This window comes from Pseudomonas sp. 58 R 3, from assembly GCF_900006605.1.
Classification (GTDB): domain Bacteria; phylum Pseudomonadota; class Gammaproteobacteria; order Pseudomonadales; family Pseudomonadaceae; genus Aquipseudomonas; species Aquipseudomonas salomonii.
This window is the reverse complement of record NZ_CVTT01000046.1, coordinates 55,627-111,617: the sequence shown is the minus strand read 5'-3', so window position 1 is coordinate 111,617 and position 55,991 is coordinate 55,627. Positions and strand designations below refer to the sequence as shown.

The window sequence follows — 55,991 nt, the reverse complement described above, 5'->3', positions numbered from 1 at the left end:
TTCGGCATCTTCGTCACCGGCTACCTGGCGCGCCCGCTGGGCGGCATCCTGATGGCGCACTTCGCCGATCACTTGGGGCGCAAACGCGTGTTCAGCCTGAGCATCCTGATGATGGCCTTGCCGTGTCTGCTGATCGGGATCATGCCCACCTACGCGCAAATCGGCTATTTCGCCCCGCTGATCCTGCTGGCCCTGCGCGTGCTGCAAGGCGCCGCAGTGGGCGGCGAAGTGCCCAGCGCCTGGACCTTCGTCGCCGAACACGCGCCGCGACACCACCGAGGCTACGCCCTGGGCTTCCTGCAAGCCGGGCTGACCTTTGGCTACTTGCTCGGTGCACTCACCGCCACCTTGCTCGCGCAGATCTTCAGCCCGGCTGAAATTCTCGACTACGCCTGGCGCTTCCCGTTTCTGCTCGGCGGTGTGTTCGGTGTGATCGGCGTGTGGCTGCGCCGTTGGCTCAGCGAAACCCCGGTGTTCCTCGAAATGCAGGCCCGCCGCCAGGCCGCCGCTGAAATGCCATTGCGCACGGTGTTGCGCGACCATCGCGCCGTATTGCTGCCGGCGATGATCCTCACTTGTGTCCTGACCTCGGCAGTCGTGGTGTTGGTAGTTATCACGCCCACCATGATGCAAAAAACCTTCGGCATGAGCCCCAGCCACACCTTCGCCCTAAGTGCGCTGGGGATCGTCTTCCTGAATATCGGCTGCGTACTCGCCGGTTTGCTGGTGGACCGCATCGGCGCCTGGCGCGCAGTGCTGGTCTACAGCCTGTTGCTGCCGGTGGGCATTGCGGTGCTGTACGCCAGCCTGATCAGCGGCGGCGTGTGGCTGGGCGCGGCGTATGCCGTGGCGGGCTTGAGTTGCGGCGTGGTCGGCGCGGTGCCGTCGGTGATGGTCGGCCTGTTCCCGGCACAGGTGCGGGTGTCGGGGATTTCGTTTACCTACAACATTGCCTATGCGTTGTGGGCGAGTACAACGCCACTGTTGCTGATCGCGTTGATGCCGACCAGCCCGTGGATTTGCGTGGGGTATTGCGGGGTGATGGGCGCGGTGGGGGTGGTGAGTGTGGCGCTGTTTGGCAAGCGCCACACCTTGGCCGCCTGAGGGTCAGGTCAAAAAGTGCCAGAGCAGCAGCGTACCAACCAGCCCAACCACCGAAACAATGGTCTGCAACACCGACCACACCCAAATCGTCTGCTTCAATTGCAAACCAAAGTACTCACGCACCATCCAGAACCCGGCGTCGTTGACGTGGCAGAAGAACACCGAGCCCGCGCCGATCGCCAGTGCAACCAAGGAACTCTGAGTTGCGGCCAGCCCGGCCATCATCGGCGCGAGGATGCCCGCCGTGGTGGTGGTAGCGACCGTCGCCGAGCCGGTGGCCTGGCGCAGGGCCACGGCGATCAGCCAGGCTAGCAAGAGATACGGCATGTGCGCGCCTTCGGCGACCTTGCTGATGGTCTGGCTGACGCCGGCGTCCAGCAGGGTTTGCTTGAGGCCGCCGCCGGCGCCGATGGTCAGCAGTAACACAGCGATGGGCGCCAGGGCTTTGCGCAGGGTGTTGCCGACTTCGGCACGCGGCATACCGGCGGCCCAGCCCAGGCAGATGACGGCAGCGATCACGGCCAGGCCGAGGGCGATCAGCGGTTCACCGAGGAACTTCAAGGTCAGGCCGACGGTACTTTCGGCTGGCAACGCGACTTTGGCCAAGGTGCTGCCGAGCATTAAAATCACCGGCAACAAAATGATCAGCAGCGACACACCAAAGCTCGGCTGGCGCGGCGCCTTGGGCGGTGCGCTGAACAGCGCGCCGATGTCGGCCGGCTCATCCACGTGCAGGCGCTTGGACAGCCAGTTGCCATAGAGCGGGCCAGCGAGAATCACGGCCGGCACCGCCAGGCAGAAGCCCAGCAGCATGGTCAGGCCCAGGTCGGCGTGTAACGCGCCCACCGCAATCAACGGCCCCGGATGCGGTGGCATCAGGGCGTGCAGGGTGGTCATGCCGGCCAACGCCGGGATGGCGATTTTCAGCAATGGCTGGTTCGAACGTTTGGCCATCACGAAGATAATCGGCACCATCATCACCAGGCCGACTTCGAAGAACAGTGGCAATCCAATCACCATGGCCACCAGCGCCATCACCCACGGCAGTGACTTGCCTTTGCCCAACCCAAGCAAGGTGGTGGCGATGCGGTCGGCCGCGCCGGATTCGGCCATCAGCGCGCCGAGCATCGAGCCCAGGGCAATGATGATCCCGGCTTCACCGAGGATCGCCCCGGCGCCTTTGCTGAAGGCTTTGGCGACTTCTTCAGGCGGCAACCCGGCGCCCACACCGGCGATGAACGTGCCGATCAGGATCGACAGGAACGGCGGCAGCTTGGTGGCGCTGATCAACACAATGATGCTGGCGATGGCCAGCAGAACGCAGAACATGAGGCGGGTGTCGTGAACCATCCACGCGGCAGTCGATAACTCCAAAACGGGACTCCTTATCGAACAGGTTGGCTAATTTGTTTCTTTTTGTTTCCTGCTCGAAAAGCATACCTGATAGAACCGCCGCAGCGCTTGCATGGGCGATTTTGGTGCGCTCAATTTAACGATGAGCTGGCGGGCGCGTGACAAGTTTGCAAGGTATGCGCGGGAATTTGGCCTATAGCTCTATGATCAACAGACTACAAACCACGAGGACATTTCATGAGCGCAGGACACAGCCACGCCCAAGTACGCGCCGGCCACGAACGCAAGTTATGGATGGCCCTGGGGCTGACCGGCAGCTTCATGATTGCCGAGGTTATCGGCGCTTTTATCACCGGTAGCCTGGCGCTGTTGTCCGACGCCGCGCACATGATGACCGACGCCCTGGCCCTGGCGATTTCCCTGGTGGCCATTCAGGTCGCCAAGCGTGCGGCCGACCGCAAGCGCACTTTTGGTTATGCGCGTTTCGAGATCCTGGCGGCGGCCTTCAATGCGCTGCTGCTGTTCGCCGTAGCGTTTTACATCCTTTACGAGGCCTATCAACGGTTGCAGGCGCCAGCCGAAATCCAGTCCGCCGGCATGCTGGTGATTGCGGTATTGGGGCTGATCGTCAACCTGATCGCCATGCGCCTGCTCAGTGCTGCCAGCGGTGAGAGCCTGAATGTGAAGGGCGCTTATCTGGAGGTCTGGAGCGACATGCTCGGTTCCATCGGCGTGATCATCGCGGCGCTGGTGATCATGTTTACCGGCTGGGGCTGGGTGGACTCCGTGGTGGCGGCGGCGATTGGTTTCTGGGTGTTGCCACGCACCTGGACGCTGCTCAAGGAAAGCATGAATGTCCTGCTGCAGGGCGTGCCGGACGGCATGGATATCGATCAGGTTGAGCAGGCCATTCGCAGCGTGCCTGGAGTCAATGACGTACACGACCTGCATATCTGGGCGCTGACCAGCGGCAAGAATGTGCTGAGCACGCATTTGGTTGCGGATTCGTCCCAAGGCACCGAGCAACAGATCCTCACGCGGGTGACGGAATTGCTGCACGAACAATTCGATATTTCCCACGTCACCTTGCAGGTCGAAGGCGAAGGTTTTCATCACGACGACCCTGACGAGGTGCACGCTTGAGCCTGTGCCTGTCGGATTTGTAATCTTTGCTCCACCGCTCTGATAAGTCGCGAAAGCTACATTGCCCCCGCTGGGAAACCTCAGCGACTTCATGGGCGTGGAACTCTCGTTATGGCACTTTCGTTTAGAACATTTTTGGGGGGCGCAGCGTTGTGGGTAGCGGCGAACGCTGCCCAGGCGCAAACCCTGACTCTTGATTCAGCCCTGCAAACCGCCTTCGCCAACAACCCCGACCTTGCCGCCGCGCAATGGGAAATCGATATTGCCGAGGGCGGCCGCCAGCAGGCGGGTTTGATCCCCAATCCCGTGGCTTCCTGGGATGCCGAAGACACCCGCCGCAACTCGCGTACCACCACGATAAAACTCAGCCAGACGTTGGAGCTGGGTGGTAAGCGTGGTGCGCGTATCGATGTGGCAACGCGCGCTCAGGATGCCGCCGCGTTGACGTTGGAGCAACGTCGCAACGGCCTGCGCGCCGATGTGATCGACAGCTACTACGGCGCCCTGCGAGCCCAGGAACGCCTCGACCTGGCGCAACGCTCGATGGCCTTGGCCGAGCGCGGCCTGGTGGTCGCCAATGGCCGCGTCAAAGCTGGCAAGTCGTCGCCGGTAGAAGCCACTCGCGCTCAGGTGCAACTGTCGGAGATCCGCCTTGAACTGAATCGCGCGCAGATCGGCCTCACGGATGCCTACCGCCGTCTCGCCGCCAGCACCGGCAGCGCCAACCCTGACTTTCAGACGGTCGCCACGCAAAGCCGATCCGCGCCACCGTTGCCGCCCTCCGCACCCTTGCTGGCGCGCCTGGAGCAAACCACTGAGTTGCGCCTGGCCGAACTGCACATCCAGCAAAGCGAGGCCAGCGTGGGCCTGGAAAAAGCCCAGCGGATTCCCGACCTCGATGTATCGATCGGCAGCCAGTACGACGCCAGCGTGCGTGAACGTGTGAACGTGGTGGGCGTGTCGATGCCGATCCCATTGTTCAATCGCAACCAGGGCAATGTGCTGGCCGCCAACCGCCGCGCCGACCAGGCCCGCGACCTGCGCAACGCCGTCGAACTGCGCCTGCGCACCGAGACCCGCCAGGCCCTGGACCTGTGGCAAACCGCCGATACCGAAGTGCGCGCCTTCAACCAACAGATCCTGCCCGCCGCCCAGCGCGCGGTGGACAGCGCCACCCGTGGCTTCGAGATGGGCAAGTTCAACTTCCTCGACGTACTCGACGCCCAACGCACCTTGATCGCCGCACGCACCCAATACCTCGCGGCGACCGCCCAGGCCACGGATGCCTGGGTGCGTATCGAACGGATTTACGGCGACCTCGCCCGGTTTTGATTTTTTCTGGAGTCCTTTATGAAACATACACATGGCGTGGCGCTGGCCGTCGCCCTGGGCTTGATGCTGTCTGGCTTTGCCGTCGCCGATGAAGAAGAAGGCGCGCTTGAACTCACTGAACAGCAGATCCAGGCCGCCGGTATCCAACTCGCCCAGGCGCAACCGCGCTCGATCAGCACGGTGTTGACGCTGCCGGGGGAAGTGCGATTCGACGAGGACCGTACCTCGCACATCGTCCCGCGTGCGGCCGGTGTGGTGGAGGCGGTCAAGGTCAACCTTGGGCAGTCGGTGAAGAAAGGCGAGCTGTTGGCGGTCATCTCCAGCCAGCAAATTTCCGACCAGCGCAGCGAGCTGGCAGCCAGTGAGCGTCGGGTCGAATTGGCGCGCACTACCTTCCAGCGCGAGCGCCAATTGTGGAAGGACGAAATCTCCGCCGAGCAGGATTACCTGCTGGCGCGGCAGACCTTGCAAGAGGCCGAAATCGCTCTGAACAACGCGCGCCAGAAGATGACCGCGCTCAGCGGCAGCGCGGTCCTGGTCGGTGGCAATCGTTATGAACTGCGAGCGCCGTTTGCCGGCGTGGTGGTGGAAAAACACCTCGGCGTCGGCGAAGTGGTCAGCGAGACCAGCAACGCCTTCACACTCTCGGACCTGTCCCAGGTGTGGGTCACCTTCGGCGTGTTCCCCAAGGATTTGAACAAGGTGCGGGTCGGCAAACCGGTGAAGGTCATCTCCACGGAAATGGGTACCGAGGTGCAGGGCACTGTGGCCTACGTCGGCAATTTGCTCGGCGAGCAGACGCGTACCGCCACCGTGCGCGTGACCGTGCCTAACCCTGATGACGCCTGGCGCCCGGGCCTGTTTGTGACGGTGCAATTGGCCACCGACACCTACCAGGCCAAAGTCACCGTGCCGCAAACCGCGATCCAGACCGTCGAGGACAAACCTTCGGTGTTCGTGCGCACTGCGGAGGGTTTTATCACCCGCCACCTCGAACTCGGTGTGAGCGAAAACGGCTACGTCGAAGTGCGCCAGGGCCTTGAAGCCGGGGCGCAGGTGGCCACCGTCGGCAGCTTCATCCTCAAGTCCGAACTGGGTAAAGGCTCGGCCGAGCACGCCCATTGATCCTGCGAGTGATTCCCCATGTTTGAGCGCCTTATCCAATTCGCCATCGAGCAGCGCCTCATCGTGCTGCTGGCGGTGCTGTTGATGGCTGGTGTCGGCATCGCCAGCTATCAGAAGTTGCCCATCGACGCGGTGCCCGACATCACCAACGTGCAGGTGCAGATCAACTCGGCGGCGGCCGGTTTTTCGCCGCTGGAAACCGAACAGCGCATTACCTTTGCGATTGAAACCGCCATGGCCGGGTTGCCGGGTTTGCAGCAGACGCGCTCGTTGTCGCGTTCGGGGTTGTCCCAGGTGACGGTGATTTTCAAAGACGGCACCGACCTGTTCTTCGCCCGCCAATTGGTCAACGAGCGCCTGCAAGTGGCACGCGGGCAATTGCCGTTGGGTATCGAAACTGCGATGGGGCCGATCTCCACCGGCCTTGGGGAGATTTTCCTGTGGACCGTCGAGGCCGAAGACGGCGCGCGCAAGGACGACGGCACGCCCTACACGCCGACCGACCTGCGCGTGATCCAGGACTGGATCATCAAGCCGCAACTGCGCAATGTGCCGGGCGTGGCCGAAATCAACACCATCGGCGGCTTCGCCAAGGAATACCAGATAGCCCCGGACCCCAAGCGCCTGGCGGCCTACAACCTGACGTTGGGTGATCTGGTCACGGCGCTGGAGCGCAACAATGCCAACGTCGGCGCCGGTTACATCGAGCGCAGTGGCGAGCAATTGCTGATCCGTGCGCCGGGTCAGGTGGCGTCGATTGATGATATCGCCAACATTGTCATCACCAGCTCGGATGGCACGCCGATCCGCGTGCGCAATGTGGCGCAAGTCGAAATCGGCCGCGAGTTGCGCACCGGCGCGGCCACCGAAAACGGCCGGGAAGTGGTGTTGGGCACGGTGTTCATGTTGATCGGCGAAAACAGCCGCACCGTGTCCCAGGCCGTGGCGAAAAAACTCGAAGAGATCAACCGCTCACTGCCCGCCGGTGTGGTCGCCGTCACGGTCTACGACCGCACCAACCTGGTGGAAAAAGCCATCGCCACGGTGAAGAAAAACCTCTTCGAAGGCGCGCTGCTGGTGGTCGCGGTGTTGTTTCTGTTCCTGGGCAATATCCGCGCGGCGTTGATCACGGCGATGGTGATTCCGCTGGCAATGTTGTTCACCTTTACCGGCATGTTCACCAACAAGGTCAGCGCCAACCTGATGAGCCTCGGTGCGCTGGACTTCGGCATCATCGTCGACGGCGCAGTGGTGATCGTCGAAAACGCGATCCGCCGCCTGGCCCATGCACAGCAGCGGCATGGGCGGTTGTTAACGCGCAGCGAGCGCCTGCACGAAGTGTTCGCGGCGGCCAAGGAAGCACGGCGGGCGCTGATCTTTGGGCAGTTGATCATCATGGTGGTTTACCTGCCGATTTTCGCCCTCACTGGCGTGGCCGGGAAGATGTTCCATCCCATGGCGTTTACCGTGGTGATTGCGCTGCTGGGCGCGATGATTCTGTCGGTGACGTTCGTGCCCGCCGCAATAGCGCTGTTCGTGACCGGCAAGGTCAAGGAAGAAGAAAACCTGGTGATGCGCACTGCACGTCGGGTCTATGGGCCGGTGCTGGATTGGGTCATGGCGCGTCGTGCCTTGGTATTCGGTTTGGCGGTATTGACCATCGTCGCTTCGGGCGCGGTGGCGAGTCGCATGGGCAGCGAATTTATCCCCAGCCTCAGCGAAGGCGACTTCGCCCAGCAGGCTTTGCGCGTACCCGGTACCAGCCTGACGCAATCGGTGCAGATGCAGCAGCAGCTGGAAAAAATACTGATCGCCCAAGTGCCGGAAATCGAGCGGGTGTTTGCGCGCACCGGCACGGCGGAAATCGCTTCCGACCCGATGCCGCCGAACATTTCCGACAGCTACGTGATGCTTAAGCCGAAGGACCAATGGCCGGATCCGAACAAGTCGCGCGAAGCGCTGATCGCCGATATCCAGCGCGCCAGTGCGATTGTGCCGGGCAGTGCGTATGAATTGTCGCAACCGATCCAGTTGCGTTTTAACGAGCTGATTTCCGGGGTGCGCAGTGACGTGGCGGTGAAGGTGTTTGGCGATGACATGGCGGTGCTCAACAAGACCGCCGGGGAAATCGCCGAAACCTTGCAAAAACTCGATGGCGCCTCGGAGGTGAAGGTGGAACAGACCTCTGGTCTGCCGGTGCTGACGATCAATATCGACCGTGACAAGGCCGCACGTTTTGGCCTGAATGTGGGCGATGTGCAGGACACCATTGCCGTGGCCGTGGGTGGGCGCCAGGCCGGTACGTTGTACGAAGGCGACCGGCGTTTCGACATGGTTGTGCGGTTATCCGACGCATTGCGCACCGATATCGAGGGCCTGTCGCGGCTGTTGATTCCGGTGCCTGCCCAGGCCGGTAATGCGGCGGGGCAGTTGGGGTTTATTGCCTTGTCCCAGGTGGCGAGCCTGGACCTGGTGCTCGGCCCGAACCAGATCAGCCGCGAGAATGGCAAGCGCCTGGTGATCGTCAGCGCCAACGTGCGAGGGCGTGATATCGGCTCGTTTGTTGAGGAGGCCGAGACGGCCATCAGCACCCAGGTAAAGGTGCCCGCCGGTTACTGGACCACCTGGGGTGGCCAGTTCGAACAGCTGAAGGAAGCCTCCGAGCGTTTGCGTATTGTGGTGCCGGTGGCGTTACTGCTGGTGTTCGGGTTGCTGTTCATGATGTTCAACAACCTCAAGGATGGTTTGCTGGTGTTTACCGGGATTCCGTTCGCCTTGACCGGTGGAATCATGGCGTTGTGGCTGCGCGATATTCCGCTGTCGATCTCGGCGGGTGTGGGCTTTATCGCGTTGTCGGGTGTGGCGGTGCTGAACGGCCTGGTGATGATTGCCTTTATCCGCAACCTGCGTGAAGAAGGGCGTCCGTTAGCGTTGGCGGTCAACGAAGGCGCGCTGACGCGCTTGCGCCCGGTGTTGATGACGGCGCTGGTAGCGTCACTCGGGTTTATCCCCATGGCACTCGCCACCGGCACCGGCGCCGAAGTGCAGCGGCCGCTGGCGACGGTGGTGATTGGCGGGATTATTTCCTCTACGTTGCTGACCTTGCTGGTGCTGCCGGCGCTGTACCAGTGGGCGCATCGCAAGGAGGAATGATGCGTATGCAGTGCAGCAACCAAATGTGGGAGCTGTCGAGCCCCAGCGAGGCTGCGAAGGCGGCGGCACAGGCGAGATATAAGTTGCCTGACCCACCGCTTTCGCAACCTCGCTAAAGCTCGGCAGCTCCAACATCGAATTGCTGGGGTTTGAAGTGCGCACTCCCTATTCAGGCAGTACCCGAGGAAACACCAGGCGAAACAAGGTAAAGCCGCCGGGCAGGCTGCGTACGTCAGCCTGCCCCTGGTGCAGGGCCATGATGGATTGCACGATGGCCAGGCCCAACCCGGTGCCGCCTTCGGTGCGGGCGCGGCTGCTGTCGACGCGGTAGAAACGTTCGAACAGGTGCGGCAGGTGCTGCGCCTCGATTCCGGGGCCGGGGTTGCTGACCGACAGCGCAACCTGATTGCCATAGGCCTCCACCAGCAGCGAAATATGCGAGGCCGCCGGGCTGTGGCGAATGGCATTGGACAGCAGGTTGGACAGCGCACGTTGAATCATCAGGCGGTCGCCCTGCACCTGGGCATCGCCGCTGAGGGTCAGGGTCAGTTGTTTGTCTTCGGCACTTAAGGCAAACAAATCCATCACGCGATGGGCCTCGTCCGCCAGCGACACGTGGGTAAATGAGCCCCGCGCGGCCGGATGGCTGACCTGGGCCAGAAACAGCATGTCGGAGACGATGCGCGCCAGGCGTTCGAGCTCTTCGGTGTTGGATTCCAGCACCGCTTTGTATTCCTCCGGTGGCCGCTGGCGGGACAGTGTCAGTTGGGCCTTGCCCATCAGGTTGGTCAGTGGCGCACGCATTTCATGGGCAAGGTCATCGGAGAATTGCGACAGCTGTTGCACCCCCGCGTCCAGACGGTCGAGCATCACGTTAAAGCCATGGGCCAATTCGCCCAGCTCATGGGGCAGGTTGTCGATGGATAAACGGTGGGTCAGGTCCTGGGTGGTGACTTTGGCCGCCACATGGCTGAACTGCTTCAACGGCGCGAGCCCGCGTTGCACCAGCCACCAGGCGCCCATGCCGATCAGGATCAGCAGCATCGGCAAGGCAATCAAGGTGGCGCGCAGGTAGGCACTGAGCAACGCTTGATCGTCCATGCGGTCCAGCGACAGCAGCACGCGCACCCGTTCGCCATTGGCCAGGCGCATCAGGCTGGAGGCGCTGAGCACCTGGTTGTCATTGCTGTCGGCCCAATTGAGGTAGCCGAGGGTTTGCCTGGGGGCGAAGTCCGTCAGCAAAGGCTCCTGGGGCTTGGCGCCAATGCTCAGCAGTACGCTTTCATCCGGCGCGGTGCCGACGATGGTCAGGTAGAAATTGTCGTGGCCGATCACCAGGTCCATCAATGAGTGCGGGCGGGCGCGAATGCGGTTGGCGTCCAGGCCTTGGGCCAGGCTGTGCTGGATCTGCTCCATCTTGCTTTCCAGGTTCTTGCGCGCCAGCTTTTCCAGCTCGTGGGTCAGCGCCACGTACGCCAGGGTCGCCAGCAACAGCACCAGGCCCGCGCCCATCATGCTGACGGTCAAGCCCAGGCGCATCGACAAACTGCCGGCTTTCATCCGCGCGCCTCCAGCACATAACCCACGCCGCGAATGGTGTGGATCAGTTTCACCTCGCTCTGGTCATCGACCTTGGCCCGCAAGCGGCTGATGGAGACTTCCACCACATTGGTGTCGCAGTCGAAATTCATGTCCCACACCAGCGAAATAATCTGCGTACGGGTCAGTACTTCGCCGGTCTGGCGCATCAGCACCTGCAGCAGCGCAAACTCCTTGGTGGTCAGGTCGATACGCCGGGTGCCGCGATAGGCGCGATGGCGGCGCGGGTCCAGTTCCAGGTCCGATACGCGGAACACGTCCGGCTGCGGGATATGTTCGCTGCGCCGCAACAGGGTACGCACACGCGCCAGCAACTCGGGAAACTCGAAGGGTTTGACCAGGTAATCATCGGCGCCCATGTCCAGGCCCTTGATCTTGTCGGCCAGGCGGCCACGGGCAGTCAGCATCATCACCCGTTGCGTGCCATTGCGGCGAAGCTGCTCCAACACCTCCCAGCCATCCTTGCCCGGCAGGTTGACGTCGAGGATCACCAGCTCATAGGCGTGCTGCCCGGCCAGGTGCAGGCCGTCGATGCCATTGGACGCGCAGTCCACTACATAGCCGCTTTCATTCAGGCCCTGTTGCAGGTAGTCGGCGGTTTTTTGCTCGTCCTCAACCACAAGGATACGCATGGGGGTTTTACCTTTTACTGGGGGAGAAGGGCTCCATTTCCTTATGGAATCAGGTGTTTTGTGAGTAGGAAAAGTCTGAACTGTGAAGTAGCTTCAGGGTCAACTGCGACCATTGGTCGCTGCTAAACCTGCCCGCAAAAAAAAACGCCCCAAGGGGCGTTAAAAATTCATCTCTTTCCAAAGGAGCTACAAAAAAGCTTCTAGAGATGAATGTTGCTCGGTGCAAATAAGTTGATCCGAGTATAGGAACTTCAACTTAACGGGAAGCTGAGCTCAATATTACAGTTTTGATAACTGGCTATTTGTGAACAGATGTTAGTTAACGGCAAGCGAATGTAAGGAGTCACAGTGCAACCAGTGGGTACTCGGCAATCAAGCGAACTTCCTCCAGGTCTGACTCGAACGCACTGGAGCGCACCGTGGCCTGGCGTAAACGCAAGGACAAATCCTTGAGGCTGCCGCTTTGCACCACGTATTTGGCCTCGATATCCCGTTCCCACCGGCGTTGATCGGTCAGCGGGTTACCGGCGGCGTCGCGGCGCATGTACACCGCGTTGGCGTTGCTGTAGTCGGCGCCGGTGCCTTTGGCATAGCGGGTCATGAATGACAGGCCGGGAATACCGAAGGCCTGCATGTCGAGGTCGTAGCGCGCCATCCACGAGCGTTCCTTGGGCGAGTTGAAGTCGCTGTACTGGATCGAGTTATTGAGGAAGATGAAGTCCGACTGGCGCAGGTAGTCGAAGTCGTCATTGCCATTGTTGCGCTGGTGCGAGAGGGCCAGGCTGTGGGCGCCAACCTTGACCCCGAGCCTGGCGCTCCAGATGTTGTTGTTGAATTCGCCGAGCAGTTTTTTGCCTTCGTCCACGGCCTTGTAATAATTGACGTCGCCGAACAAGGACACGTCGTCGCTCAGCGGGTAACTGGCGTTGATGCCGACGTAGTACTGGTCCCAGGCGTCCTTCAGGCGGCTGCTGTACGCACTGACACTGAGGTGTTTGTTCACCGTGTAGTCGCCGCCGAAATAGCCGATCCAGGGTGAGTCGACCTTGCCTGCATAGAAGGTCGCAAAGCCTTTGTTCATGCCGCTTTCGCTCGGCTGGCTCATGCCGCTCAAGCGCCCGCCTTGCAGGCTTAAGCCCTCAAGGCTGGTGTTCTGCGCGGTGACGCCGCGAAAGCTTTGCGGCAACAAGCGCGAATCGCCAGCGGCCACCACCGGCGTGGCGGGGAACACATCGCCAGCCTTTATCACCGTGTCCAGTACCCGCAGTTTGGCCGCACCGCCGAATTTGCTGTAGCTGCTTTCGGGGTGGTTGTCGCTGTCTACCGGCAACACCGCGAACGAACCCTTGCCGCCGCTGCGACCGGTGCCCGAGTCGAGCTTGAGGCCGTACATGACAAACGCATCCAGGCCAAACCCTACGGTGCCTTGGGTAAACCCGGATTCGAATTTGCCGGTCAAGCCTTGCGCCAGGGCCTCGGAGTAACCGTTGCCGGTAGGGCTTGACTGGCCCTTGCGATCATCGCGGTTGAAGTAAAACGTGCGGGCCAGCACGTTCACGCGGCTGCCTTCGATAAAACCTTCGGGCTTGGTCTCTACGGCTACGGCCGCCAGGGGCAGTGCGGCGAGCAAGGATAAGGGAAGGATATGGTTAGTAATGCGCATGGTTCGCTCCTGGTTATTGGCAGTTTTCAGCTTCTTATAGAGTCGGGCGTTCTTATTGATCTGGCCCGGGCCGATAGTTGCAAACCGTGGATAACGAACTCATTGCGTGAACATTACAATTCTGGAAACTTACGGCCACCTAACAAATAAGTAATGTTTTGGTGAACATTGCGTCAGGGTTGGTTGATTAATCTCGTCACTGAACTTTTCAGACGAGGAACTAATAATGAATGCTTTTAAAGTTGCCCTGGGTGTCTTGGTCGCTGCCCTGTCTTTTGGCGCGTTGGCCGAAGGCGGCGGGGACCGCACTTTTGCCCTGATGATGGAGCGCAATGAAAAGGCCATGGCCGCTTACGCCGAAAAGAAGGGCAAACCCGCGCCCGAGGTGCAGACCTATCGCTATGGCATGGAGTTGGACATTGAGAAGGTAGTCAACGTGACGCCGCCGATCCGCGCCTGCGAGGCGGTGCCGTCGCGCATGACCTATGAAGACTCCACCGGCAAGCTCAATACCCTGGAGTATCAAGTGATGGGCGTGTGTCGAAACAACGGCGGTTAATGGATCCAAAAAACAGTGGGGTGCGGCGAAAAAAAGCGCTTCAGAAAACGCCGGCAGCGCCGATGCAGGTCAGACACACCTCCCCAAAAGCCCATCGGTGCCCCATGTTCAATACCCGCCTCAAGCAAGAGCTGTCTGCTCTTCGCGAAGAATTGTCGAGCTTGCAGCAGGTCAAGGAGAGCCTGGAAAGTGAAATGCTGTGCCTGACGCTGGACGCCGACGGCCGGGTGGAGTGGGCCAATGCCAACTTCCTGCAAGAACTGGTTTACCAGGCCAGCAACATCGTGGGGCGTCACATTGATGAGCTGGTGCCGCCGCATGTGCGTCAGGACGAATTCCAGCTGCGCTTTAAAAATGCCCTGGTGCGCGGCGAACACTTCGCCGGCGCCGTGCGCCTGATACGTGGCAACGGCAAGGAAGCGTGGCTGCGCTCGATCGTGCAGCCGGTGCGCAACTCGGCAGGGCGCATCAAGCATTTTTCGATTTACTCAAGCGACCTCACCCGCACCATCGAGGCGTCGCGCGAGCACGAAAACCTGATCACTGCGCTGGTGCGTTCCACGGCGGTGATCGAATTCGACCTCGACGGGCATGTACTCACGGCCAATGACCGCTTTCTCGGTGGCATGGGCTACAGCCTGGCGCAGATCCAGGGCAAACATCACCGCATGTTCTGCGAACCGCAGGAGTACAACAGCGCCGAATACCAACAGTTCTGGAAGCGCCTGAACGCCGGTGAGTTTGTTGCCGCACGCTTCAAGCGGATCGATAGCCACGGCCGCACGGTTTGGCTGGAAGCTACGTACAACCCGGTGCTGGACGCCAATGACCGGCTGTACAAAGTGGTCAAGTTCGCCACGGTGATTACCGATCAGGTCAATCGGGAACAAGCCGTGGCCGAAGCTGCCAACATCGCCTACAGCACCTCGCTGCAAACCGACAACAGCGCCCAGCGCGGCACCACTGTAGTGACCCAGGCGGTGGATGTGATGCGTGATCTGGCCAAGCACATGCAACAGGCCGGTGATGGCATCGAGGCGTTGAATGCGCAATCCCAAGTGATCGGCACCATCGTCAAGACCATCAGCGGCATCGCCGAACAGACCAACCTGCTGGCGCTCAACGCAGCCATTGAAGCGGCGCGTGCCGGTGAGCAGGGCCGTGGTTTTGCGGTGGTGGCCGATGAGGTGCGTCAGTTGGCCTCGCGTACCAGCAAAGCCACCGAAGAGATTGTCGGCGTGGTGCGCCAGAACCAGGACATGGCCCGCGATGCGGTCACCTTGATGAACGACGGTCGCCTGCAGGCCGAGCAAGGCCTGGCCCTGGCGGCCGAGGCGGGCACGGTGATTGTGGAGATTCAGGACGGCGCGCAAAAAGTCGTCAGCGCGGTGGGGCAGTTCGCCAATCAGCTGTCGAGCTGACCCGTAGGGCTTATGCTTGAGGTATCGTAGGTTTTTTCTTGCTTGAAGAGCCGACCCTCCATGAGCCCGACCCACCGTCGCCCCGTTCCGCTGTCCAAGGCCTACCGCTTGCTCAACCATGGGCCGACGGTGCTGGTGAGTGCCGCCCACGACGGCAAACGCAATATCATGGCTGCCGCCTGGGCCATGCCGCTGGATTTTGAACCGCCCAAAGTCGCCGTGGTGTTGGACAAGTCCACCTGGACCCGGCAGCTGCTGGAAGGCGCCGGCACCTTCGTGTTGCAGGTGCCCTGTGTGGCCCAGGCCGATCTGGTGCAGACGGTCGGCAATACCAGCGGTTCGGAAACGGATAAGTTCGCCGCCTACGGCCTGCACACCTTCAGTGGCGAACACACCCAGGCACCGCTGCTGGAAGGCTGCGTGGCCTGGCTGGAGTGCCGCTTGCTGCCCGAGCCGCACAACCAGCAGACCTACGACCTGATCCTCGGCGAAGTGGTCGCCGCCTACGCCGACGAGCGCGTGTTCAGCGACGGGCATTGGCACTTCGAAGGGCATGACGAATTGCGCACCTTGCACCATATCGCCGGCGGCAATTTCCTCAGCATCGGCGCGCCGGTTGTCGGGCGCCAGTTGTAAGCCACAGCTGCAGCGTGCTGCAAGCCAGCTCCCACAGGTTTAATCGCATTTCAGATGGGCCCATCAGCGCCCGAGCATCTTCACCCATCGCGACGGCGGCATGCCGTAGGTGCTGCGAAATTGCCGGGTCATATGGCTCTGGTCGGTGAATCCCGCCGTCAGGGCCGCGTCCACCAGCGATTGGCCTTGGGCCAGCAAGCTGCGCACCAAATCCAGCCGCCGCATGGTCAGGTAGCGGTAGGGGCTGGTGCCGAACAACAAACGAAAGTCTCGCGACAGCGCCCAGCGATCGCGGCCGCAATGGTCGGCCATTTCATCCAGGGTGATGCTGCGGCCCAGGGCGCTGTGGATAAACTCACGGGCGCGCTCGGCGGCCACGTAATCGAAGGATTTGCGGCTGATGATTGCGCCGGATGCCGCGTTCAGCGCGTGTGCCAGGTCGAACAGGGCGTCCTGTTCCTGCATCGGGTCGATCGGGCAGTCCAGGCTTTGCAGCAACACTTCGCTGGCGCGAAACAGGCGCGGGTCAGTCGACAAACCGTTGTGGATAAACGGCAATGGCCGACCACCGAGAATCTGTTGGATCAACGCCGGCTCCACATAAATCATGCGGTACTTGAAACCCTCCACACTGCTGGCGCGGCCATCATGGGATTCATCGGGGTGAATCACCATGGTCCGGCCCGGCAGGCTGTGGGTCATGCAACCGCGGTAGTGATAGCTCTGCACGCCAAACAAGGTGCGCCCGATGGCGTAGGTGTCGTGGCGATGCGGGTCGAACGCAAAACCGGCAAAGTACGCCTCGATACGGTCCAGGCCGCTGGCGTGCGGGGCGCGGTGCAGCCAGTCGAGGGTGGAAGTGGGTTGGCCCATGATGACTTGTCACATGTAGTGGTGGAAACACGTTAACCGAGTCTGCAGCGGTTGTCTGCCGGGGTCTTGTACGATTGTGCAAGCGTGAGTCGAGGCCTATGATCCGGGTTCGTGCACTGCGCTGACGGAGCTGGCCCATGGATTTTTTCAACCCCGCCTATGTGGCCCCGTTGGCCTCGCTGGCACTGCTGTGGACGGTTGCTGTGGTGACGCCTGGGCCAAACTTTTTCAACACCGCGCAGTTGGCTGCCAGCTGCTCCAGGCGCCATGGCGTTGTGGCCTCGGCGGGCGTGGCCAGCGGCACGATCATTTGGGGCTTGGCGGGCGGCCTGGGCATCAAGTCGCTGTTTACTGCTGCGCCGATGCTCTACCTGGCGTTCAAGATCATCGGCGGTTGTTACCTGATCTACCTCGGGCTCAAATTGTTCAAACGCTCGGCTCCGGCTTCGGGCCAGACGGTTCTGCCCGACGCGCCGCGCCGCTCATTGTTCTCTGCGTGGCGGTTCGGGTTACTGGGCAATTTGTCCAACCCCAAGGCTGCGCTGTTCGTCGCCACGGCCTTTGCCTCGACCATGCCGCCATCCCCTTCGCCAGCGCTGCTTACCCTGGCGGTCATCACCATGGCCACCTTGTCGTTCAGTTGGTATTCCAGCGTTGCCCTGGTGTTTTCCAGCGAACGCATGGCCAACCTTTACGCGCGTTCACGCAAATGGCTCGACCGCTTTGCCGGGGGTTGCTACCTGCTGTTCGGCGCACATCTGGTAGCGAATCGCTGACCGCTCATGGTAAGAAGCCTTACTTTCAATGGTGAGGCCGGGTCATGAGCAAGGTGCGGGTAGGTATTATTTTTGGTGGCCGTTCGGCCGAGCATGAAGTCTCGTTGCAGTCGGCGCGCAATATCGTCGATGCGCTGGACCGTTCGCGCTTTGAACCCATCTTGATCGGCATCGACAAGGCCGGCCACTGGCACCTCAACGACACGTCGAACTTCCTGATCAACCAGGAAAACCCGGCGCTCATCGCTCTCAACCACTCCAACCGCGAACTGGCGGTCGTGCCGGGCAAGGCCAACCAGCAAGTGGTGGAAACCTCCGGGCAAGGCCTGCTGGAACACATCGACGTAATCTTCCCGATCGTCCATGGCACCCTTGGCGAAGACGGCTGCCTACAAGGCCTTCTACGCATGGCCGACCTGCCTTTCGTCGGTTCCGACGTGCTGGGCTCAGCGGTCTGCATGGACAAAGACGTCAGCAAGCGTCTGCTACGCGATGCCGGTATTGCCGTCACACCGTTTATCACCCTGACCCGACGCAATGCAGCGCGTACTTCGTTCGAAACGGCTGTGAATAAGCTCGGTTTGCCAATGTTTATCAAACCCGCCAACCAGGGTTCCTCGGTGGGCGTGAGCAAGGTAGGTAACGAAGCCGAGTACCAGGCCGCCGTAGAGCTGGCCTTGGGCTTCGATGAAAAAGTGCTGGTGGAATCTGCGGTCCAGGGCCGTGAAATCGAATGCGCCGTATTGGGCAATGACAACCCCATCGCCAGCGGCTGTGGCGAGATTGTGGTGAGCAACGGCTTCTATTCCTACGACAGCAAATACATCGACGGGCAGGCGGCCCAAGTGGTGGTGCCGGCCGATATCAGCGTCCAAGCCAGCGAGCGTATTCGCCACTTGGCCATCGAAGCGTTTGAGGTATTGGGTTGCGCGGGTCTGGCACGGGTTGATGTGTTCCTCACCGATGACGGTGAAGTGCTGATCAACGAGATCAACTCATTGCCAGGCTTCACACGTATCAGCATGTACCCGAAGCTGTGGCAGGCGGCGGGGATGAGTTACAGCGAGCTGGTGAGCCGGTTGATCGAGCTGGCGCTGGAGCGGCATGCAGGGCGTAAGGGGCTTAAGATCAGCCGATAATGACCCGACAGCGGACTAGTAACGCCATCAGGCGTTACTAAGCACCTCGCGAAACACGTCTGGTCTTATGGTTGCAATGTGCAACAGTGAACGCGCCGCGCCTGAGGGCGCGCGACGGCCTTGTTCCCACTCTTGAAGCGTTCTTACCGAAACCCCCAAAAGCTCAGCAAATTTGGGTTGCGACAGTCCTGTCTTACTTCTTGCCTCCGCTGCTTGAGTGGTTTCAACGTGATGTACGGCGCCATAGTGTCCCGCTTTCACATCCTGAATGGCAGCCAGCAACTCTTCGCCAATGTTGCGTTTGGCGTCACGTTCCTTCAGTTGTTTCTCAGTGAGTGGCATGGTTCATGTCCTTCGCGATTTTGTTCAGGATGTGCGCTGGAATATTCTCGGTAGCGCCCTTTCCGTAGATCAGTAGAGCTACCAGGGCGCCGCAAGCCAATTGTGTGGTGTAGATGATTCGCACCGCTCCACTTTTTCCACGGCCGTCCTGGCTCCAACGAACCTTGCGGCAGCCACCCGAACCAGGCACAACCGCTCCGACTTCAGGATGGCTGGCTAGACAAGCCATGAAAACGCCTCTTTCCTCTTCGGTCCAATAGTCGGGCCATAGCTTGCTGAAAAGCGGAGACTCTATGATCGTTAACACGCGAAATACTACGTCTTTGACGTAGTCTCCGGCAAGAAGGAACGAGCCAGAAAATCGCAGGGGAGGGGCGTCTGCTCAAGGGGCTTTTTACCGCAAAAAATGACATGGCACTTTGCGCAGCAACCCTTGAGCGGAATTTGAGAATAGAGGTTGTAGGTTATCTTTCACCGGTCTGTGCGAGCAATCCACGAATAGATCAACGTCTTCGCTTCTTCAGGGTGATGCGTGCGCCTGCGATAGCTGGCGAAGCTGGCGGAAGTGCAATATGTACACACTTCACTGACGTCGATCTGCTCACGCTTGAATCCTGCTGCTTGCAGCAACATCACCCCGTAGCCGCTCAAATCAAACCAGGCACTTCCCGTTTGCCTGGCATAGGGCGGGGCAATTTCGGGGGGCAGCAATGGCGCCGGTTGTACGAAGTTCCACGGCGCCTGACCGTCACGCCAAAGGTGGCCTTGTTCCGCCTGAAACTGCGCCATAAAGTCCTCGCTCACTTCATAGCAGCACGGTTTGATCGACGGTCCGATAGCCACCTGCAACTGCTCCACGGCGATGCCTTCGTCGGCAAATTGCTGCACGGCATTGGCGATGATCCCACCCTGCAAGCCCTTCCAACCGCCATGCACCGCGGCGACCCTCGCACCGTCTTGAGCCGCGATAAGAATGGGCAGACAATCGGCCGTAATCACTGCAATCGGCTGATGCTCGCGCGTGAACACGCCATCCGCCGCGACGCTGTTGGCCTCCAGGGCCGCCTGCCATTCAATCACCGTGGCACTGTGCACCTGCTTGCAGATGAACACCGCGTCCGGGCGCGCCGGGTCATTGATTGAACAAAAACCATGGTCGACGCCGGGGAGGGCGCCGAGATTATCAGCCTGCTGCACGGCACTCTCTCCGTTCGTAGAACATTCAGTCGCCGACTGCTTCGCCTTCGCGCCGAGGGTCGGCGCCGCCGCTCAGTGTGACCTTGCCTTGAGCATCGCGCGTGCGAACAATGGCCTGGATGCCGCTGGTCATATCGATTTCGCTCAACGCGTGGCCCTTGTCACGCAGCGCCTGTTTCAACGCCGGACTGAACAGGCCGGCCTCCAATTCGGTCGCGCCATTGCGGCTGCCGAAGTTGGGCAGGCTGATGGCGGCTTGCGGGTCGAGGTTCCAGTCGAGCATGGCCACCAGGGATTTGCTCACGTACTCGATGATTTGCGAACCGCCTGGAGAACCCACCGTCGCCAGCAGCTCGCCGCTCTGGCGGTCGAACACCAGGGTCGGGGCCATGGCCGAGCGCGGGCGTTTGCCGGGCTCGACGCGATTGGCCACCGGCTGGCCGTTTTCTTGCGGGATAAACGAAAAGTCGGTCATCTGGTTGTTGAGCAAAAAGCCCTGAACCATCACGTGGGAACCGAACGCCGCTTCTACCGTGGTGGTCATCGACACAGCGCCGCCCTGGTCATCCACCGCCACCACTTGCGAAGTGGAGATGCGCAGCGGCGAGCGGTCCGGCGCGTAGGCCACCTGGATGCCCGCCGGCGTGCCCGGCTTGGCAATGCCCATGCTGCGTTCGCCGATCAGGGCGGCGCGCTGTGCCAGGTAGTTGGGTGCGACAAGGCCCGCGACCGGTACCGGGGTGAAGTCCGAGTCGGCCACATACAGCGCGCGGTCGGCAAAAGCCAGGCGGCCCGCTTCGGCGATCAGGTGCACGGCTTCGGGCGTAGGCTCAAGGCCCGCAGGCGATGCACTCTTCACCGGTTTCATCGGCGCGATGGCCTGGCGCGGGTCACGGGCCTCCACCGCCTGCAAGGTGCCGAGGATCTGCGCGACGGCTATCCCGCCCGACGACGGCGGCGGCATGCCGCACACCCGGTATTGCTTGTAATCGGTGCACAGCGGCGTGCGTTCCTTGGCGGTGTAGCCTCGAAGGTCGGCCTGCGAGAGACTGCCCGCATTGCGATTGCCCTGCACCTTGCGCGCGATTTCATCGGCAATCGGCCCCTGGTACAGCGCGTCTGGCCCTTCCTTGGCGATGCGCTTGAACACCGCAGCCAGTGCCGGGTTTTTCAGCAGTGTACCGGTGGCTTTAGGCGAGCCATCGGCGTTCAGAAAGTAGGCCGCCATTTCCGGCGACTGGGGAATGTAGCGGTCGGCAGCAATCAGCGCGTGCAAACGTGGGGAAATCGCAAAGCCTTGCTCCGACAGTCGAATCGCCGGTTCAAACAGCTTGGCCCATTGCAGGTGCCCGGTCTTCTGGTGCGCCATCTGCAGTGCCCGCAAGACGCCCGGCGTGCCGACCGAGCGCCCGCCAATCTGCGCCTCGGGAAACGCCATGGGTGTGCCGTCGGCCTTCAGGAACAAGCGCTCAGTCGCGCCGGCGGGTGCTGTTTCACGGCCGTCATAGGCGTGCACATTTTTGCCATCCCACAGCATGATGAACGCGCCACCGCCGATGCCGGATGACTGCGGCTCCACCAGGGTCAGCACTGCCTGCATCGCAATCGCCGCATCAATCGCCGAACCGCCCTGGCGCAACATCTCGCGTCCGGCTTCAGCCGCCAGCGGGTTGGCGGCGGCGGCCATATGGCGTTCGGCGTGGCGGGTGGTGAGGTCGGTGCGGTAACCCGAGCCCAATTCCGGTGCCGGAGGCTGTTCGTTGACGGGGGGGTGACAGCCGGCCAGCGCGAGCGCTGCGGCAATCATCGACAGTTGACGGCGGGAAATCGAAAACACGCGCTGAACTCCGTTCATTTTGAGAATGATCTGTTGTCCTTGGGTGGTCCTTTTTACAGGTAAATCGTGCCTTGCAGGTAGAGTGCGGCATGGCCTGAAATGATCACGCGGTCGCCATTGAGTTCACACCGCAGTTGCCCACGGCGCTTGCCGCCCTGTTCGGCGCTCAACTGCAACTTGCCCAGGCGCTCGGCCCAGAACGGTGCCAGCGAGGTGTGGGCCGAGCCGGTCACCGGGTCTTCATTGACGCCCACGTTCGGGCCAAACCAACGGGAAATAAAATCAAAGCGTGTACTTTTGGCTGTCACGGCTATCCCGCGTTTGGGCAGGCCCTTGAGGCGTGCAAAATCTGGCGCGAGGGCCGCGACCTGGGCTTCGTCTTCAACGAGAACGATATAGTCATCAGTGGCATACACCTCGGCGTGTTCGAGCCCCAGCGCGCTCAACAGGCCGGCTGGCGGCTCGCAACGCTCGGGCTGTTTGGCCGGGAAGTCCATTGCCAGTTCGTCGCCATTGCGCGTCACGCGAAGCTCACCGCTGCGGGTGGCAAAGCGCAAGACTTCAGGCGCATTCGGCAGCTTGTGAATCAACACCCAGGCGGCAGCCAACGTCGCATGGCCACACAGGTCCACTTCGACTTCGGGGGTGAGCCAGCGCAACTCATAGACCTCGCCACGGGGCACGAAAAAGGCGGTTTCCGAAAGGTTGTTTTCGGCGGCGATGTGGTGCAGTTGCTCGGTGGGCAACCACTCGGTCAGCGGGCACACGGCCGCGGGGTTACCACCGAACACCTGTTGGCTGAACGCGTCGACTTGATAGATATCCAGTTTCATCACAGGTGCTCCATGTAGGGAAGCAGGACACTAGCAGCGGGTTACCTGGAGCGTCAAAGTACAGATCCTCAGTTTTTTTGTGCGCATGTGTCCAGGTCAGCCCAGGCGCAATACCATCGCGCCGGCGGCAATGATGCAGGCGGCAATCATGCGCACGCGTGTGAGCTGTTCTTTGAGCACCCAAGCCGAGATCACCACGCCAAACAGGATTGAGGTTTCGCGCAGGGCCGAGACGGTGGCGATAGGTGCGTGTGTCATCGCCCACAGCGCCAGACCGTATGACGCCACAGTGCCTGCGCCCCCGACGGCGCCAAGCCGCCAGTGGTGGGCGACGCAGTGACAGAATGCTGCACGCCGGGCGGCTAAAGCCCACGCGGCAAGCGGGATGCCCGTCAGCAAAAATATCCACAGCGTGTAAGCCGCGGGTGCGCCGGACTTGCGCACGCCAAGGCCATCGATCAGCGTATAGCCGGCGATCACCAGAGCGTTTATCAGCGCCAGCACCAGCCCTTTGTTATGCCCGGCCGAGGGCGCTGCGGCCATGCTCAAGATACCCAGGCAGATCACGCCAATGCCAAGCCAGGCATATGCCGACAGCGGCTCGTGCAACACCAGCACACTGACCAGCGCGACCAGCAGCGGCGCCGTGCCGCGCATGATCGGATAGGTCTGGCTCATGTCGGCAATGCGGTAGGTCGAGGCCACCAGCACGAAATACAGCACCTGCAATACCACCGATGCGCCGATGAAGGGCCAGCTTTCTCTGGCCGGCAGCGCCAGAAACGGGATGGCCGCCAGCGCAATCAAAGAAGCGGCGGAGGCGATCATGCAGGTGGTCAGCAGCTTGTCGACGCCGCCTTTGACCACCGCATTCCAGGTGGCGTGAAGGGCGGCGCCCAGCATGATGATTGCGAATACGCTGAGGCTCATGCGTCACCGTTCACGGGGTTGATCAGCGACGTCAATACATGGTCCGCCCACGCGCCATTGATCTTCAAGTAGGCCCGCGCGTACCCCTCTCGCTCAAAGCCCAACCGCTCAAGCAGGCGTGCACTGCGTTGGTTTTCCGGCCTGTAGTTGGCCATGATTCGATGCAGTTTCATCTCAGCGAACACATAGTCAATCGCAGCGCTCAGCGCCTGGCGCATCAACCCTTGGCCTTGGGCCGTTTCATCAAGTGCGTAGCCAAGATGGCAGGCCTCGAACGCGCCGCGCACGATGTTGTTGAAGTTGCAGCTGCCGATTATCCGGCGGTCGCGCAGTATCAGCAGATGCAAGGCTTCACCGTTGGCGGTTTTCTCGGCCATGACTTCGAGGCGCTGGGTAATGGCGCTGAGTTCGAAGAAGCCATCATCGCGAGCCGGCTCCCAAGGTTGAAGGTAGGCGCGGTTTTGCACCAGGTGCGCTTGCAAGGCCAAGGCGTGACGAGGGTGAGCGGCGTGCAGTGTCAGCCGGTCGGTGGTGATGCCATTGGTGGGGAAGAGGGGGTTCACGTATCGCCTCCTTGTGGTTGGGGGCGAGTATGCCTGAGGGCTTTTCTGCAGGCATAAAAAAACGGCCTACCTTTCGGTAAGCCGTTTTTAGTACTTGGTGCGCAGTCATTTGAACTTGAGTTCTAAATTGTTGTATTTAAAGGAGTTGTTGTCTAATCATCCAGTTGGGCATACATATGGGCATACACGCTGCATGTTTCTGCCTACTGATATCGTGCTATCCCCGCTAGGTAAAGCACCATCAGATGGTTGTTGGTGTGTCGCCTTCGGCCGGGTAATAACGCCTTTGTCCGACCTTCTGTTGCAGGTGAGACGAGGGCGTCCGAACTCGGTTGCGAGTCACCGCAGCCCGGTTGTGCGAAAAATTGAAGCCACAATCTACCGCTTCTTTCCTGCCCGTTCAGGAGATACGTATAGGTTGAAACAGAAGACGTGAATGATTACCTCCCGTCCTTGGTCCTCCTTTGCCCTGAACGTAAATCTCCATTCTCCTAATTGCCCTGGCTGAGATCGGATGAAAAGCTCATGCTGCGGCAGTACTTGAGAAATAGTCTCTTGTACTCCGGCGAATCCAGAAACTGACTTATTGAATAGGATTAGGGCTGCCTTGCAGTCCCTCCAAGTCAAATAATCAAGCAACTGATCAAGGGCCGCGACAAGGATCTTTTCGCCCCCCCACAGCTTGCACTCTCCTACGAATGCAGAGCGAGTTTCTTCTTCGATTCGGATATCAGTTTTACCATACTTGCGGAATGCTTCTCCGGTGGCAGCTCCCTGATAAACGCCATTTAAGCTAGCCAGTAAAATGTCGCGAAGACCCTCCTCACCTAAGGATGAATACGTTTGAGGAGTGCCCTCAAAGGTTGCACCCATATGACGAATATTGCTCAAAATCTCTGAGTACAGCTCATTCGTGATTGCTGGCTCAGGTTTGTAACCAGCTGGAGGAACTCTCGGAAGGGCTTGCGCAGTCTTTTTCTTAACATCTACCGACCTGTACTCAGGCATGCCCGTCTTTTTGACCATTGGAATGTTAAAGGCCGATGCCAGACCATGAAGCTTTTCTACCTGCAGTCGTCGGTACTGCACACAATCTCGAACTGAGCGCGGTAGCGAAGCGTGGTATTCCGTCAGCATCGAGCTTTGAGCCGAAATAGATTCCCGGATGAGCCTCAAACTATTCTCAAGCTCCTGTTGATACCACTCAGGCTCTGTGTTGCTGGTATTCCGAAAAGAGAGAGTTAGCAATTTTTTTCTGCTCTCTATTTCTCCCCGAGGGATCCTGGTGCTCCAGACATTGGGTTTGAGTTTCCAAAGCTGAGGATCTCCCGAAAATGGTATGAAAAACCGGAGCTGATGACCGTCCGCAGTTGCGGTGCGTCCAGGGAATCCGTCGTAGTCAAAACGGCCAGTGACATCGATTTTGACCTCTCCGTGTTCCATCTGTATCTGGTCTTCGTGTAGTAGGAGGGGATCGATTGAGAGCCTATCTACGAGGTTTTCAACCAACGTATCTTCACTGATCGATAAAAACTGATCCCGTGGAATTTGCTCAACAAGCTCTTTGATTGACCGTAACTGATGATCCAGCGTTGCCGCTAGGCCCCCATCGTAAAACAGGTTGTCTCGATCGCTCCGGCTCATAGCATCCCTTCAGTTCTGACGTTGGTTTTCAAACATACAATAGATAAAACGTGTGGAGTGCAATGGTACTTACGTCAGCAGGGGCGTGTTTTTTGTGTTGATGAAGGTCAGTTCCAAGGTCGCTGGGGACCCTGAGCTTTTCCTTGCCACACGGGGCATGAAACCCGCGGGATCGAGTTAGTGGGAGGCATTGGAAAATTATTGAAATTTCAATCGTTGAAATTGAGGATCTTGAAGAAAAAGGGCCATCGTTACAGCTTCGGTAAAGGTGGCTGTATCTGTTGCTGAAAGTGAACACCTGCATAGCGTCAACCACTGTAATGGGTGTCAACCTGTCAACCAACTTGAAAAATCCAGCCGCTAACACGAACGCGCGGGTTCTATGCCCCGTGTCTATCCGAAATGCCCAGGGTCCCCAGTGCTTTCTTTCATTGGGCAAATGCACTGGTGAACAGCAGTTCACCCGGTTCACCTGTTCACTAAGCTGGGCACCTTTCTGCTGACACGATCACGCAGGTTACCTGCCCCGTATCTTAAGAAAGTCCCCAGGGGCCCCGGCGGTTGTGCATCACAAGGGACGCTGTAGGAGTTTATACATACGGGGAGCGGGGCGACTACATACATCTCTCAAAGCGGTGTTACGGGTGTAACTGGTGTAACGGGTTAATCTAACTCATTGTATTTAAACGTTTTATCAGCGTTACACAGGTTTTCTGATTGGGTTTTTATGCGTGTTACTCACTTAGCAGGTGTAACGGTTTCAGGTGCGAGGGCGTTTATTTATGGCTCGAGTGCCCTGTTGTCTGTACGAAGCTGCTCGCAGCACGAAGTCCTTTCCAGCTTCTTGAGGCCATTGCGGTTTGCTCGGGTTGGCCGATTATCTATTTACACCATGTGTCCAAACGCGCGTTTATTCGGTCTGATAGCGTGGGTGAGCCAAGAAAAAATCCATCAATGGTGATGCCTCTGGTCAATGATGGCTCTCTCAAGTCGCATACGGCGTTGGGAAGCGCGCTCCGATTCCCACCTAGGGGTAAGCGAATTGTGAGCTAGCCATCTGATATCAATTGTCTGGACAGCCACGCGTTGGAAGGGTAGGTTTTCAGTGCGTAATTCCTGATCGTCATAGACAAAAAAACGAGAGAAACATGGATAGCTCTAACAAAAGAATTCTGTTTGGGAAAAAGTACCGAGCCATTTACAACTCAGATGCGCCGCCAAATCTTGGTTTTTTAGACGTGGTATTTGAACAAATCAATGGTGAGCTCTACTTAGTAAACGATAAAGAGTTTTTTTGTGAGACCTCTCAGGTTTTTGTGACAAGTAACTATCACGATATAGACACGAAATTCGATAACGGTGAATTATTTCAGATTGAAGCGATACCTACTACGCAGGAGTGGAAAGAGGGCGATTGTCGCTATGTAACTACAGCATCAAAAGTCGACTCTAGATTGCCTAGAAAAGCGGCATTGCAAATAATCAGCACAAGCCTACCATCGCCAAACGATAAGGTTATATATACTGATGCCCCTCCTTTTACTCCTCTGATTTTAATAAAGAACGGCGATTCGCTTTATGGGCCGTTCCAGACTACTGCTGAAAGCGACAGTAATGGGAGTACGATACTAAGTCTTCAGTCTTTGGAAGGGCCCTTTCCAGGAAAAAATGTAACCGGCAGCATCCGAAAATATCGATATGAAGATATTGAGCCAGGTGTGGCACACTATGATATTCGTGGTGATAGATATTCTTTTCTGCTACGAGCAGATATGTTTGAGCAGCAAAGTTGCGATTACGTTGACTTCGCATCCGATGAAGAAATTGTAAAAATCGGAAGTGAGCTTTTAAAGAAAGTTGCATTTAAGTCTTTTACGAAAAATGAACAGATCATGTTCAGGGCTGCACTTAATAAAACCAAAAATATCCCTAATAACGCGAATGATCAGCTAAATCGTTTTTTTGCTCTAGCTACTACGACCTCGGAAAAATTGGAGGGACTTGAGGGCGCTCTGCATGAATATCTACAAACCTCCAATGGTCAAAGTCTACTTAGCAAGCATGTTGAGTCTCGAGAAGAAATTTATTTACGAAAGTTCAAAGCTGAAAAAGAAGATAAGCTAAATGAAGAGCTTTCGAATCTCGCGTTAAAAGTCGATAAGCTAACGAAACTGCAAAAAAATCTAGAAGCTGAAAACCAGAACGCCACAGAAAAACTTGAGCAACAAAATGCTACGTTCAAGTCCCAGCAACAAGTGTTTGTAGACGAGGCGCGAAATAAAGAGCGGGGTGAGTTGGAAGCCGAAATTACGAAGGCGAGAACCGAGCTCAATTTGTTGAAGGAAGAGGCTGATCCTTTCAAAAATCTTGCTGCGCTAAAAAGTGAAATTACCTCTGCTAATGAGCGCTTGAAGATTTATCAAGAACAAAGCGATATGGCGAAGCAAAGTAAAGAGCTTATGGAGGATGAACTAAAGCAGCGTGATGAGGAACTTCGTAAAAAACTCTTCACTTTGCGACCATATGTCGAAGCTATTTCGGGTATGAGTCCCCCAGTGGAAGAACTGCTGAAGGCGCTGCCTCACGCTATTGCTAGGGAAATTAAGCCGGATTCCCTATTGTCGGAGCGTAGCCGATATATTGATGAGCTACGGCAGCAGCTAGCTTCAAAAGGTCGTCATTATGAAAAGGATTTTATAGCAAATCTTCTAATATCGATTCAACAAAGCTTTATCGTTATCCTGTCCGGCCTCCCGGGTGTAGGTAAAACCTCTCTTATAAAAATTCTCGCTGAAGCTAAGCAATTGTCTTCGCGAATGCTCAATATCTCGGTAGGTAGAGGGTGGACAAGTCAACGGGATCTTATTGGTTATTTTAATCCGTTGTCTAGCCGCATGATTCCTGCACCCACAGGTTTTTATCAGTATATAAAGTCATGTCAGAATGAAAAGTGTGAGTCGGCTGCGCCACTTTGGGTTCTTTTGGATGAAGCAAATCTCTCTGCAATCGAGCACTACTGGGCTCCATTTATGGGGATGGCAGACGTTGAGTCCGACAAAGTACTGCGGGTAAACGATTCGGAGTTACCAATGCAGGTGCCTAGCTCACTTCGATTCATCGGCACAATAAACAATGATCTTACGACTGAACCTCTCAGCCCTCGGTTAATTGACCGTGCGCCGATTATTACGCTTCAACCTGTAAGCGAGCAGTATGAAGATGAATTTTTGGAGCAGGACGTTGACGGTATCGAACTTCCAATAAGTCATAGTACATTACACCAAATGTTCGATATCGATCAGACTCTCGCGCTCACCGATGAGCGAGAAGCGATCGCCGAACAGATGGCGTTTTTACAGGAAGTGAAGAGTGTTCTCATGGATGACAATATTGCTTGGGGTAAACGTTGCGTTATATCAAAACGTAAAGAGAACGCAATCGAGCGTTACTGCCTGGTGGCTCATCCGCTGATGAGGTCTAGCTCAAATATGCGAGCACTGGACTATGCCCTTAGTCAACATGTCTTGCCTCTAATACAGGGAAGTGGGGACGGCTACGCATTGAGGTTGGAGAAGTTGATAGATCTACTTGATCAGGACGACTTCAAGATTAGCCATGGTCTGTTGCGCCGTATGCACGAGGCAGGTCGCATCGACATGAACTCTTTTAGCTATTTTTCGCACTGATTTATGACTGCCATGATTGAAATATCATTGCTCGTTCAAAGTCATGAGGGGATCCAGGTATTTCCGCTGCTGGAGACCTTTACAGAAATTCCAGCTATTCGAGAGACCGACACAATCTCTTTCAAAGTAGTCTGTCCAAATGTCTTGGGTGAGCCTAAGGTTTATATTCAGGATCATGCGGTTATATTAAATCGCCCATACCCTAATGGGGAACTGACTGAGCATACGGTAGAGTTTAGCCGGTATTTGGCAAATCATTTTGGCGTAACATCCATAGCAGTGTCGTTTTCAAATGCTGATGATTTAATGCGCGTCACACCAATTGATGTGTATGCAACCAAGCTAAATAAAGAGCAGGCGGAAAAGATACTAGAGTATCTATCGCTAAAAATGAAAGACGTTACACATTTGTGCTTTTCCAAAACGCATATTGGGTCGGATGCCAAGTCGGGTGAAACTACTGATACACTAACAAAATTAGATTTCTCGAGAAAAATAATTGAAATGCTGAATGCTAACCGGCATCGGTTTGTGTCTCAGCCTTGCAAGAGATCTGTCGAAGCTCTGAAGGTGAGTAGCTACGAAGACACCACTTATATAACAGATAAAGATATTTCTTGGCTGTTTCAGCACCTTGATCAAATCTATCCCGCATCTGCAGACTCTTCGAAAATCGCGATAAATAATCGCCATTATTCTATAGATCAAATACAGAGAAGTACTTTAAAGGTTGATACGAATCTTTTTGAGAATCAAGTGATTCTAAGCTTTTTAGTTAACCTAAAAAGCTTTTTGATGTCTGTTCCTGATTTCAAGAGAAAGTATCAGGTGCACACGCCGTATAAAGATTATTACGCGTTTGACAGTATTTTGAAGAAGGTAGAAGCTCCGCTTATGGAGCGCCGATATCGCGAGGCAAGAATGTTATTGCAGCAATGCAATGAATTAATTGCTTTTTTTAAAAAGTATCTGCCCTGCACGATTCGTGGAACAGTAACGCCCATACTTACACCTCAGGCTAAGCGCTATACTCATTACGAGAAGTCTTTTCGAATAATTGATGGTTGGTATAAGCTTGGGCATCCCGCATGGAGCGGTAGTAATTATCTTTTTGGATTGAAGTCACTTGATAAACTTTACGAATTTTTTTGCCTGTATAAAATTGCTGATAAATTTGTCGAATTAGGGTATCAGCTCACCGTTACGGGCGTTAGCGACCCGGATAGAAGTTTCGGGATGCGCGGCAAACCCGCTCAATCGCCACTAGATAAAATTACTAACTATTATAAGTTTGAGTCAAATGAAAAAACTTTAGAGCTTTTTTATGAGCCTACAGTATGGGGTTATAGCGAGTTGTCGAAGCCTGGTGAACTCATTGATATATTCCATGCGAGAGGTGTTTCGAATCCCTTTTTTACACCTGACTTTGTTGTTCGTCAGGATAATGGTGATGATTACCCGAGCTATTATGTTTTTGATGCTAAATATTCATCAGAAAGTCAAACCAAGGAGCGGCATTTACCGTCTATTATTGACAAGTATTATTTGAAGCTGAAGGGGATTAGCAAAAATATGCAAGTGGATTCACGTGCGGTTAAACTTGTGTATGCTCTGATACCGAAAACTTTCAATCAAGAGCAAGGCTTCCATGGTGGGCCATTCAATGTTTATGATCAATTGTCGACAGCCCCGTTCTTTGGGTTTTTAAAGTTGACACCAGATGAGGAACGTCCCCTTGATAAGCTTCTTTCGACGTTGTTTAAACCTTCGCATGAGTCTCTTTCCTATTTGGAAGATGTTGTCTCGGCGAGGGTCGATGCAATAGTCGAGGAGGATGGAATGGTTCCTTTAATTTAAATTATTTATTGTTTTTTAGAGAGGATGGAAAATTACAAAAAGGTCTTTGAAGGCCTTTTTTGTTTGTTGTTTGTTGCGGTGTTACTTGGATGTAGAGCGTGATTTAGTGTGCTTCGCTCTTCGGTTTCTTGATGATGTTTTTTCTAGCTCACGCTATGCAAAGTTGAGCTTTATTGTCGACCTTTCAACTGGCATTCGACGCGGTTTATTTCAGCCTTGATCGAATTTGCCGTGAGTGTCTGAACCTTGGTTGGTTGTCCGGTCTTTATATCTACGATTTTAAGTAGTGCGGTCAGATGATTTTTGCGTGTTTTCAAGGTGTCGATCCATCTCGCGCTGCTTTGAATTTGCTTGATCATGGTCTTCGTCCTGATGAGTTATAAACAGCCCGCGTGCGCAGGCTGTTTCAGGTGGCTGGGTGCGTTACAGCGAGAGAATGTCTTCTAAGGTGAATTTGTACGAGCGGTCAGAGAGCTCACGACTATCCCATGTGTCGAAGCCTTCACCTTCTTTAGGAAGAAATAACCTTCTCAGGCTGATTTGATCGCCACCCAGCAAACGTTTAGCTGCCCATAGCTTGGCGCCCATATCCATCAGCGCCTGAGCTTTTTCGTTCCACTGCTCTTCTAATACCTTTTCGGCCAGCAACAAGGCTGTTCTCTGGATGGCAAGGTGCTCGCTTTGCGCTTCGGCAATGTGCTGGTCGACGATTGCCAGCTCATGCTCTAGTGCGGCAATGATCATTTTGTAGTGGTCAACTAATCCGGGACACGACGTTAAGTTTTTCCTCGGCCTGCGCTGGTGCCAACCCATCGTTGAATTGATGAGGCCGAATCCAGTTGTACCGATGCATCAAAAAATGGCTGATTTCGCGCTGCGCTTCCTGCGCAGTTCGATAGCCCACGGCCGGTATCCATTCTGTTTTCAAGCTGCGAAATACGCGCTCCATCGGTGCGTTGACGCTCCTATGTCAACAAGATCGAGCTGAATCGGCTAAATCTGCCAGGATCAAAGGGTATAGCTCCCTGACGATATAGCGCTTTAAACAGCGCTGGATTTCTTTGGAAGACAAACCTTCAGCACTACGACGGGCGACGTAGCTTTGGGTTTTGGGATCACCTCGCATGCGTACCATCGCAATGGTCCATAGGGCGTTGTTCGCAGACCGATTCCCACCTCTGTTTAAACGATGTCGCACCGTTTTACCCGAGGATGCCGGTAAAGGACTGACCCCACAGAGGGCGGCGAGAGCTGCTTCACTTTTTAACCGCTCCGGGTTATCACCTGCTGTCGAAAGCAGCACGGCCGCCGTTTGAGGGCCGACGCCGAATTGTTCACGTAAACGGCGAGCATGTTGGCGAGTCAGGTTTTCTAGAATGGCATCGAGCTTTTCAACTTCCTCTGCCAATGCCAGCCAGCGCTTGCCCAATAGACACAGGGAGGTCGTTAAGATGTTCAGGAATTCAGTCGCGCTCCGTGAGCGAAGACGTGCACATCCCTTGGCGCAGTCGGCAGGTTTGGTTTTCCAGAGCCGTTCACGAATGTCTTGCGGGGCACTGACGAGCAAAGCTCTCAATTGATTGATCGCTTGGGTTTTCGCTCTGACTGCGCTGCGCCGAGCAACCGAAACCACCCGCATCGCCTCGGCCACACCCGATTGGGTCTTGGCGATCGCCGTGGCGTTTCCCGAAAGAACGGATCGAGCCGCGCTCTCGGCGTCGGTGGGATCGGATTTCCCCTGGAGCCGGCGTTTGGAGCGATCAGGGCGGTTAACCTCCAGCACCTCGATGCCATGATCACGCAGGACACGGGCTAAACCCGCGCCATAAGTTCCGGTGCCTTCCACGCCGGCACGCTTCAACATACCGAAGGAGTTGGCCCAGGTAACGAGCTTGAGATATCCGCTGGTATCGGTTGTTACCGCCAAGCAGCCAAGCAGGTTTCCATTCGTGTTGATCAAGACCCCTACGTGGGTATCCAGATGTGTATCAACTCCCAAGATGACTTCGTTTTCGTCCATGGGGCTGTTCATGACTAATGCCTCCGATGAGAACGCATTACCAACCCCATACGCAGGACAGGACACTCAAGATGCAGGACAAGGCTCCTATCAGGTCACAGACGCTGGGCCCGGCAATGCCAGGGAACGTCAGCGTCCAATCGACAGGTCAACGCAAAGGCACTCTATTGGCCAATCCCAGCACGGGTCAGATTGGGCCGACGCTCTTGAGCATAGTGAACTGAGTATCCCAGCAATTTCCTCGTCGACTCATACTCTGGCGCACGCGGTATCGCCACAACCGCTGGCGAAAGAGTCGGCTTGCATATTGCGATCCCTGGTCTGAGTGGAATAGCAGGTCCGAAGGCCTGCCACGCTGCTCGTAAGCCATATCCAGCGCCTTGATCACCAGCTCAGCGTCTGGCTTTTCCGACAGCGCCCAGCCCACGATCCGACGCGTACAAAGATCCAGGACGACAGCCAGGTAATGCCACTTTCCTTGCGCCCAAATGTAGGTGATATCGCCGCACCAGACTTGATTGGGCGCTGGCACGTCGAACTCGCGGTTCAATGTGTTCGGGATATCCAGTCTTTCTACTGTGGCTCGTTTGTAGGCATGGGAGCCGGGTTGTTTGCTCACTAATTCAAGCTCGCGCATCAAGCTACGCACTTTGAATCGACCGAGTTGCTCACCGTCTTCACGCATCAGCGACAGAATGCTGCGACTGCCCGCAGAGCTGCGACTTTGCGAGAACAGCTCACTGACGCGACTACGTAATCGAAGCCGTTCAACATCGGGCGTACGGCACCGCAGGCGCTGGGCGTAGTAACACGAGCGAGTGACGTCAAACACCTTGCACAGCCAATCAACCGGTTCATGTGTGCTCAACTGGTCAATCAGCGCGAACGCTCGTGATCTTCCGACATCAAGAGCGCGGTAGCCTTTTTTAGTATTGATTTCTCTCGCTCAAGCCGAGCGATTTTGGCCTCCAGTTCCTGAATTTTTTGCTGTTCCGGCGTCAGCGCCTTGCTCTGCGGGGTGATGCCTTTATGTTCTTTCTGAATCTGGTCAACCCAGCGGCGCAATGCTGACTCACCAATGCCGAGTGAACGGCTGGCTTCGATGTAGCTGTAGTTTTGTTTGAGCACGAGGTCTGCGGCCTCGCGCTTGAATTCAGGAGTAAAGGAGTGGCGTTGTTTGGTCATCTGACACCTCGATCTGGCGAGCATTCTGGCCTAAATGGGTGTCCGGTTTCATTAGACCACTACAGTCGTTGGCTGCATCGATCTCGGCGGCTTGGCGAGCTTTCTTGGATGTGATCGGGTTCTTACCTTCCGATGCGTCTGCGCGTAGATCGGCCGCTTTCTGCCGAGCGAAAGCGCCGCCCACTTCCGTGTAGCCGCCAAGACCAAGCCACGACCATTTGCCGTCTGGCTTCTTGTAGCGTAATTCCCAGGACTTTTGGCCGTTCGGCTTTACCCTGAATACAGCCCTAGGCTGTCTAGTTCGCGGTAGGCCCCGGCCTCAGGCTCCAGGCTGGAAAGTGTAGTGTCAGCGAGAGGGCGCCGCTTGATATCGGTGCGTTTCATCCTTGTATGCCTTCAGTTCAATTATGTATGAAGCATACACGTGGGCATACACGGTGGGGAAGGATAGGGGTAGATAGAGGTGGACAGCCAGAAACAAGAAAGCCCGCACTAGGCGGGCTTCTTGAGGTGATTCATAGACTGCTGTAGACATCTATGGATCGGTACTTGGTGGCTACGCAGGGACTTGAACCCCGGACCCCAGCATTATGAATGCTATGCTCTAACCAACTGAGCTACGTAGCCAAGTGGCGCGCATTATTCGCGTAGAACGCATATGCGTCAAGCGTTTATTTTAAAAATTTATCTACACTTTCAACTGTTTAAACAGAATAAGGCCAAACGGCGACGAGTGGTGTGGCGAATACGGGTATTTCAGCCACGAAGATCCAAGCTGGGGCTTGCTCCCACATGGGCTTTGCGGTGTTGTGCTGACGGTATTGAATGCGTGATCGCAAGGGTGTGGCGCTGCAGGCCATTTGAGGATGATCTCCAAGGTGCCATCAGGCGCGGCTTGTGATCCGATTTCAGCGTACGAAAAAAGTGTAATTCGGTTGGGCAGATATCCCTGCCGCCCAACGCTTGCCCCCCAGGGCCAGCTTACGGTTGCGACGGTTTGTGCGTGACGCGTTTCAAGTGTTCGCGCGCACGTGACAGGCGTGAGCGAACGGTGCCGATAGGGATGTCCAGCACGTCGGCGGTGTCTTGGTAACTACCATCGGTTTCCAACGAAGCGTAGAGCGTCTTGCGCATTTCCGCCGGTAAGTGATCGATGGCGCTCAAGGTATTTTCCAGTCGGCGGTTGATCTCGAATTCCCAATCCAGATTCTTGTTTTCCTCTTGACCATGCCACAGCGATTCATCGAATTCGCAATGCACCGGTTTGGCATACAGGCGCCGGAAATGGTTGCGCACCAGATTCTGCGCAATGCCGCACATCCAGGTACTGAGGGTGGCCTGGCCACTAAACCGCTCTCGGTTGCGCCAAGCCTCCAGGTAGGTCAGTTGCAGGATATCGTCAGCGTCTTCGGGGTTGAGTACGCGTTTATGAATAAAACGCCGGAGTTTTTTCTGCTGGTCGTCCGTCAGTTGGAGCATGAATTGAGGCGAGTCGCCGACAAGCTGCGCTAAAGCTTCAATAGGGATATTCACGATTTTTTCCTCAGGGTAGACGCTATCGAAATAAGTTCGACGTGAACCCTTTAGCACTGGCTGTGCCAAATGAAAAAATCGATTAACTTGCTGATTTATATATATAAATATATTGAAATAGTGTGATTTTGCGCAGGTATTTGCAAAACGGCAGGTGATTTTGTGCGGGTATTTTCAAAGCAGAGAGCGTTTGTGGTTTTGATGGAACTGTATGGCTCGGGGTTGCCACATAGAGACACAAACTCCCTGTCCTGGCATGCCCATGAAAGTCGAATTCAACCCCGATCTGAACCGAATCCAGCGCCTGGAGCCGTCCGTTGCCGAGAAGGTCGCCCCGGCCCGATCACCGGATGTCGCGCCAGGTCTGGATGCGCTCGCCGGTATTTTCAGCCAGGAAGCCGCCGCTCACAGCACCGCGTTGACCCGACGCGCCATTAGCGGGCCTGTCACACCTGTCGAGCAGCTCGCGCAGATCTATGATCGACTCGGCCATCCCGCCCAGAAAAGCCTGGCAAAGATGGTCATCGTGGCCAGGCAGTATCTGGAGCGCCAGCAGAGTCTCGAAAAGTTAGTCGACCTCACGGGTGGAGACCCTGCACGTACCTATGTCGTGCTTCGTCAGCTGACGGCGCAAGCCGAAGCACTCGTGCGCCAGACCCAGGCAGCGTCGACGCGTGACGCGCAAGTCAAAAGCGAGGCAGCGCTGGCACGTGCTGCGCTGGCCAAGCTGGAGATTCAGTACAAGAGGGAGATCCAGGCGGGCCTCAATATTGCCCTGGCCTTGCAGTCAGGCAGTGATGATCCTGCGCAATGCCAGGCAATACGTACGCTCTACTACGCCAATGTGGTATTGCGCCAATCCCTGGCCAGCATGATGCAGGCGCTTTTGAAAGAGTACGGTGGCGAGCAGTTTGAGGTCGGGCTCAATCTCATGCGCCGGGCGCTGGCGGATGATATTGCGGCGTACGTTTCATCGATTCCCACCGCTAAATTGCGCACGCTTTTGTTGGGGTTACAGAGCTGTGGTCAGTTGGGCGGGGTACTGTCTAATTGCCAAGAACTGGTTCAGCGTTTGAACGTTGAACACGACGCCGTTGACCTGTTGCAGCGTCTATTGGGTTATGCCGGCAATGGCATTGCCCCCTCCGAGGTTCAACTGCTGGCGGATGAATTGGCTGGGGATGCGGCGGCTCGCCAGTTGGCCTCGCTCAATGCGCTCTATCCCGTGATCAAGGGTTTGCCTGCGGCCTTATGGCGCGACTCGCGTGGGCGCGAGGAGGCTTTGCATAACTTCCTGCTCGTGATGGATGAGTTCACGCGCCTGGAGAAGGGCCAGGCTGAGCCGAGGGCGTTGATGTGACGGCGCTGGCGTTTATCAACCACTGGCTGCTCAAGGTCGCACAACGTGCTGAAGTCCTTGGTGCTGTAGTGGTACTGGCCATTGTCTTTATCTTCATCGTGCCGCTGCCGACCTGGCTGGTGGATATCCTCATCGCGCTCAACATCTGTATTGCCTGCTTGTTGATCGTTCTGGCGCTTTACCTGCCCGGGCCTTTGGCGTTTTCGTCGTTCCCCTCGATTCTGTTGCTCACCACGATGTTTCGTCTGGCACTGTCGATTGCGACCACGCGGTTGATCCTGCTGGAGCAGGATGCCGGCGACATCGTCGAGGCGTTCGGCAACTTTGTGGTGGGTGGCAACCTGGCGGTAGGGTTGGTGATCTTCATGATCCTCACCCTGGTCAACTTTCTGGTCATCACCAAGGGTTCCGAGCGGGTTGCCGAAGTGGCCGCACGCTTCAGCCTGGACGCGATGCCTGGCAAGCAAATGTCTATCGACAGCGACTTGCGTGCAGGGCTGATCGACGGCAATCAGGCGCGGGACAAGCGCGATCAGTTGTCCCGCGAGAGCCAGCTGTTCGGGGCGATGGACGGCGCCATGAAGTTCGTCAAGGGCGATGCTGTTGCAGGTCTGGTGATCGTGCTGATCAACCTGTTGGGTGGCTTTTCCACGGGTATGTTCCAGCATGGCATGAGCGCCAGCGAATCCATTGCGTTGTATTCGGTGCTGACCATCGGTGATGGTTTGATTGCACAGATCCCCGCGCTGCTGATCTCGCTGACGGCGGGGATGATCATCACCCGCGCTGCGCCGGACGGGCGCCGGGGCGTCACTAACATGGGCGCAGAAATCGCTCGTCAGATGACCAGCGAACCCAAGAGCTGGATGATTGCGTCGGTGGGCATGCTCGCGTTTGCGGCGTTGCCCGGTATGCCGACCCTGGTATTCATTCTTATCTCACTGATGACGGGCTCCCTGGGCTATTACCTTGCTCGTCAGCGTCAACGGCAAGAGGCTCCCGCGGCCGAGGTCAAGCAGGCCGTGCGCCCGGAAGAAAACGGTGAAGAGGACTTGCGCGGGTTTGACCCGTCTCGCCCCTATCTCCTGCAGTTTTCTCCCGTATTGCGTGGAACGCCTGAGGTGGTTGATCTGGTTCATGGCCTTCGTCAAACCCGAAATGCACTCGTTGCGAATATCGGGCTGACGCTGCCGCCGTTCGAAGTCGAACTCGACGACTCGTTGGCAGACGACGAAATGCGCTTCTGCGTACACGAAGTGCCGATGATCAAGGCTTCGGTCGTTAAGCAGGTGGCCGTGGAGCGTACAGCCTTGGCGCAGGTACCGGAGCACGCGATACCGGGCCTGGTCGAGCGCGAAGAGCAGGATTGGGTGTGGTTGGCGCCAGATGATCCTCTGCTTGATGATCCCACGCTTGAGCGCTTCACTTCGACGAACCTGATCGTCGAGCGCATGAAGCAGGCGATGATGCTTTCCGGTCCCCAGTTCCTGGGGATCCAGGAGAGCAAGTCGATTCTCAGCTGGCTTGAGCACAACCAGCCGGAACTGGTGCAGGAGCTACAGCGAATCATGCCGCTGTCGCGTTTCTCGGCTGTCCTGCAACGCTTGGCTGGCGAAGGGGTACCGCTGCGTGCCGTGAGGTTGATTGTTGAGTCGCTGATTGAATACGGCCAGCATGAACGAGAGCCGGACGCTTTGGCGGACTATGCGCGTATTGCGCTCAAATCGCAGATTTTCCACCAGTACAGTGAGGACGACGGCCTGCATGCGTGGCTACTGTCTCCACAGACCGAAAACGTGCTGCGCGAATCGCTGCGCCAGACTCAGACCGGGGTGTTCTTCGCCCTTGATAATGACAGCAGCGCGTCACTGATCAACCTGCTCAACCAAGCCTTCGTGACTCGCCCCAAAACCAAGAGCGTGATGCTGGTTGCGCAGGATTTGCGCAGCCCCTTGCGCACTCTTTTGCTCGAAGAGTTCAACCATGTACCCGTGATGTCATTTGCCGAATTGGGAAGCACCTCAAAGGTGAAAGTATTGGGCCGATTTGATCTCGGCCAGACCGATTTGATGCGTGGTACGGCGGCATGAAGACTGCGCCGGTTTCAGCACAGCGGAGCGACCAATAATGTTCGAGCTGCGTGTTCTCGATGGCCTGCACCAAGGCGCTGCGCTGCCGCTGTTCGGTGAGCAGTGGAGCATCGGTGCTCATGCTGAGGCTGACTTGGTGCTGAGTGATCCGGGGATCGCCGAGCAGCATGCGTTGTTGCGGCTGGTCGGATCCACATGGTCGGTGCAGGCCCAGGCGGGGTTGTTGCAGGGTGAAAAAGGGCAGGTAGTGGCGCAGATCACGCCTCTGGAGTTGGGCGAACAATTTGGTATGGGCGCCATTCGGCTGTATGTCGCCTTGGCCGATCAGCCCTGGCCCGAAACGCCCGCCCCGGCAACGTCAGCCACGGTTATGGCCAAAGAAGCGCCCCGGACGTTCAAATTGTCGGCCCTTGGACACGCGCAGCAAAAGCGCTTGATCAGTGTGGTGCTGGTGGTTGCAGTCATCATCATGTTGGCGGGCATCGCTTCCACCGGGGAGCGTGATCCCCAGGCCTCGCTGATGCCGGCAGTGCCGCAGAAAGTCGAATTGGCCTCACCGTTCGAGGTGCGCCAGCAGTTGCTGAATATGCTCAGTGAGCGTGATTTGATCCAGCGGGTCAGTTTGCAGGTCATCAATGGCCAGGTTGCGCTTAACGGCGATGTTTCCGAGGAGGATCTGGCGTTGGTGACACGCATGCTCGGCCGTTTCGGTGAGCAGTTCGACAGCGTGGTGCCAGTGATCAGTCGAGTGCGTGCGCACGACAACGAGCTGCCGTTCAAGATCGTTCAGATCATTGGAGGGGCGAACGGTCACGTCGTACTGGAGGATGGCACCCGACTGTTTGTGGGCGACCAAGTGGACGACTTGCGCCTGGTGATGATTGACAACAGCAAGGTGGTTTTCGAGGGTGCGCAGCGCTATGAGGTGCGCTGGTGATTACGGACTTGCAGGCGCGCCTCGATACATGGCAACGGCAACAGACCCGGACGCTGGCAGGTTTTGCGCCTGTGACGATGCGCGGGCGCGTGCAGCGTGTGAACGGCATGTTGTTGCAATGTCGACTGCCTCAGGCACGCATAGGCGACTTGTGCCAGGTGGAAAAGCAGGGCGATTACATGCTCGCCGAGATTATCGGTTTCGACCAGCAGGACGCGGTACTCAGTGCGCTGGGTAACCTGGAAGGTGTGCGCGTGGGGGCCAGCGTAGAGCGCCTGGGCATCTCCCATCAGGTACAGGTCAGCGAGAAGTTGCTGGGCCAGGTGCTGGATGGATTTGGGCGGCCAATTACCGGAGAAGGCGCCAGCGCTTTTGCGCTGGTCGACTCGCCGGATACCAGTGCGGTCTTGTGCGAAGCGCCGTTGCCCACCGAAAGGCCGCGCATCAACCGCGCGCTGGCCACCGGTGTGCGTTCGATCGATGGTCTGTTGACGCTGGGGGAGGGGCAGCGCGTCGGCCTGTTTGCCGGGGCTGGCTGCGGCAAGACTACGCTGCTGGCGGAGATTGCCCGTAACGTTGAGTGTGACGTGATTGTGTTCGGCCTGATCGGCGAACGAGGCCGAGAACTGCGCGAGTTTCTTGATCATGAGCTCGATGATCAACTGCGTGCCAAAGCAGTATTGGTGTGTGCCACGTCTGATCGTTCGAGCATGGAGCGGGCACGCGCAGCCTTCACGGCGACAGCCTTGGCTGAAGGCTTCCGACGCCAGGGCAAGCGCGTGCTGCTTTTGATCGATTCCCTCACGCGGTTCGCCAGGGCCCAGCGTGAAATTGGCCTCGCCGCCGGCGAGCCTCTGGGCCGTGGTGGCCTGCCACCTTCGGTATACAGCCTGTTGCCGCGGTTGGTCGAGCGCGCCGGGTTGACGCGCGAAGGTGTGATCACGGCGATCTATACGGTGCTGATCGAGCAGGACTCCATGAGCGACCCGGTGGCCGATGAAGTGCGCTCGCTGCTGGACGGCCATATCGTGCTGTCTCGCAAGCTCGCCGAGCGTGGGCACTATCCGGCAGTGGACGTATTGGCCAGTCTTTCGAGGATCTTGAGTAACGTCGCCGAGCCTGGGGATATCCAGGCCGGCACGGCGCTACGACGGCTGTTATCGGCGTACCAGCAGATCGAGCTGATGCTCAAGCTGGGCGAGTACCAGCCGGGTAGCGATGCATTGACCGACTTGGCGGTAGACAGCCGCAGCGCAGTGGACAGTTTCCTGCGCCAGGATTTGCGTGAACCCTCGCCGATGGCGGCAACACTGGAACAACTCAAGGAGCTGACGGCCTATGTCCCATTCTGACGTGTCGATGGCTGAAATCGAGACCCTGCGGCGCCTGCGCCGTCATCGGGCCGACCGTGCTGAACGGGCCTTGCGTGAGGCCAAACGAGCGCGGCAAACCCTGCTGGCACATATCCAGGATGCCCAGCAAACCCTTGAGCAAACCCGTCAGGAGGAGGCTCGGCAAAGTGCGCAGTTGCTCAGCCAGCATCAGGGCCAGGTGCTGACGCTCAAAGCGCTGAAGTCCTGGGGAGTACAAGAACGGTCGTTGTCGGCAAACACTCAGCGGGACGAAGGCCAGGTGCAGGCACTGCAAGCGCAGCACAAGGACAGGGACAGCCAGGTGGACAGTGCCCAGAAACACGCCACGGAATGTTTGCGCCAGGTCGAAAAACTTCAGGAACTGTCCAATTTACTCGCTCAGGATTCGCTATGACACAGGTTTCAAATACCACGCCTGAGCACCGCCGCACGCGTGAGCTACGGCAGGAACGCGAGCCTGGCGTTGGCGGCTACGTTCCCTTGGAGCAAGGGCGACTGTTTGCGCATCTGCTTGCAGGCGGTGCTGCAGAGAAACGTTTTGGGCATTCGCGCCTGGATATCAAGGCCTCAGTTGAGGCAGCCAGGGCCGATGTGTTGATCGAGCAATTAGTGGCACCTATTCAGGCGGGTGCGCAGTGGCCGCTGCAGTTCGTGCTGTGCATGCCACGCCAAGGCCGGATCAACGCCTTGGTACACCGTGATCAGAACGCCTGGGCCATAGAGTTGGATGCGCAAGACGATGCCACCAACCATTGGCTGCGTGGCGTGCGGCAGCAGTGCCAGGAACGGTGTACGCAAGCCTTGGGGCAAACGGTCAGGTTGTACCTGCCAGGTGACCGTTCGTGATGAAGGTGCCCTTTTTGGCGTTGCCTGTAGTCAAGCAAGACACGGTGGCTGCGCGCCGCAGGCTGGGGCGCGGGCTGCGTTTGCCGTTTCAGGTGGCAGGGCAAGAGGGTGAGCTGCTGATCGAGCCCGGGCGTACGCCTGTTGGCGGGGAAGCACTGTGCTTTGAAACCGCCCTCGGCGTGCTGGCGTTCGCTGAGGCGGGGCCTTTGTTGAGCCTGTTGGGTGAATGCCCTGTGCCATTGGCCAAGGCTGGAAACGACCCTCACTCGTGGTTCTGGGCGCTGTTTGAGCACCACCTTAGCCCCCAAGTGAAAGCGCTGTTTGGCTATATGCGATTGCGGGTGACTGCGCGTCCAGTGGGTTTCGGCTGCCGATTCAGCGTGACATTGGGGGACTCTCGGGTCGTGGGCTACATGTGGCTGGCCCACCAGAGCTTTCTGGCGATGTGCGAGGCCGCACCTTGGCGCTCTATCGCCGCGCCGATGCCGGCGCAGTTCAAGTTGGCAATTGCCGTGCCCCTTGGGACCGTGCAGCTACCCATCGCACACGTGCGCAGCCTGCGGGTGGGTGATGTGCTGGTGCTCGAACGGGCTTTTTTTCAAGCCCAGGGCAATGGCTACGTGCAGGTTGGCAGGCAGCGCCTGCACGGCTGCATTGACGATGAAACCGGGCCGCTGTGCCTGACCCTGACTTCTATAGAGGACACGAGTGTGGACGAGGACTTTTCAGCATCCTATTACGCTGAGCCGGAAGATGAACCTGTGGCGGAAGTATTCGGGCACGAACCGTTCGATGACTTGAGCATGGCGTTAAGCGTGCGTTGTGGAATGCTGAACCTGACGCTGGGCGAGCTGCGCAATCTGGTTGAGGGTTCAGTATTAGGTATAACCGGTTATGCGCCGGGAATGGCCGGCCTCTATTACGGAGATCGGCCGATCGGCCAGGGGCAGTTGGTGGAAGTGGATGGGCGCCTGGGCCTGCAGGTGACGCGAGTGGTTTTTTCTCGATGAGCATTCAGGGCATAGACCCCTTCGTACTTGCACTCTTCCTGGGGGCATTGTCGCTGATGCCCATGCTGTTGATTGTGTGTACGGCGTTTTTGAAAATTGTCATTGTGCTGATGATTACCCGCAACGCGATAGGCGTGCAGCAAGTACCCCCCAGCATGGCCATCAATGGCATCGCACTGGCGGCGACGCTGTTCATCATGGCGCCGGTGGGTTACGAGATCGCCGAAACCATCAAGGTATCGCCGCTGGATTTGAGCAGTGTGCAGATGGCCCTGCACACCGGCGGGGAGGCGATCAAACCCTTGCGCGCATTCATGCTGCGCAATATTGACCCGGATGTGTTGACGCACTTGCTGGAGAACACTGGGCGCCTATGGCCGGCAGCCATGGCCCAGGAAGTTCAGCGAGAAGACCTGATTCTGTTGGTGCCTGCCTTTGTGCTGTCGCAATTGCAGGCAGGGTTCGAGATCGGCTTCCTCATCTATATTCCGTTCATTGTGATCGACCTGATTGTCTCCAATTTGCTCCTGGCACTGGGCATGCAAATGGTCTCGCCGATGACCATTTCCCTGCCGCTCAAACTGTTGTTGTTCGTGATGGTTTCCGGGTGGTCACGGCTGCTCGACAGCCTCTTCTTTTCTTATCTCTGAGTGGCGTATGGAACCGATCGTGCTGTTCAAGCAGGGCATGCTACTGGTCGTAGTGTTGTCGGCACCGCCGTTGATTGTGGCGGTGGTAGTCGGTGTACTGACCTCTCTTGTACAGGCGCTGATGCAGGTACAGGACCAGACCTTGCCGTTTGGCATAAAGCTGGTGGCAGTGGGGATCACGCTGGTCATGACGGGGCGCTGGATCGGTGTGGAGTTGATTCAACTGATCAATCTGACATTCGAGATGATCTCTCGCTCCGCGCTGAACTGAGGTCTTGCCTGTGCTGCAGTATTTTGACTACCTGCCCAGCCTGTTGATCGGCATGGCGCGAATCTACCCGTGTGCCTTCCTGGTCGCGGCGTTTTGTTTTCAACATATCCGTGGCATGCCGCGTCATACCATTGTGGCGGCACTGGCGCTGCTGCCTGCACCGGGCATCCATGCAACCTTCGCCGACCAGGAATTCTCTACGCTGATGCTCAGCGCGTTAGTGCTCAAGGAGGCGGCCCTGGGGACCTTGCTGGGCGTATTACTGTCGATGCCGTTCTGGTTGTTCGAGGCGGTGGGGGCACTGCTGGATAACCAGCGGGGAGCCTTGGCCGGTGGTCAGCTCAACCCTTCGCTTGGCCCGGATGCGACACCCATCGGGCATTTGTTCAAGGAACTGACGATTTTTTTGTTGATGGCCACCCTGGGGCTTGGGGCACTGACGCAGGTGATCTGGGACAGTTACTCGATCTGGCCGCCAACCGTATGGTTTCCACTTCCGCATGCCAATGGGTTTGGCGTGTTTCTCAACCTGCTCGGCGACACGTTCACCCACATGATGCTCTACGCCGCACCTTTTATTGCGGTACTGCTGTTGCTGGAGTTTGGCATTGCACTGTTGGGGCTTTATAGCCCGCAGTTGCAGGTGAGTACGCTGGCTCCGCCGGTCAAATGCCTGGCGGGTATTGGCATTTTGCTGTTGTACTTTGAACTGTTGCAGGACCTGATCGTCGGCCGCTTAAGCCTGCTGACAGAACTCAGGCACGCCCTTGGGTTGATGTTCAAGGTGGGGATGCCATGAGTGATTCCGGTGAGAAAAAACACCCGGCCAGTGCCAAGAAACTGCGTGATCAACGCAAGAAAGGCCAGGTTGCCCAAAGCCAGGATGTCGGCAAGCTTATGGTGCTGACGGCCATCAGCGAGATCGCGCTATGGACCGCTGACCGCAGCCTGCAGCGGTTTCAGGAAATGCTACTGTTGCCGATATCGCGCCTCAGCCGTCCCTTTGTGGCAGCCTTGGAAGAGGTGCTGCTCGACGCCATGGTGGTGTTTTTTTCCTTTGCGTTGCTGATGGCTTCAGTGGCGATCGCCGTCAAGCTGATCAGCAGCTGGATGCAGTTCGGCTTGCTGTTCGCGCCAGAAATTCTGAAGTTGGATTTCAAGCGTCTTAACCCCCTTAATCAGCTCAAGCAGATGTTCTCCGCGCAGTCGCTGATGAACCTGCTGATGGGGGTCGCCAAGGCCGTGCTGATAGGTGTGGTGTTGTACGCGGTGATCGGTCCCTCCCTTGGGGCTTTGATCAATTTGGCCAACAGCGACCTGCCCTCCTATATCCTGGCGCTGATCGAGCTGTTTCGCTACCTGCTGCATGCGTGCCTGGGCCTGTTGCTGGTGCTGGCACTTATCGACCTGACGCTGCAGAAGCACTTCTTTGCCAAGCGCATGCGCATGACCCAGGTCGAAGTCGTCAAGGAATACAAGGACATGGAGGGCGACCCCCATGTGAAGGGCCAGCGCCGTTCGCTGGCGCAGCAATTGGCTCAGGAAGAGCCGAAGGTCAAGCTGCCCAAGCTGGAAGAGTCCGACATGCTGGTGGTCAACCCAACGCACTTTGCCGTCGCGTTGTATTACCGCCCCGGCACGACGCCGCTGCCTTTGCTGGTGGACAAAGGCACGGATGGCGACGCGCGTGAGCTGATCAGAAGGGCTAAAGCGGCTGACGTGCCGGTCATCCAGTGTGTATGGCTGGCCCGCACGCTCTACACCCATAAGCTGGGTGCCAGTATCCCCCGTGAAACCCTGCAGGCCGTCGCGCTGATCTACCGCACCTTGCGTGAGTTGGATGATGAGGCCAAGCGTGAAACCCTGGAATTGCCCGAGTTGGAACAGCGCTGATCAACGCGTGGCGTGAGCATCCAATGCATCAAGGTTGGCCAGTGACAGCAGGCGGCTGATGGCACTATCAAGCGCGTCGTGTTGAGCTGGCAGCGGGCGCCAGATGAGCAAATTGCCCTGCGCATCGAGATAGACAAAGCAGCCGTCATACCTCACGGCTTGTTCAAAACGTCGTTCCAGTGCCCGTTGCACCTGCCCGGCTTGCAGCGCTTCGCGCGCCACCTGCAAGGCCAACCCCGGGCGGGTGCCGGCTTGCAGCGTACACAGGTGGATACCAGGGAGCAGCTGCAGGTGAGCCGCAACGCCACTGCGCACGTCGGCCAAAAAAGCCTGACGATGCGGTGCATCGTCAGGCTGTGTCGTGAGGCTCATCGTTCCAGGGAAATGGTCTGGTGGTCTGCCCGCTCCCCAGAGGGGCCGGAGTCTACGCGCATCTCTGGCGGCCACCAGACCACCATTTTGTCACGGCTCGATTGCGGGCGCGTGCAGGAGTCGCCCTTGCAGGTTGGCGTGCAACCCGCGGCGCTGAGTGCTGCGCCGATCAGGATAATGCTCAAGATTGCGTGCTTCATGGCTTGGTCTTCAAGGGGGCGGTGAGGAGGGAAGGGCGGGGTACGCCGATGTGTTCATCTTTCACGACGGGCCGCATGGCAATAAACACTTCAGCTTCTTCACCCGGCTTGAGCCAGGCGCGCGGCCAGACAGTGACCGCCAGCGTTTGTGAGTTACTGCATTCTTTTTCATCGATGCGCACGTTGCGTTTGATCTGGTTGCGCAGGACTACCACCGCCACATTGAAGTGTGGGCCGGTGTACCACTGGCTGCGCTCGCTGTTGAGCGCCAACAGATCGCGCGTGGCGCACAGGGTGTTCAACTGCAGAGGCATTGGCCCTGCCTTGAAGCCGTCGGGCACTTCGCCGCTGACCAGGTGCGCCAGGGCGCTGGTGATATCGCTGCGGTTTATGGGCGGCTGATGGGCGGCTTGCCGGCGCGCCAGGGGTTTGAGGGCTGCCTGCAACTGGGCCTGGTCCTCCTGGGGCAAGTAACGCGAAGGGTCAGACTGGTCGCCGATGACCCGTGGGGTGAGGATGAACAGCCGCTCGCGTCGACTGTTCTGTCGTTCTGTCGAGGAGAACAATGCCTTGCCCAGCAACGGAATATCGCCCAGCAGCGGCACCTTGCTTTTTTTGTCCTTGTTGTCTGTGACATGGAAACCACCGACCACCAGTGAGCGCTTTTCCGCCATCACGGCCTGGGTACTGACCTTGCCGCGACGAACATCAAGGTCATTGGGCTCTGTGCGGGAGTCGTCGAAGTTACCGTCTTCAATATCCACCACCAAATGGATCTGGTGGCCACCACGGCTGGTGATCACCCGTGGCACCACCTGAAAGCTGGTGCCGACGGTCACGGGTAAAATGCTTGGGTTGTCCCGCCCGGCCGTCAGGTACCGCGTACGGTTGAAGTCGATGACCGCCGGCTGGTTTTCCAGGGTGAGCACCGAAGGGTTGGAGACCAGGGTTGCCAGCCCTTGGGCTTCCAGGGCTCGTATGTGCGCGTAGAAGCGCCCTGGGTTGCCAATCGACAACTGAGAGGTCGTGCCCGGCGCCACATTGACGCCGCCGCGCCAACGGCTGTTTTGAAAACCCCATTCAATCCCGAACTCTTGCAACTTTGTGCGTTCGATGTCGAGGATGATTGCGTCGATCTCCACCAGCTTGCGCGCAACGTCGAGTTGGGTGATCAACTCGCGGTACATCGTTTGGCGCTCAGGCAGGTCGTAGATCAGAATTGCGTTATTGCGCACGTCGGCTTCAACCCGGATTCGGCTGGTAGGGCGTGGGGCGCGGGGGCCAAGTGAGGCGCCCGTCGAAAGAGCATCTGAGTTCCCGGGGTTGGCGAACATCTGCTCCAGCAGCGGATTGTTCAGCCGCGGGACGTTAGGCGTTATCAGGCCTGGCTGTGAGGCCGTGCCGGCAGATTGGGTGGCGCTGGCGACTGCGGAGGAACGGGGCTCCAGCAACCCACGCAGCACGCTGGCCACCCCCGCGATGGTCAGCTTCTCCCCGCGATAATCAACGATGCGATCCGCCGCGTTGGCGTACTTGAGCGGGTACGTCAGTACGCTCTGTTTTTCATCCGGGGATCTGCGCTGGCTGCTGAATTGTTTGATCTGCTCGATATAGCGTTTAGGGCCGGAGACGAGTACGACGCCCTCATCCAGTAATTCACCCCAGCCAAATCGGCTGTCGAGCAGGCCGATATCGGTCAGGGCCTTTTTGAGGTCGGGGATCGATTCCGCCGAAACCTCCAGCCGTGCAGACTCTTGTTGATCCAGTGTGCTGATGTACAGGGTGTTGTTGTACAGATACCACTGGAAGCGGTGTTCGACTCCCAGCCTGTCGAGCATGGACTGGGGCGTGTTAGCGCGTATTTTGCCATTGACGACGCCCTCCAGCAGGCCTTCGATTTGCAGTTGGGTGCCGAAGGTCTGGGCGAAGTCTTCAAGCACTTCGCGCACGGGCTTGTACTGGGTCTCATAGGCATATGCCGTGTTTCGCCATTCCGAGGGAATGGCGGCAAGGAGGCTTTGCAGAGGCATCAGCAGGCACGTCAAAACCACTGGAAGACGCCAACCGGCGTGTTTGAATCGCGCACAGGCCGAGCTGATAGACAAGCGTAAACGCTTGTAAACGGGATTGTTCATACAGGGTTCTCTAGTTAATAAAACTGCGCACGCAACGGAGTGGGCCCAAGCCTTGGGGGCGTTCCGGCCAGCCGCTTGGCCGTGGAACGCCAGGTGTCGCGCTGATTGAGGAGGGATTCGAGTTGGTTAAAAAGAGCCGCCTGATTGGCTTCTTGCCAGACGCATTGAAGTAGCCAGAGCTGCCCAGTGGAGGGCTCGACCGAAAGTGCTCCCTGAAAATGCGCAAGGCTTGCCCCTCCCAGTCGTAGCCATGTTTCCATTGCTGTTTGAGTGGGCGGTGGCTGATGGGTAAGTTGAGCGCATAGCAAAAAACACTGAGGGTAACGACGCAGGGTTATGGCGTCGTCGCCCTCCAGCAGTGTGATGTCTTGCTCTGTCCCCATCAGCCACTGAGTGAGCTGCGCGGTGAAACTCTCAGGTCCCATTGAAAATGATTTTTCCCATCTCGGCCCGATGACCGAGAACCGCTCCGGCGGCCGTTGTCTGTAGCATCAAGTCTTGTTTGAGCCTCAAGTGCTCACCCATCAGCGATGAAAACTCTTTCGAAGATAATTCGTCAGGCACGTCCTGACCGAGCTGTTCGAACTGCCGGTTGTTTTTGCTTAAATCCCTGAAGATTTGCCCGCCCTCGCGTGCGTCGAGTTTCATATGCTGATCTCCGTTGACGTGTAATTTTTATGTGGTTTGCACTTGGGATCCGTTCCACGATTTTTTAAATATCCGGTAAAAAAATGCAGCAGGTCGGTGGCGAGTTCATTCCTCAGAAGCAAAGTCCGAGTGAGGCACCAACAGCGCATTGATCGAAGATGCCCAGTCGATACGGAAGCTGCCTTCCTCCGCCTCCAGGATCAGCACCTGTGGCTCAATGGACTCGTCACACTGCAGGCGCCAGGGCGCCTCGGTATGTTGAGCCAGCCAATGCTCTACATCGGCCTGATCCTGTGGGTTGCATACCAACTTTGCGCGGATCGCCGGGGCCTGGGCTACGAGCATTTGCTTGAGCATGGCTGACACCCGCTGCGTCGTCGTAGTGTCCTCGAGCAAACTGCGAATTGCGCTGTGGGTGACTGATGTGGCGATGCGTTCGATGTTGTCGAGGATCGCCTGCTGTTGCGCGTGCCACAGGTGCAATTGGCGATTGGCGCGTTGCCAGAACTCATGTTGTGCCTGCAGCAGCAATTGGTCGCGTTGCAAATGGGTCTGGCGCAGGATTTCATCGGCCTGATCCCGGGCACTGTTTAACAATTCGGTATCGCGTGCGCAGTCCGCCAAAGTTTCCAAAGGAATCAACGAACGGGTTTGTGAAGAAAGCGGCTTGCGTAGCTCAATCGTGCGTTTGCACAGCATCGTCCTGGGACTCCTCTGCAAAGGAAAACACCGGCTCATTGTGTGACGCACCGGTGCGCCATATAGCGGCCTTCCAAATAGTTTCGAGCTTGTCGTGGGTATCACCCATTTGAGGGGTCTGCTCAAGGGCGAGCACCCGGTGGCGGTCAAAGCTCAAACGCAGCCGCTGCCATACGGAGGGTTCTACCCAGGCGCGTAAATAGTGCAGGGGGTCTTCCGTGCTGATTTGCAGGGTGTTGGGCATCAGTGCCTTTGAAAGACGTACGCACCAGAGTTGCAGGTCCTGGCTCAATGGCGTGGGGGTCTTGATCTGGTAAACACCGCCGACCAGCGCGAGGATGAGATCTCTGCGTTGCGCAGGTTCAAGTACCAGCTGCAACAGTGCTGCAGACGGTTCGACAGGCAGACATGGGTCAATTCCCAATGACGTTGCCATTGCCGCATGCTGGCTCTGGCAGAGTGTTTTCGAATAGGGCAATGAAGGGGTGAAGGGCGGCCAATCGTGCGGCGAGTCGAGCCAGGGGCAGGCCCACCACTTGGCCCAGGTGAGGCTGTCATGCGTCATTTGCATTCGGCTCGGCTTGTTGGGCAGCGCGCACCTTTTTCAGCCAGAACACCGCAGCTGCGCACCCCGCTATCAGGACAATAACGAATAATGTAAGCAGGGTGTGCCAAAAAGCGAGATCACCCGACTTAATCAGAAATGGCCCGAAGTAGGCGAGTTGCTGCTTCTCCTTATAGGCGGTAGCCGGTACGAAGATCACGGTCAACTTTTGCGAGTTTGCAAGGGCCGTTGTCATGCCCGGTATGCTACTGGCGACCATCCGCCGAATGCGCGGCAGCAGGCTGTCAGGTTCCAGCCGTGGATCATGCTTGATGAAGACCGATGCCGAGGCCGGTTGTACCGGCTCTCCCGGTGCGACCCGCTCAGGCAATACCACGTGTACCCTGGCCACGAGAACCCCGTCGATATTGGACAAGGTCGCTTCCAGCTCCTGGGATAACGCATAGATATAGCGGGCACGTTCCTCAAGTGGTGTAGAAATGACACCTTCCTTGCGAAAGACGTCGCCCAACGTGGACCGTGCAGTCTTTGGCAACCCGGCGGCCGCAAGCGTGTGGACGGCGGCAGCAATATCTGCTGTGCGCACGCGAACGACCACGCCGTCTTTCTCCAGCTGTTTTTGTGCCCGAATGTGCTTGTCTGCCAATTCAGCGATCACCTCATTGGCTTCCTGCTCGGATAACTTGCGGTGCAGTTCGACGCTTTCACCGCATCCGCTCAGCACCGATAAGAGGGTGAGCCATAAGAGAATAAAGCGGCAGCGGCGCATGGTTTACCTATTGCAGGTTAGTGGCTTTCTCAACGAACGAAGCGCAGTGTTTTATGACCTTGACGCCGATGTTGAGGATTTCTTTTGATTCAATAATGGTCTGTGTGGCATTCGCAATTTTCAGCTCGTTATGGGTCTTGGAATATTCACGCAGCAGCTTGGGGATTTTTTCGTTGTTGGATTTCAACCGCTCTGATTGGTCCACCAGCGACCGACTGTTTCCTGGGGTGGGGGGAACCGACGGGTAAGTGATGTTCTGTTCCAGTGCCGCGTTGAAGAAATGCGCGTCGTGGGCACTATCGATGCTTCTTTCGGCGGGAACCCCAAGGGCACCTGAATAGATTTCCCGCTCTTTTCCAAGCGTTGTGCGCATATACATCTCCCTCAGAAAAATAGGGAGGCTTTCTCGAGTTAATAAACAGGAGAAAGCCTGTGCTACTTATTGTACTTTGTTAATTATCTGGCCCCACTTACTGGCAATCGAGGCGTCTTTATCCAGCTTTGCCATTTCCAGCGTTTCTTTGTTTTTTTCCTCAGTCAGGGCTTTCATTTGACCAAAAAGCTCTTTGCTGCTCATGCCGCCACCGCCGCCGATTGGAGAACTCATACTTTCACCTTTGGTTTCATAAGTTGGTAGGTATTTGCAATAAGCCTTTCGATTAATCGTGCTACATCATTATTCGATAATCGACGCTCGTACACTAAGTGGCGAAGCCTGTGGAAACAGTTCCAACGGCTGATGGTTACTTGTTTCAATGTGTTTCATGGCTTACTGGGCTCCCTGAAACGGTGCGCATGCATTGAGTGCAACACCCAGCTGCTTCATTCGATAATAGAGGGTGCGTTTGGCAACCCCCAACTCCGACGCTACACAATCCACGCTGTAAGTGTGACGATGTAGAGACTCTTCAATGAGTGTTTTCTCAATACGCTGTAGACGGTCTTTCAGGCTTAGTTCCAAAGGTTGGCCAGTCGATGCCGATAAAGGCGGTAGCCCGAGGACAAAACGCTTGGCCGTGGAGCGTAGCTCGCGGACATTGCCCCGCCACGGATGGCACAGCAACTGCTGGAGCAGTTCGCTGGTGGGGTGAGGGACTGTGCAGTTGAAGTGCTCTGCCTCTTGTTTAATCATCTCCAGAAACAACGGTACGATGCGCTCACGTCTGTCACGCAACGGTGGCAGCTTGATGTTGATCACGTTCAGGCGAAAATACAGGTCCCGCCTGAAGCTGCCTTGCTCAACCATGTCATGCAGCGATTGTTGAGCGGACGCGATGACGCGCATGTCGACCGGGATGAAGCGTGTTGAGCCGAGCCGTTCAACGCCGCGTGATTCGAGCATTCGCAATAGCTTGGCTTGAAGCGAAAGCGGCATGCTGTCGATTTCATCCAAATACAACGTACCCAGGTGAGCCGCTTCGATAAACCCTGCGCGTGACTGCACAGCCCCGGTATAAGCACCACTGTTAACGCCGAACAATTGGCTTTCGGCGAGGCTTTCCGGGATGGCGGCGCAATTGACAGCAACAAAGTTGCCTCGACGGCCCGACAGGCGATGCACGCGTTGTGCCAGGGTATCTTTGCCGGTACCGGTTTCCCCGAGCAACAAGATGTCAACATTAAGTGTCGCTGTGCTATTGATCGTATTTTCAATGTCCGAGCCATCAATGAATGGCGTATCGGTTTCGCGTTCTTCGTGATCGGCGGCCGACATCGGATGGGTGCTCCACTCTCGTGATTATTTACGATTAAAAGGCTGTTATTCAGAACGTACTTGGGCAGAGCGTAAAGTATAAGATTTCTCGTCGAGTATGCAGGTAAGAGTAAGCCAGGCATGCGTAGGAAAAGTCATTAACTTGTCGCTTAACATCATTCGAAACGGTTGAGCTGCTGTTTGCGCAATAAATAGGAAATATCTTAAGTTTTCACATAAACAACAAGATGGCAATTACCGACGGGCAAACAACCGCCCACAAAAAAGCCGATGCAGTGCATCGGCTTTTTGTTTGCGGCAAAACCGCAGATGGCGCTTATACGTTAAAGCGGAAGTGCATCACGTCGCCATCCTTGACGATGTACTCTTTGCCTTCCAAGCGCCATTTACCGGCTTCCTTGGTACCGGCTTCACCCTTGTACTGGATGAAGTCGTTGTAGGCGATGACTTCGGCGCGGATAAAGCCTTTTTCGAAGTCGGTGTGGATCACGCCGGCGGCCTGTGGTGCGGTGGCGCCGACCTTGACGGTCCAGGCGCGGACTTCTTCGACACCGGCGGTGAAGTAGGTCTGCAGGTTGAGCATTTCGTAACCGGCGCGGATCACGCGGTTCAGGCCAGGCTCTTCCAGGCCCAGGGCCTCGAGGAACATGTCTTTTTCTTCGCCGTCATCCAGCTCGGCGATTTCTGCTTCGATCTTGTTGCACACCGGCACCACAATGGCGCCTTCCTCATCGGCGATGGCCTTGACCACGTCGAGCAGCGGGTTGTTCTCGAAGCCGTCTTCGGCGACGTTGGCGATGTACATCACAGGCTTGGTGGTCAGCAGGTGGAAGCCTTTGACCACGGCTTTCTCGTCGACGCCCATGTTCTTCATCAGGCTGCGTGCCGGCTTGCCTTCGGTGAAGTGCGCGATCAACTGCTCCAGCAGGCCTTTCTGGACCACTGCGTCCTTGTCGCCGCCTTTGGCGTTACGCGCAACTTTTTGCAGTTGCTTCTCGCAGCTGTCCAGGTCGGCGAAGATCAGTTCGAGGTCGATGATCTCGATGTCGCGTTTCGGGTCAACGCTGTTGGAGACGTGAATCACGTTCTCGTCTTCAAAGCAGCGGACCACGTGGGCGATGGCATCGGTTTCGCGGATGTTGGCCAAAAACTTGTTACCCAGGCCTTCACCTTTCGACGCACCGGCCACCAGGCCTGCGATGTCGACGAACTCCATGGTGGTCGGCAGGATGCGCTTGGGATTGACGATCGCCGCCAACGCGTCCAGACGCGGATCCGGCATCGGCACGATACCGCTGTTGGGTTCGATGGTGCAGAAGGGAAAGTTCTCCGCCGCAATACCGGACTTGGTCAGGGCGTTGAACAGAGTGGATTTGCCGACGTTGGGCAGGCCGACGATGCCGCAATTGAATCCCATGGTGTTTCCCCTCGGTAAGAGTCAGGCCTTCTGGCTGTGCAGGTTTTTCATCGCGCGGTTCCATTCACCGGCGAAGATATCCGGCAGCACGCCGAGGGCAAAGTCGATGCTGGCATCGAGTTTTTCCTGTTCGGCGCGTGGCGCACGACCCAGGACGAAATTTGAAACCATACTGGCAACGCCTGGGTGGCCAATGCCGAGCCGCAGACGGTAAAAATTATTCTGATTACCCAACTGCGCGATGATGTCGCGCAGGCCGTTGTGCCCGCCATGCCCGCCGCCGAGCTTGAACTTGGCAACACCGGGTGGCAGGTCCAGTTCGTCATGGGCCACCAGGATTTCTTCGGGTTTGATCCGGAAGAAGCCCGCAAGCGCCGCGACAGCCTGGCCGCTGCGGTTCATGTAGGTGGTGGGAATCAGCAGACGAACATCCTGACCCTGGTGCGAGAAGCGCCCGGTCAGGCCAAAATACTTGCGATCGGCCACAAGGTTCACACCTTGCGCGTGGGCGATGCGCTCAACAAAAAGGGCCCCCGCGTTATGCCGGGTCTGTTCGTATTCGGCGCCTGGATTTCCCAGGCCAACGATCAGTTTAATGGCAGTCACGACAGGGGCCCTTCCTTTGGAGTTGTGGGTAACATCGCCGACACCTGCGTGCGGCGAAAGTGGACAACAAAAGATCATTTACTCAAGAGTAAACGCCGCGTTATCGCCCGCTTTCTCGCTACGTTCCGGTCCGCGATGTTTCCTCAAGCTCCGGCAATACAGAGTGAATTACTCTGCAGCGCCTTCTTCAGCTTCTGGTGCAACGCGTGGAGCGTGAACGTTTGCAACAGCTTTGTCATCACCGTGAGCCAGTGCAACAAACTCAACGCCTTTAGGGGCTTTGAGGTCGGACAGGTGGATG

General features: G+C 57.3%; 53 protein-coding genes, 1 tRNA gene and 3 pseudogenes (2 of these 57 only partly in view). 23 read left to right on the top strand and 34 right to left on the bottom strand.

The features are described from left to right. A protein-coding gene (locus BFP92_RS12335; RefSeq protein ID WP_065929707.1) for an MFS transporter crosses the window boundary here: on the top strand, window positions 1-1,104 show its 3' portion. Its footprint begins 186 nt before the window's first position; the window shows 1,104 of its 1,290 coding nt (coding positions 187-1,290); its start codon lies beyond the left edge, outside the window; it ends in the stop codon at window positions 1,102-1,104. Between the two features lie 3 nt (window positions 1,105-1,107). On the opposite strand, the gene BFP92_RS12330 is transcribed toward BFP92_RS12335, so the two are convergent. Beyond that, window positions 1,108-2,478 (bottom strand): GntT/GntP/DsdX family permease, encoded by a 1,371-nt coding sequence (locus BFP92_RS12330; RefSeq protein ID WP_056859179.1) that lies wholly within the window; start codon window positions 2,476-2,478, stop codon window positions 1,108-1,110. Window positions 2,479-2,694: 216 nt separating this feature from the next. Between BFP92_RS12330 and BFP92_RS12325 the strand changes: the two genes are divergently transcribed. The 4 genes from BFP92_RS12325 (at window position 2,695) to BFP92_RS12310 (ending at window position 9,210) form a co-directional block, all read left to right on the top strand. Continuing rightward, a complete protein-coding gene (locus tag BFP92_RS12325) occupies window positions 2,695-3,600 on the top strand; it encodes a cation diffusion facilitator family transporter (protein ID WP_065929706.1) in 906 nt (301 codons plus the stop codon). Between the two features lie 111 nt (window positions 3,601-3,711). Next, entirely contained in the window at window positions 3,712-4,932 is a 1,221-nt protein-coding gene (locus tag BFP92_RS12320; RefSeq protein ID WP_065929705.1) for a TolC family protein, read from the top strand. 18 nt (window positions 4,933-4,950) lie between these two features. Then, on the top strand, window positions 4,951-6,057 hold the full coding sequence (locus BFP92_RS12315; RefSeq protein WP_065929704.1) for an efflux RND transporter periplasmic adaptor subunit: 1,107 nt from the start codon (window positions 4,951-4,953) through the stop codon (window positions 6,055-6,057). Between the two features lie 18 nt (window positions 6,058-6,075). Next, a complete protein-coding gene (locus BFP92_RS12310; protein ID WP_065929703.1) occupies window positions 6,076-9,210 on the top strand; it encodes a CusA/CzcA family heavy metal efflux RND transporter in 3,135 nt (1,044 codons plus the stop codon). A gap of 165 nt (window positions 9,211-9,375) precedes the next feature. Here BFP92_RS12310 and BFP92_RS12305 read toward each other — a convergent pair whose 3' ends face one another. The 3 genes from BFP92_RS12305 to BFP92_RS12295 form a co-directional block, all read right to left on the bottom strand. Next, window positions 9,376-10,770 carry a heavy metal sensor histidine kinase gene (locus tag BFP92_RS12305; RefSeq protein ID WP_065929702.1) on the bottom strand — a complete coding sequence of 465 codons (1,395 nt, stop codon included), beginning with the start codon at window positions 10,768-10,770 and terminating at the stop codon, window positions 9,376-9,378. Continuing rightward, window positions 10,767-11,441, bottom strand: coding sequence for a heavy metal response regulator transcription factor (locus tag BFP92_RS12300; protein ID WP_065929701.1), 675 nt, complete (start codon window positions 11,439-11,441; stop codon window positions 10,767-10,769). Before BFP92_RS12300 ends, BFP92_RS12305 begins: the two co-directional genes overlap by 4 nt. A 343-nt stretch (window positions 11,442-11,784) precedes the next feature. Beyond that, window positions 11,785-13,104: an OprD family porin gene (locus tag BFP92_RS12295; RefSeq protein WP_065929700.1), complete on the bottom strand. Its 1,320-nt coding sequence runs from the start codon at window positions 13,102-13,104 to the stop codon at window positions 11,785-11,787. Between the two features lie 226 nt (window positions 13,105-13,330). Between BFP92_RS12295 and BFP92_RS12290 the strand changes: the two genes are divergently transcribed. The 3 genes from BFP92_RS12290 (at window position 13,331) to BFP92_RS12280 (ending at window position 15,720) form a co-directional block, all read left to right on the top strand. Continuing rightward, window positions 13,331-13,663 carry a DUF2790 domain-containing protein gene (locus BFP92_RS12290; RefSeq protein WP_065929699.1) on the top strand — a complete coding sequence of 111 codons (333 nt, stop codon included), beginning with the start codon at window positions 13,331-13,333 and terminating at the stop codon, window positions 13,661-13,663. A gap of 104 nt (window positions 13,664-13,767) precedes the next feature. Continuing rightward, window positions 13,768-15,084: a methyl-accepting chemotaxis protein gene (locus BFP92_RS12285; RefSeq protein ID WP_065929698.1), complete on the top strand. Its 1,317-nt coding sequence runs from the start codon at window positions 13,768-13,770 to the stop codon at window positions 15,082-15,084. Window positions 15,085-15,144: 60 nt separating this feature from the next. Next, window positions 15,145-15,720, top strand: coding sequence for a flavin reductase family protein (locus tag BFP92_RS12280; protein WP_065929697.1), 576 nt, complete (start codon window positions 15,145-15,147; stop codon window positions 15,718-15,720). Window positions 15,721-15,783: 63 nt separating this feature from the next. On the opposite strand, the gene BFP92_RS12275 is transcribed toward BFP92_RS12280, so the two are convergent. Beyond that, window positions 15,784-16,593: an AraC family transcriptional regulator gene (locus BFP92_RS12275; RefSeq protein ID WP_065929696.1), complete on the bottom strand. Its 810-nt coding sequence runs from the start codon at window positions 16,591-16,593 to the stop codon at window positions 15,784-15,786. Window positions 16,594-16,730: 137 nt separating this feature from the next. Here BFP92_RS12275 and BFP92_RS12270 point away from each other — a divergent pair, with 137 nt between their 5' ends. Both BFP92_RS12270 and ddlA read left to right on the top strand, forming a co-directional pair. Beyond that, window positions 16,731-17,369, top strand: coding sequence for a LysE family translocator (locus BFP92_RS12270; RefSeq protein WP_065929695.1), 639 nt, complete (start codon window positions 16,731-16,733; stop codon window positions 17,367-17,369). 44 nt (window positions 17,370-17,413) lie between these two features. Next, on the top strand, window positions 17,414-18,508 hold the full coding sequence (gene ddlA / locus BFP92_RS12265) for a D-alanine--D-alanine ligase (protein WP_065929694.1): 1,095 nt from the start codon (window positions 17,414-17,416) through the stop codon (window positions 18,506-18,508). A 27-nt stretch (window positions 18,509-18,535) separates the two neighbouring features. On the opposite strand, the gene BFP92_RS12260 is transcribed toward ddlA, so the two are convergent. The 8 genes from BFP92_RS12260 to BFP92_RS12225 form a co-directional block, all read right to left on the bottom strand. After that, window positions 18,536-18,850, bottom strand: a complete 315-nt coding sequence (locus BFP92_RS12260; protein ID WP_065929693.1) for a helix-turn-helix domain-containing protein — start codon at window positions 18,848-18,850, stop codon at window positions 18,536-18,538. Further along, complete coding sequence (locus BFP92_RS12255) at window positions 18,837-19,079, bottom strand: hypothetical protein (protein WP_239694258.1); 243 nt, start codon at window positions 19,077-19,079, stop codon at window positions 18,837-18,839. The genes BFP92_RS12260 and BFP92_RS12255 overlap by 14 nt, the downstream gene beginning before the upstream one ends. 242 nt (window positions 19,080-19,321) lie before the next feature. Next, on the bottom strand, window positions 19,322-20,047 hold the full coding sequence (gene pgeF / locus BFP92_RS12250; RefSeq protein WP_065929691.1) for a peptidoglycan editing factor PgeF: 726 nt from the start codon (window positions 20,045-20,047) through the stop codon (window positions 19,322-19,324). Window positions 20,048-20,072: 25 nt separating this feature from the next. Next, on the bottom strand, window positions 20,073-21,902 hold the full coding sequence (gene ggt, locus BFP92_RS12245; protein ID WP_065929690.1) for a gamma-glutamyltransferase: 1,830 nt from the start codon (window positions 21,900-21,902) through the stop codon (window positions 20,073-20,075). Between the two features lie 35 nt (window positions 21,903-21,937). Further along, complete coding sequence (locus tag BFP92_RS12240) at window positions 21,938-22,717, bottom strand: PhzF family phenazine biosynthesis protein (RefSeq protein WP_065929689.1); 780 nt, start codon at window positions 22,715-22,717, stop codon at window positions 21,938-21,940. A 96-nt stretch (window positions 22,718-22,813) separates the two neighbouring features. Next, window positions 22,814-23,647 (bottom strand): EamA family transporter, encoded by an 834-nt coding sequence (locus tag BFP92_RS12235; RefSeq protein WP_065929688.1) that lies wholly within the window; start codon window positions 23,645-23,647, stop codon window positions 22,814-22,816. Next, window positions 23,644-24,210 (bottom strand): ribosomal protein S5-alanine N-acetyltransferase, encoded by a 567-nt coding sequence (gene rimJ / locus BFP92_RS12230; protein WP_065929687.1) that lies wholly within the window; start codon window positions 24,208-24,210, stop codon window positions 23,644-23,646. The genes BFP92_RS12235 and rimJ overlap by 4 nt, the downstream gene beginning before the upstream one ends. 378 nt (window positions 24,211-24,588) lie before the next feature. Beyond that, window positions 24,589-25,854 (bottom strand): hypothetical protein, encoded by a 1,266-nt coding sequence (locus tag BFP92_RS12225; RefSeq protein ID WP_065929686.1) that lies wholly within the window; start codon window positions 25,852-25,854, stop codon window positions 24,589-24,591. A gap of 1,148 nt (window positions 25,855-27,002) precedes the next feature. Between BFP92_RS12225 and BFP92_RS12220 the strand changes: the two genes are divergently transcribed. Together BFP92_RS12220 and BFP92_RS12215 are read left to right on the top strand one after the other, a co-directional pair. Then, entirely contained in the window at window positions 27,003-29,540 is a 2,538-nt protein-coding gene (locus BFP92_RS12220; RefSeq protein WP_139114060.1) for a hypothetical protein, read from the top strand. 3 nt (window positions 29,541-29,543) lie between these two features. Beyond that, a complete protein-coding gene (locus tag BFP92_RS12215) occupies window positions 29,544-31,397 on the top strand; it encodes a DUF2357 domain-containing protein (protein WP_065929684.1) in 1,854 nt (617 codons plus the stop codon). A gap of 170 nt (window positions 31,398-31,567) precedes the next feature. Here the strand turns inward: BFP92_RS12215 and BFP92_RS12210 are convergent, their stop codons facing one another. The 8 genes and pseudogenes from BFP92_RS12210 to BFP92_RS12180 all read right to left on the bottom strand — a co-directional run bounded on the left by BFP92_RS12210 (window position 31,568) and on the right by BFP92_RS12180 (window position 36,135). Then, the gene (locus tag BFP92_RS12210; RefSeq protein WP_065929683.1) at window positions 31,568-31,756 is read right to left on the bottom strand and encodes a hypothetical protein; all 189 of its coding nucleotides are present in this window, start codon (window positions 31,754-31,756) and stop codon (window positions 31,568-31,570) included. Window positions 31,757-31,820: 64 nt separating this feature from the next. Then, the gene (locus BFP92_RS12205; protein WP_139114059.1) at window positions 31,821-32,141 is read right to left on the bottom strand and encodes a hypothetical protein; all 321 of its coding nucleotides are present in this window, start codon (window positions 32,139-32,141) and stop codon (window positions 31,821-31,823) included. Between the two features lie 10 nt (window positions 32,142-32,151). After that, window positions 32,152-32,355: pseudogene (locus BFP92_RS30415) on the bottom strand (integrase core domain-containing protein); the annotation flags it as partial. 12 nt (window positions 32,356-32,367) lie between these two features. Then, window positions 32,368-33,429: an IS110 family RNA-guided transposase gene (locus BFP92_RS12200; RefSeq protein WP_065929682.1), complete on the bottom strand. Its 1,062-nt coding sequence runs from the start codon at window positions 33,427-33,429 to the stop codon at window positions 32,368-32,370. Window positions 33,430-33,643: 214 nt separating this feature from the next. Then, window positions 33,644-34,602, bottom strand: a pseudogene (locus BFP92_RS30410) (IS3 family transposase); the annotation flags it as partial. A 64-nt stretch (window positions 34,603-34,666) separates the two neighbouring features. Continuing rightward, window positions 34,667-34,986 (bottom strand): annotated as a pseudogene (locus tag BFP92_RS30405) (Arm DNA-binding domain-containing protein); the annotation flags it as partial. Window positions 34,987-35,152: 166 nt separating this feature from the next. Beyond that, window positions 35,153-35,229, bottom strand: a tRNA-Met gene (locus BFP92_RS12185). A 354-nt stretch (window positions 35,230-35,583) separates the two neighbouring features. Continuing rightward, a complete protein-coding gene (locus BFP92_RS12180) occupies window positions 35,584-36,135 on the bottom strand; it encodes an RNA polymerase sigma factor (RefSeq protein WP_065929679.1) in 552 nt (183 codons plus the stop codon). A 262-nt stretch (window positions 36,136-36,397) separates the two neighbouring features. Between BFP92_RS12180 and BFP92_RS12175 the strand changes: the two genes are divergently transcribed. Genes BFP92_RS12175 through sctU form a run of 11 tightly spaced genes read left to right on the top strand, consistent with a single transcriptional unit; the run spans window position 36,398 to window position 46,565 of the window. After that, complete coding sequence (locus BFP92_RS12175) at window positions 36,398-37,495, top strand: TyeA family type III secretion system gatekeeper subunit (RefSeq protein WP_065929719.1); 1,098 nt, start codon at window positions 36,398-36,400, stop codon at window positions 37,493-37,495. Then, window positions 37,492-39,585 carry a type III secretion system export apparatus subunit SctV gene (gene sctV, locus BFP92_RS12170; protein ID WP_065929678.1) on the top strand — a complete coding sequence of 698 codons (2,094 nt, stop codon included), beginning with the start codon at window positions 37,492-37,494 and terminating at the stop codon, window positions 39,583-39,585. The genes BFP92_RS12175 and sctV overlap by 4 nt, the downstream gene beginning before the upstream one ends. 37 nt (window positions 39,586-39,622) lie before the next feature. Then, window positions 39,623-40,522, top strand: coding sequence for an FHA domain-containing protein (locus BFP92_RS12165; RefSeq protein ID WP_065929677.1), 900 nt, complete (start codon window positions 39,623-39,625; stop codon window positions 40,520-40,522). Beyond that, window positions 40,519-41,874 (top strand): FliI/YscN family ATPase, encoded by a 1,356-nt coding sequence (locus BFP92_RS12160; protein ID WP_065929676.1) that lies wholly within the window; start codon window positions 40,519-40,521, stop codon window positions 41,872-41,874. The genes BFP92_RS12165 and BFP92_RS12160 overlap by 4 nt, the downstream gene beginning before the upstream one ends. Then, window positions 41,861-42,289 (top strand): type III secretion system stalk subunit SctO, encoded by a 429-nt coding sequence (locus BFP92_RS12155; RefSeq protein WP_065929675.1) that lies wholly within the window; start codon window positions 41,861-41,863, stop codon window positions 42,287-42,289. The genes BFP92_RS12160 and BFP92_RS12155 overlap by 14 nt, the downstream gene beginning before the upstream one ends. Next, window positions 42,286-42,741 (top strand): type III secretion system HrpP C-terminal domain-containing protein, encoded by a 456-nt coding sequence (locus BFP92_RS12150; RefSeq protein ID WP_065929674.1) that lies wholly within the window; start codon window positions 42,286-42,288, stop codon window positions 42,739-42,741. Before BFP92_RS12155 ends, BFP92_RS12150 begins: the two co-directional genes overlap by 4 nt. Next, window positions 42,741-43,751 carry a FliM/FliN family flagellar motor switch protein gene (locus tag BFP92_RS12145; protein WP_065929673.1) on the top strand — a complete coding sequence of 337 codons (1,011 nt, stop codon included), beginning with the start codon at window positions 42,741-42,743 and terminating at the stop codon, window positions 43,749-43,751. Before BFP92_RS12150 ends, BFP92_RS12145 begins: the two co-directional genes overlap by 1 nt. Continuing rightward, complete coding sequence (gene sctR, locus BFP92_RS12140) at window positions 43,748-44,401, top strand: type III secretion system export apparatus subunit SctR (RefSeq protein WP_065929672.1); 654 nt, start codon at window positions 43,748-43,750, stop codon at window positions 44,399-44,401. Before BFP92_RS12145 ends, sctR begins: the two co-directional genes overlap by 4 nt. Window positions 44,402-44,408: 7 nt before the next feature. Continuing rightward, window positions 44,409-44,672, top strand: coding sequence for a type III secretion system export apparatus subunit SctS (sctS, locus tag BFP92_RS12135; RefSeq protein WP_065929671.1), 264 nt, complete (start codon window positions 44,409-44,411; stop codon window positions 44,670-44,672). Window positions 44,673-44,682: 10 nt separating this feature from the next. Beyond that, window positions 44,683-45,471, top strand: coding sequence for a type III secretion system export apparatus subunit SctT (gene sctT / locus BFP92_RS12130; RefSeq protein ID WP_065929670.1), 789 nt, complete (start codon window positions 44,683-44,685; stop codon window positions 45,469-45,471). Then, the gene (gene sctU / locus BFP92_RS12125; RefSeq protein WP_065929669.1) at window positions 45,468-46,565 is read left to right on the top strand and encodes a type III secretion system export apparatus subunit SctU; all 1,098 of its coding nucleotides are present in this window, start codon (window positions 45,468-45,470) and stop codon (window positions 46,563-46,565) included. The genes sctT and sctU overlap by 4 nt, the downstream gene beginning before the upstream one ends. On the opposite strand, the gene BFP92_RS12120 is transcribed toward sctU, so the two are convergent. The 13 genes from BFP92_RS12120 to BFP92_RS12060 form a co-directional block, all read right to left on the bottom strand. Beyond that, window positions 46,566-46,937, bottom strand: a complete 372-nt coding sequence (locus tag BFP92_RS12120) for a transcriptional regulator (protein ID WP_065929668.1) — start codon at window positions 46,935-46,937, stop codon at window positions 46,566-46,568. Further along, window positions 46,934-47,137, bottom strand: coding sequence for an HrpT family type III secretion system protein (hrpT, locus tag BFP92_RS12115; RefSeq protein WP_065929667.1), 204 nt, complete (start codon window positions 47,135-47,137; stop codon window positions 46,934-46,936). The genes BFP92_RS12120 and hrpT overlap by 4 nt, the downstream gene beginning before the upstream one ends. Continuing rightward, window positions 47,134-49,272 carry a type III secretion system outer membrane ring subunit SctC gene (gene sctC / locus BFP92_RS12110; RefSeq protein WP_065929666.1) on the bottom strand — a complete coding sequence of 713 codons (2,139 nt, stop codon included), beginning with the start codon at window positions 49,270-49,272 and terminating at the stop codon, window positions 47,134-47,136. Before sctC ends, hrpT begins: the two co-directional genes overlap by 4 nt. A gap of 414 nt (window positions 49,273-49,686) precedes the next feature. Next, window positions 49,687-49,920 carry a hypothetical protein gene (locus tag BFP92_RS12100; protein WP_065929664.1) on the bottom strand — a complete coding sequence of 78 codons (234 nt, stop codon included), beginning with the start codon at window positions 49,918-49,920 and terminating at the stop codon, window positions 49,687-49,689. 105 nt (window positions 49,921-50,025) lie between these two features. Next, window positions 50,026-50,619 (bottom strand): type III secretion system stator protein SctL, encoded by a 594-nt coding sequence (gene sctL / locus BFP92_RS12095; RefSeq protein ID WP_065929663.1) that lies wholly within the window; start codon window positions 50,617-50,619, stop codon window positions 50,026-50,028. Next, window positions 50,597-51,184, bottom strand: coding sequence for a type III secretion protein (locus tag BFP92_RS31885; protein ID WP_177024354.1), 588 nt, complete (start codon window positions 51,182-51,184; stop codon window positions 50,597-50,599). Before BFP92_RS31885 ends, sctL begins: the two co-directional genes overlap by 23 nt. Next, complete coding sequence (gene sctJ / locus BFP92_RS12085) at window positions 51,174-51,953, bottom strand: type III secretion system inner membrane ring lipoprotein SctJ (RefSeq protein WP_065929662.1); 780 nt, start codon at window positions 51,951-51,953, stop codon at window positions 51,174-51,176. The genes BFP92_RS31885 and sctJ overlap by 11 nt, the downstream gene beginning before the upstream one ends. A 7-nt stretch (window positions 51,954-51,960) precedes the next feature. After that, window positions 51,961-52,326 carry a hypothetical protein gene (locus BFP92_RS31195; protein ID WP_139114058.1) on the bottom strand — a complete coding sequence of 122 codons (366 nt, stop codon included), beginning with the start codon at window positions 52,324-52,326 and terminating at the stop codon, window positions 51,961-51,963. A 66-nt stretch (window positions 52,327-52,392) separates the two neighbouring features. Beyond that, window positions 52,393-52,560 carry a hypothetical protein gene (locus BFP92_RS31710; protein WP_158235269.1) on the bottom strand — a complete coding sequence of 56 codons (168 nt, stop codon included), beginning with the start codon at window positions 52,558-52,560 and terminating at the stop codon, window positions 52,393-52,395. A gap of 162 nt (window positions 52,561-52,722) precedes the next feature. Then, window positions 52,723-53,667 carry a sigma 54-interacting transcriptional regulator gene (locus BFP92_RS12075; protein WP_065929660.1) on the bottom strand — a complete coding sequence of 315 codons (945 nt, stop codon included), beginning with the start codon at window positions 53,665-53,667 and terminating at the stop codon, window positions 52,723-52,725. Between the two features lie 316 nt (window positions 53,668-53,983). Then, the gene (gene ychF / locus BFP92_RS12070) at window positions 53,984-55,084 is read right to left on the bottom strand and encodes a redox-regulated ATPase YchF (RefSeq protein ID WP_065929659.1); all 1,101 of its coding nucleotides are present in this window, start codon (window positions 55,082-55,084) and stop codon (window positions 53,984-53,986) included. A gap of 21 nt (window positions 55,085-55,105) precedes the next feature. Then, a complete protein-coding gene (gene pth / locus BFP92_RS12065) occupies window positions 55,106-55,690 on the bottom strand; it encodes an aminoacyl-tRNA hydrolase (protein WP_065929658.1) in 585 nt (194 codons plus the stop codon). A 168-nt stretch (window positions 55,691-55,858) separates the two neighbouring features. Beyond that, window positions 55,859-55,991 carry the end of a 50S ribosomal protein L25/general stress protein Ctc gene (locus tag BFP92_RS12060; RefSeq protein ID WP_065929657.1) on the bottom strand. It continues 467 nt past the right edge of the window, so 133 of the gene's 600 nt are visible here — the last part of the coding sequence; its start codon lies off the right edge, out of view; the stop codon is at window positions 55,859-55,861.

What these genes read in the sequence shown, in the direction of transcription:
- BFP92_RS12325 (WP_065929706.1), top strand. Translation starts at nt 2,695, where the DNA reads ATGAGCGCAGGACACAGCCACGCCCAAGTACGCGCCGGCCACGAACGC.
- BFP92_RS12320 (WP_065929705.1), top strand. Translation starts at nt 3,712, where the DNA reads ATGGCACTTTCGTTTAGAACATTTTTGGGGGGCGCAGCGTTGTGGGTA.
- BFP92_RS12315 (WP_065929704.1), top strand. Translation starts at nt 4,951, where the DNA reads ATGAAACATACACATGGCGTGGCGCTGGCCGTCGCCCTGGGCTTGATG.
- BFP92_RS12310 (WP_065929703.1), top strand. Translation starts at nt 6,076, where the DNA reads ATGTTTGAGCGCCTTATCCAATTCGCCATCGAGCAGCGCCTCATCGTG.
- BFP92_RS12305 (WP_065929702.1), bottom strand. Translation starts at nt 10,770, where the DNA reads ATGAAAGCCGGCAGTTTGTCGATGCGCCTGGGCTTGACCGTCAGCATG.
- BFP92_RS12300 (WP_065929701.1), bottom strand. Translation starts at nt 11,441, where the DNA reads ATGCGTATCCTTGTGGTTGAGGACGAGCAAAAAACCGCCGACTACCTG.
- BFP92_RS12295 (WP_065929700.1), bottom strand. Translation starts at nt 13,104, where the DNA reads ATGCGCATTACTAACCATATCCTTCCCTTATCCTTGCTCGCCGCACTG.
- BFP92_RS12290 (WP_065929699.1), top strand. Translation starts at nt 13,331, where the DNA reads ATGAATGCTTTTAAAGTTGCCCTGGGTGTCTTGGTCGCTGCCCTGTCT.
- BFP92_RS12285 (WP_065929698.1), top strand. Translation starts at nt 13,768, where the DNA reads ATGTTCAATACCCGCCTCAAGCAAGAGCTGTCTGCTCTTCGCGAAGAA.
- BFP92_RS12280 (WP_065929697.1), top strand. Translation starts at nt 15,145, where the DNA reads ATGAGCCCGACCCACCGTCGCCCCGTTCCGCTGTCCAAGGCCTACCGC.
- BFP92_RS12275 (WP_065929696.1), bottom strand. Translation starts at nt 16,593, where the DNA reads ATGGGCCAACCCACTTCCACCCTCGACTGGCTGCACCGCGCCCCGCAC.
- BFP92_RS12270 (WP_065929695.1), top strand. Translation starts at nt 16,731, where the DNA reads ATGGATTTTTTCAACCCCGCCTATGTGGCCCCGTTGGCCTCGCTGGCA.
- ddlA (WP_065929694.1), top strand. Translation starts at nt 17,414, where the DNA reads ATGAGCAAGGTGCGGGTAGGTATTATTTTTGGTGGCCGTTCGGCCGAG.
- BFP92_RS12260 (WP_065929693.1), bottom strand. Translation starts at nt 18,850, where the DNA reads ATGCCACTCACTGAGAAACAACTGAAGGAACGTGACGCCAAACGCAAC.
- BFP92_RS12255 (WP_239694258.1), bottom strand. Translation starts at nt 19,079, where the DNA reads ATGGCTTGTCTAGCCAGCCATCCTGAAGTCGGAGCGGTTGTGCCTGGT.
- ggt (WP_065929690.1), bottom strand. Translation starts at nt 21,902, where the DNA reads ATGAACGGAGTTCAGCGCGTGTTTTCGATTTCCCGCCGTCAACTGTCG.
- BFP92_RS12240 (WP_065929689.1), bottom strand. Translation starts at nt 22,717, where the DNA reads ATGAAACTGGATATCTATCAAGTCGACGCGTTCAGCCAACAGGTGTTC.
- BFP92_RS12235 (WP_065929688.1), bottom strand. Translation starts at nt 23,647, where the DNA reads ATGAGCCTCAGCGTATTCGCAATCATCATGCTGGGCGCCGCCCTTCAC.
- BFP92_RS12225 (WP_065929686.1), bottom strand. Translation starts at nt 25,854, where the DNA reads ATGAGCCGGAGCGATCGAGACAACCTGTTTTACGATGGGGGCCTAGCG.
- BFP92_RS12220 (WP_139114060.1), top strand. Translation starts at nt 27,003, where the DNA reads ATGGATAGCTCTAACAAAAGAATTCTGTTTGGGAAAAAGTACCGAGCC.
- BFP92_RS12215 (WP_065929684.1), top strand. Translation starts at nt 29,544, where the DNA reads ATGACTGCCATGATTGAAATATCATTGCTCGTTCAAAGTCATGAGGGG.
- BFP92_RS12210 (WP_065929683.1), bottom strand. Translation starts at nt 31,756, where the DNA reads ATGATCAAGCAAATTCAAAGCAGCGCGAGATGGATCGACACCTTGAAA.
- BFP92_RS12205 (WP_139114059.1), bottom strand. Translation starts at nt 32,141, where the DNA reads ATGATCATTGCCGCACTAGAGCATGAGCTGGCAATCGTCGACCAGCAC.
- BFP92_RS12200 (WP_065929682.1), bottom strand. Translation starts at nt 33,429, where the DNA reads ATGAACAGCCCCATGGACGAAAACGAAGTCATCTTGGGAGTTGATACA.
- BFP92_RS12175 (WP_065929719.1), top strand. Translation starts at nt 36,398, where the DNA reads ATGAAAGTCGAATTCAACCCCGATCTGAACCGAATCCAGCGCCTGGAG.
- BFP92_RS12165 (WP_065929677.1), top strand. Translation starts at nt 39,623, where the DNA reads ATGTTCGAGCTGCGTGTTCTCGATGGCCTGCACCAAGGCGCTGCGCTG.
- BFP92_RS12155 (WP_065929675.1), top strand. Translation starts at nt 41,861, where the DNA reads ATGTCCCATTCTGACGTGTCGATGGCTGAAATCGAGACCCTGCGGCGC.
- BFP92_RS12150 (WP_065929674.1), top strand. Translation starts at nt 42,286, where the DNA reads ATGACACAGGTTTCAAATACCACGCCTGAGCACCGCCGCACGCGTGAG.
- BFP92_RS12145 (WP_065929673.1), top strand. Translation starts at nt 42,741, where the DNA reads ATGAAGGTGCCCTTTTTGGCGTTGCCTGTAGTCAAGCAAGACACGGTG.
- sctR (WP_065929672.1), top strand. Translation starts at nt 43,748, where the DNA reads ATGAGCATTCAGGGCATAGACCCCTTCGTACTTGCACTCTTCCTGGGG.
- sctS (WP_065929671.1), top strand. Translation starts at nt 44,409, where the DNA reads ATGGAACCGATCGTGCTGTTCAAGCAGGGCATGCTACTGGTCGTAGTG.
- sctU (WP_065929669.1), top strand. Translation starts at nt 45,468, where the DNA reads ATGAGTGATTCCGGTGAGAAAAAACACCCGGCCAGTGCCAAGAAACTG.
- BFP92_RS12120 (WP_065929668.1), bottom strand. Translation starts at nt 46,937, where the DNA reads ATGAGCCTCACGACACAGCCTGACGATGCACCGCATCGTCAGGCTTTT.
- hrpT (WP_065929667.1), bottom strand. Translation starts at nt 47,137, where the DNA reads ATGAAGCACGCAATCTTGAGCATTATCCTGATCGGCGCAGCACTCAGC.
- sctC (WP_065929666.1), bottom strand. Translation starts at nt 49,272, where the DNA reads ATGAACAATCCCGTTTACAAGCGTTTACGCTTGTCTATCAGCTCGGCC.
- BFP92_RS12100 (WP_065929664.1), bottom strand. Translation starts at nt 49,920, where the DNA reads ATGAAACTCGACGCACGCGAGGGCGGGCAAATCTTCAGGGATTTAAGC.
- sctL (WP_065929663.1), bottom strand. Translation starts at nt 50,619, where the DNA reads ATGCTGTGCAAACGCACGATTGAGCTACGCAAGCCGCTTTCTTCACAA.
- BFP92_RS31885 (WP_177024354.1), bottom strand. Translation starts at nt 51,184, where the DNA reads ATGACGCATGACAGCCTCACCTGGGCCAAGTGGTGGGCCTGCCCCTGG.
- sctJ (WP_065929662.1), bottom strand. Translation starts at nt 51,953, where the DNA reads ATGCGCCGCTGCCGCTTTATTCTCTTATGGCTCACCCTCTTATCGGTG.
- BFP92_RS31195 (WP_139114058.1), bottom strand. Translation starts at nt 52,326, where the DNA reads ATGCGCACAACGCTTGGAAAAGAGCGGGAAATCTATTCAGGTGCCCTT.
- BFP92_RS31710 (WP_158235269.1), bottom strand. Translation starts at nt 52,560, where the DNA reads ATGAGTTCTCCAATCGGCGGCGGTGGCGGCATGAGCAGCAAAGAGCTT.
- BFP92_RS12075 (WP_065929660.1), bottom strand. Translation starts at nt 53,667, where the DNA reads ATGTCGGCCGCCGATCACGAAGAACGCGAAACCGATACGCCATTCATT.
- ychF (WP_065929659.1), bottom strand. Translation starts at nt 55,084, where the DNA reads ATGGGATTCAATTGCGGCATCGTCGGCCTGCCCAACGTCGGCAAATCC.